Source organism: Burkholderia sp. Ac-20365 (assembly GCF_017104715.1).
Lineage (GTDB): Bacteria > Pseudomonadota > Gammaproteobacteria > Burkholderiales > Burkholderiaceae > Paraburkholderia.
Genome location: NZ_JAAGPI010000001.1, coordinates 518,065 through 575,735, shown reverse-complemented (window position 1 = coordinate 575,735; position 57,671 = coordinate 518,065). Strand labels below are relative to the sequence as shown.

The window sequence follows — 57,671 nt, the reverse complement described above, 5'->3', positions numbered from 1 at the left end:
CGAACAGCGCGACGAAGCCGAGCGTATCGACATAGCCGGCAATCGTCGCAAGCCACGTGTCCTCGCCAGGCACGTGATCCAGTTGCGCGGCGACGCGCACATCCGCGCCCGCGCTCATTGGTCCTTGCTGCCTGAAGTCACCCGCGGCGCGGGTTGGCTGCTGGCCGCGGCCGGCGCGCTTTGCGTCTGTGCGTCGGGCGTGCGGATCTGCGCCTGCACGAAGGGAATTGCATGCTCGCCGATCACGATGCCCAGCAGCCCGGCCAGTGCGATCAACGGCGGCGCGGGCGACTGCACGCGCACGAGGTAATACAGCAGGCCCACGACGAGGCCCGCGCCCAAGGAAATCAGATACGACATGGCTTGCTCCTTCCGTGCTTCATTCGTCCTTCCACGGCGAGCCGAGAATCAGCCCGCAAAAGTTCGTGCGGCAGAAGTCGGGATCGATGCGTTCCAGCACATCGGCACTCAGCGTGCCGAACGTCGATTGCGGACGATGCGCGACGCCGCGCCCGATCGCTTCGATCATTCGCTCCTTGAAATACGCGCCGCGCGGGTACGCTGCGACGATCTGTTCGCGTTGCGTCTGCGAACAGGCGCCGATGTTGTCGGCGAGCAGATCCGTACGCACGGCCGACGACAGCACGCGCGCCAGCGGCGATAGATGCATGGACACACCCGGCGTCGTATGCAATGCAATCGCACACCACAGTTCGTCGAGCACGCTTTGCGGCGCGCCAAAGCGTTGCATGAACGTGCGTGCCGCATGTGCGCCGTCTATCTCGTAGCGCAGCTTCGAATGCGCATACGCTGCGCTCAGGCCCATGTTTGCGTACATCGCCGCGACGTACAGCGTGTCGGTCTCGCATGCGAGACCATCACGCTGCGCGGCGAGCGCCGCGAACACGAACACACGCGATGCATGCCCCGTCACCACATCGGGCAGCGACGCATGTGCCGCCTCGGCAGCCGCGATCGCAACCGGTGTGTGCGGAATGCGCACATCAGCGACATCGACGGGCCGGGTTGCGCGTTCAATCGACATGCTCATGCCTGACGTTGCCCCGATGCACGCGGCCAGAGCACGATCCGGTAACGCCCCGCGCCGCCAATCGCGATGGTGCCGAACATGATCAGCAGCATCCACGCGAATTGCCCCTGATCCAGCGTCCATTCGCGATGCACGAGCCCAAGGGCGATCGCGCTGACCAGCATGATCGGCAGCGCGGCCAGCCGCGTCGCGATGCCGGCGATCATCAGCAGCGGACACACCACTTCGGCGAAGATCGCAAACGCGAGCGTCAGCGTCTTGCCGAAATGCAGCGGGTCTTCGATTGCGTCGAGCTGGCTCGCGTAGTGAAGCGCCTTAGGCAGTCCATGCACGAGCAGCACGAGCACGCTCGCGGTCACGCGCAGGAACAGCAACGCGGCGTCGGGTGCGGAGATACGGTTCATCGTGCGTATGCGCTTCAGAACGCGAAGCAGCTGCAACCGAGCGCGCCCCAGAACGTGTTCGCGTCGCTGGCAGGCACGTTGCTGCGCCATGCCCAGCCATGCGCGTGCTTGTGCACGCCGCACAGATTCACGCACGCGTCGTTGCACGATTGCTGCAACGGCGCGGCGGCGGGACGATAGCGCGCGTAGCCGCCATATTCCGCGACGGGCGACCACGAAGGGCTGACAGGCAGCGCGGGCGGGCCGAAGGTTTCGAACTCGTCGTCGGCATAGACGACGCGGCCGTTGACCACCGTCATCACCGAGGTCAGATGCTTGATCGCGTCTTCATCCACGGTGAAGAAGTCGTCGGACAGCACCGCGAAATCGGCAAGCTGACCGGGGACGAGCGCACCCTTGCGCGTGTCGTCGTTCGAGAACCATGCACTGCCGACCGTGTAGCGCCGCAATGCTTCCATCCGGTCGAGGCGATCCTGTGCCGCATACATGGGCGTGCCGCCGACGGTGCGGCCCGACACGAGCCAGTACAACGACACGAACGGATTGAAGCTCGCCACACGCGTCGCATCCGTACCCGCGCCGACGGGCAGCCCCGCTGCCAGCATCTGCCGCACGGGCGGCGTGCGCGCAGCGGCTTCTGCGCCATAACGCGCGATGAAGTATTCGCCCTGAAACGCCATCCGGTGCTGAATGGCGATGCCGCCGCCAAGCGCCGCAATGCGTTCGATATTGCGTTGAGAAATCGTCTCGCAGTGGTCGAAGAACCAGCGCAGGCCGTCGAACGGCGTGTCCTGATTCACGCGTTCGAACACATCCAGGAAGCGGTCGATCGATTCGTCGTAAGTCGCGTGCAGACGGAACGGCCAGCGGTTTTGCACCAGCAGGCGCACGACCGCTTCGAGTTCGCTCTCCATTGCCTCCGGCAGATCGGGGCGCGGCTCCAGGAAATCTTCGAAGTCGGCGGCAGAGAACACCAGCATCTCTCCCGCGCCGTTCACCTTGAGGAATTCGTCGCCGTCGCCGGGCTTCGTCGCTTTGACCCACTTCGCGAAGTCTTCGATTTCCTTCTTCGCGTTCTGCGTGAACAGGTTGTACGCGATCCGCACCGTCAGTTCGTTGCGCTTCGCGAGTTCCATGATGACCGCGTAGTCGTCGGGATACGCCTGATAGCCGCCGCCCGCATCGATCGCACTCGTTACGCCGAGGCGATTCAGTTCGCGCATGAACTGGCGCGACGAATTCATCTGGTCTTCGATCGGCAGTTTCGGGCCTTTCGCGAGCGTCGCGTACAGCAAGCCCGCATTCGGCCGCGCGATCAGCATGCCGGTCGGATTGCCGCGACGATCGCGCTGGATTTCGCCGCCCGGCGGATTCGGCGTATCGCGGTCATAGCCGACCGCGCGCAACGCTGCCGCATTCAGCAATGCGCTGTCATAGAGATGCAGAATAAAAACCGGCGTATCGGGGGCAATCGCGTTGATCTCTTCGAGCGTCGGGCCGCGCTTCTCCGCAAACTGGAATTCGTTCCATCCACCGACCACGCGCACCCATTGCGGCGCCGGCGTGCGCGCAACCTGGGCGCGCAGCATCTCGAGCGCATCGCGCAACGACGGCACGCCGTCCCAACGCAACTCGAGATTGAAATTGAGGCCGCCACGAATCACGTGAAGGTGCGAGTCGTTGAGGCCGGGAATGACGGTGCGGCCTTTCAGGTCGATGCGGCGCGTGGACTCGTTGGCCCACTGCATCACCGCCTGATCGCTGCCGCTTGCGACGATCTCGCCTTTCGCGACGGCCAGCGCCGTCACGAACGAGCGCTTGTCGTCCTGCGTCGCTATCTTGCCGTTGTAGATCACCAGGTCCGCAATGCGCGCGGGTTCGATGGACTGGTTGTGTGCGGTCATCGTCGCTCTCCGTCTGACAGGGTCGTGCGCACTCCACGCGCGATGCCAGCAGCACCGCGCGTGAAGCTCTACTTGAAACGTGTGTTACTGCGGCGCTGCGATCAGCCCGCTTCGCTCGCGTGCTCGCCGAGAATCTGCTTGGCGTAGCGCACGCCGATGCCGTATGCGCTATGCGCCTTGAAGATCTCCATGCAGCCTTCGTACGTTTCGCCGCGCGCCCAGTCGCGTTGCAGTTCGCACATGAACTGCAGCGAGTTCATCGGCACTGCGCCCGCTTGCACGATGCGTTGCACGGCGCGCTCGTGTGCTTCTTCCGTGATGTCGCCGCATGCATCCGTCGGCACGTAGATCTCGAAGCCTTCGTTGAGCATCTGGATGGTCGGGAACGTCACGCACACTTCCGTCCACAGGCCAGCGATCACGATCTTCTTGCGGCCCGTTGCCTTGATCGCATCACGGAAGCCCTTGTCTTCCCACGAGTTCATCGACGTGCGGTCGATCGGCTTCGTCTCCGGAAACACCGCTTGCACTTCGGGAAGCAGATGGCCGCTGAACGAATCGGCGGCGATGGTCGTCAGAACGGTCGGCACCTTGAAGAGCTTCGCGGCCTTCGCGAGGATCTGGACGTTGTGCAGGACAGTCGTGCGTTCGTGCGAGTGCGTGCCGAAGAACATCTGCGGCTGATGGTCGATAAGCGCGAGCGCGCAGGTGTCGGGCGTCAACAGTTCATGTGCCATGAGTAGCTCCATTTCGCAGGGATGCGAGAGACCCGCACGGTTGCCAGAAAGCAACCGCGCTAATGTCCGGTTAGTGGATGAATCCAGTCGTCGCTGCATCGGCTGTGCGGATGCAAACGGCTAGCTCACGCGACTCAGGCGCGAGTTTCACAATGCCGTGCTGGCATTACGACTTGCGAGAAGATTAGTGACGGACGATCTTAAAGTCCTGATAAACGCCTTAAACGTTATTAAGCGCGAGACTGAACGGAGACAACACGCAGTGCTGCGTGTGTAGCAGACGCATTGCGCGCCTCGCCGCGTTCAAGTCCATTTCGCTGCGCCCAGTCGCGCGACGTCGCGAAGCAGCGTTGCGCTTCGTCGTCGCGGCCCAGCTTGTGCAGTACATCGCCTTTGATACGGCATAGCTCGGCGTAGTACCAGCGCTCGCCGTTGTCGTCGGCGTGGCGAAGCGCATCGTCGATGGTCGCGAGCGCTTTCTTGTCGCGCGATACCTGCATCAGCGCAACAGCCAGTTGTCCCTGCAATGGCGACAGCTGCGCGAGATAACCTGTTGCGCGCAGTGTCGCGATCGCCTTCGTCAACCTGTCGATCGGGTCCGCGCCAGGATTCACGAGTGTCGCGAGCCATGCTTCATAGCAAGCGCAACACGCGCTCCAGATCGTGAAGCCGAAACGGGACGACAGTTCCTGCAACACGTCGATGCCATGACGCGCCGCAGCCTGATCGCCATTGAGCAACGCAATCGGCACGAGTCCTTCGACGAGCACATAACAGGTGACGATCTCATGGTCGTACTGCACGGCCGAATCGAAGCAGCGCGCGGCGAGATCGTAGGCGCCGTTGCGATCGCCCTGCACCCACAGCACGCGTGCGAGCGTCGCGCGCGCAACGATGCCGTGATTCACGCGAAAGCCCGTCATGTGCCAGCGGCTCAACGGCTTTTCTTCGTACTCTTCGATCATGCGTTCGAGCAGTTCGCGCGCGCGCAACTGGTCGCCCGCATAGTGCAGCGCGATGCCTTCCACTCGCCCTGCCAGCACCATCGGCAATGCGTTGCCACTGCTGCGCGCAAGATCGCCGAAGCGTCGCGCCAGCATCAGCGCATCGCGCGCGCGTCCGCTGTATTGATGCCAGTTCCACACGCCCCAGCGGGCCCGCGATGCATAGTCGGGGTGCGAGGAGCGCACCGCGTCGTTGAGCACCCATGTCCATGCTTCGCGCGTTTCCGTGAGCGGCCCGTCCGTATAGACAAGCGCAGAGGCCAGCGCCGACACGAGCCGCAAGCGCGTTTCGACGTCGACACTTTCGTCGCCCTGCGTTTCAGTGCTCACGAAGCGCAACGCAGCGCGCGCACGCCCGCAACACTCTTCAACGAGCGACAGGTCATACAGATACGGCACGGTGACGGCCGCGAGCGCGATACCCGTCGCATGATCGCCGCGCTCACCGAGCGTCCAGTCGAGCGCGGTGCGCACATTGCCGAGTTCGCGCGTGAATTCGCTGAGCCATTCGACGAGAGGACGTTCCGCCCAGCGCTTCTGCGCCGTTTCGAGCATCTGCAGAAACAGCGCGGCGTGCGCGCCCGCGGCGGGCACGCGTTCGCCGTTGTCGTCGAGTTGCTGCAGCGCATAGGCGCGCGTCGATTCCAGCAAGCGATACCGATACGACGAACCTTCGAAGTCCGTGGTCAGCAGCGAACGCGATACGAGACCGCTCACGGCATCGAGCGCTTCCATGCGCGCCAGCCCCGCATGCTCTGCCATCGCGCAGGCGGCGTCCAGCGTGAAGCCGTTGACGAACATGCCAAGCCAGCGCAACAGCTTCTGTTCGTCGCGATTGAGCAGACGGTAGCTCCAGTCGAGCGTCGCCTTGAGCGTCTGATGGCGCGGCAAGGCCGTGCGCCGGCCGCCGGTGAGAATGCGGAAGCGGTCGTCGAGATGCTCGGCCAGCAAGCCGATGCCGAGCACGGCTGCGCGCGACGCTGCCAGTTCGAGCGCAAGCGGAATGCCGTCCAGGCGCCGGCACACTTCGCCCGTCAGGCGGATGCTGGTTTCGTCGAGTGCAAACTGCGCGCCGTCGGCTTGCGCGCGCGCCAGGAAAAAGCGCACGGCAGGCGTGTTCAGCACGTCGGTGCCGGGATCGTCGGAGGCGGGAACAGGCAGCGGCGGCACCTGATAGACGATTTCGTCGCGCACCCGCAAGGCCTCGCGGCTCGTCGCCAGCACGCGCATGCGGCTGCCCGCGCCCGTCAGCGACTCCGCCATCGCGGCGACGATCTCGAGTACCTGCTCGCAGTTGTCGAGCACCACGAGCGCCTCGCGCTCGCGCCATTCGGCTGCGATCTGCGCAAGCGCCGTACGGCTCGCGGACAGCCGGCTGCCCATCGCGAAGGCGAGCGCGTCAAGCGCCGACTGCGCGTCGCACGCGGCCGCGAGCGGCACGAACACGACGCCATCGGCAAACTCTGGCTGGAGCGCATGCGCGACTTCGAGCGCGAGCCGCGTCTTGCCGATACCGCCCGTGCCCACCAGCGTCACGGCCTGATGCGCGCGCAACGCTTCCATCACGACATCGAGCGCGTCCTGTCTGCCGATCAGTTCCGGCACGCGCGCGGGCAGCCGCTGACGCGCGGGCCGCGCGGCGTCGGTGCTGGCGGCTGTGATCTCAGTGAAGACAGGCGGCTCGCCTGCGGCTTCGTTCGGTTGAATGACAGGCACGCCGATGTCGGCGTGCATGATCAGCCGGTAACCCCGGCCGGGGACCGTGCAGATACGCTCGCGCTCGTCGCCGAACGCGCGGCGCAACGCCGAGATATGAACCTGCAGATTGTTTTTTTCGACGACCGTGGTCGGCCAGACGACGCGCATGATCTCGTCTTTCGATACGAGTTCGCCGTCGGCGGCGATCAGCAAGGCGAGAATGTCGAATGCGCGGCTGCCGATCGGAACCTTGCGCCCATCGCAACGCACTTCGCGATGATCGAGTGAAATCTCGAGTTGACCGATCTTGATCGCCATCATCTAAAGAAGTGATGTTGAGGGCTGTGGAGTTCGCAACGGCCTTTGCGCAACGTTGAAAAGCTCACACTATACGATGCCGTATCGACATGCGTTGTGACGTTTTCAGCAAAGACCGTGTGTATCGACAAGCCGGACAGACTGCGAACCAGTGTACAACGAACAAAAGCCGCCCGGCATTCCTGACGGGCGGCCATGTCGATGCTGCGCGGCAAGTGCACCGCGAAGCCCCGGCTGGTTACTGCTTGAGGAACGCCAGCAGATCGGCGTTCACCTGCTCGACGTGCGTGCTGCACATGCCGTGCGGCGCGCCCGCGTAGACCTTCAGCGTCGCGTTCTTCACGAGCTTCGACGCGAGTTTCGCGGAGTCGCCGATAGGCACGATCTGGTCGTCGTCGCCATGCAGGAACAGCGTCGGCACGTCGATTTTCTTCAGGTCGTCCGTATAGTCGACTTCGGAGAACTGCTTGATGCACTCGTACTGGCCTTTGATCGAACCTTCCATGCCCTGACGCCAGAAGTCCTGGATCAGCCCTTGCGAGACCTTGGCGTTCGGACGGTTGAAGCCGTAGAACGGCGTCGCGAGGTCCAGATAGAACTGCGAGCGGTTCGATGCGACGCCGGCACGAATACCGTCGAAAGCGGACATCGGCAGGCCGCCCGGATTCGCTGCAGTCTTCAGCATCAGCGGCGGCACCGCGCCGATCAGCACGGCCTTCGCGACACGCTTCGAACCATGACGGCCAATGTAGTGCGCGACCTCGCCGCCGCCCGTCGAATGGCCGACCAGCATCGCGTTCTTGACGTCGAGCGCGTCGAGCACGGCGGCGAGATCGTCGGCATAGGTGTCCATGTCGTTGCCGTTCGACGGCTGGCCCGAACGGCCATGGCCGCGACGGTCGTGCGCGATCACGCGATAGCCCTGGTTCACGAGGAACAGCATCTGCGGATCCCACGCGTCGGACGAGAGCGGCCAGCCGTGCGAGAAGACCACGGGCGTGCCCGTGCCCCAGTCCTTGAAGAAGATGTCCGTGCCGTCCTTCGCCTTCACGAAGTTGCCACCCTGATGGTGTACGCGCGTGGCGTGAGCCCCCGTCGTTGCGCTCGCTGCGTTAGCGGACAGGCTCGACATCGCGGCCACGGCCCCCGCCATCGTCGCGCCTGCCGACAGCAGCCTGCGCCGCGATTCCGATGGTGCTGCCGTGTTGCTCTGCGTGTTCATCCCGTTGTTCTCCGTCGTTGCATCGCGTCGCGCAGATGTGCGCGGCGATGGTGTGTGGTCGATGACATGACGCAGCGGGGATGCCCGCTGAATCAGGAGTGACGGAGCTTAGCGAGGTGCGCGACCAAAGTCCTTATGGTCGGCTTAAACGTCCTTAAGGGCAGCTTGCGCGCTTGACAGACAGAGCTTTCGGCGGATGCGAGACCGTGCGCGCGGCGCCCTTAAGAAAACTTCAGACGGGTTCGATACGGCGTGAAGACGGGTCAGAGGTCGCTGGCCATCACGGGTTGTCCGCTGTCCGTGCCGAACGACGCACGCGTGGCTTGCGCCGTATGCAGAAGCGCGGCAAGCCGGCGGATATCGGGCGCCTTCGATTGCAGGTCGACACGCGTCGACACATCGGTCAGCAGCGACGCCGCACGCGCCGTCTCGCCCCGTTCCAGCAGATGATCCGCGAAGTTGAGCACGGCACGCAGCTCGAGCATCGGCGCATGTTGCTCTTTGGCCGTCTGCATCGCGTCGAGCAGATGGCGGCGCCCTTCCGTTTCGAACTCGTCGGCCATCGCCGCGCGCCCCTTCAACAGGATCTCGCGCGACTGCTCCAGCGCCGCGACGCCCATCACGCGCTGGAGTTCGGCGATAAAGAAGTGCTCGCCATGCGCGTTGCAGAATTCGAGCGCCTCATTGAGCTTCGAGCGCGCTTCGGCGATGCGCCCCGTTCTCGCCAGCGCTTCCGCGCAGATCGCGATCACAGGCGTCAGCACCCGGCGAAAGCCGCACGACAACAAGCGTTGCAACGCAGGCTCGAGCTTCGCGAGACCGGCGTGCGGATGTCCCTGAAGAATGTCGAGATGCCCTGCATGGCATTCGCCATACGCCTGCCAGATCTCATAGTGGTTCAACGCAACCTGCGATTGCAGCACGGCCAGATAGCGCGACGCCGTTTCGAGTTCGCCGCATTGAAGCGCGAGCGGCACGGCGGCCACGGCGAGCACGTGACTGAGCGACGGCTCCAGCATGTCCGGCCGCAGCGAATTGAGGACCTGCTCGACCATCTGCATCGCCCGTTCGGGGTGGCCCTGCATCCACACGATGCGCGCCAGCGTGCCGTTGCCGAACGTGAACGGATCGACGGCCACGCCGAGACTGCCGGGCGCGATCGGGCCGAGTTCGGTCAGCGCGGCGACCGCCCGCTCCAGCCGCACGCGCGCCTGTTCGTGCTCGCCGAAGCAATGCAGCGACACGGCGATCATCTCTGCCGCGAGAATCTGCTGCCAAGGCGTGCCGCAGCGTTGCGCAAACGCCTCGAAGCGCGTTGCGAAGCGGAACGACGCATGAATGTCGGAGGACGCGAGCATCGAATTCCATGCGCCCCACAGCGCGCGCGCCTCGAAGGTTTCGTCGCGGGTCTGGCGCGCCAGCACCAGCACGCGCTTCCACAGCGGCCCGGCCTCGTTCACCGCGCCGCCCGTGTGCAGCAGCGTCGATGCATACGCGGAACACAGGCGCATTTCGCACAGGGCATCGACGGAACCGGGCGGCAATGCATCGAGCGCGGCCAGCGCGCGCCCTGCGCGCTCGTAGCATTCATGCAGCAGCGGGCCTTGCAGCAGCGTACCCACCAGCGATCCCGCCAGCGCCACGCCCAGCGCGGGATTGCCACCCGGCGAGAACGCCCATTCAAATGCGGCGCGCGCGTCGTCGAGCGCGAGGCGCGGCTCGGCCGCGGCGAGTCCCTGCGCGGCATCGCCGACCGATACCTTGCCGTGCTCGATCCGCTCCTGCAGATAGTGCATGTGGCGCGTGGCGATGCGCTGCACTTCGCCTTCGTCGCGCAGCTTCTCCATCGCATACGCGCGCGTCGATTCCGTCAAACGGTATTGCGCGATCGCGCCGCAGAACTCGACGCTCAACAACGACTTCGCGGCCAGCTCGCTCAGGCTCGAGATGACGGACGCGATCGGCATGTCCGGCTCGGTCGCGACGGTGCAGACGGCGTCGAACGTGAACGCGCCCGCGAAGAAGCCCAGCCGCCTGAACAGCATCCGCGAATTCGCGTCGAGCAGCGTGTAGCTCCAGTCGAAGGTCGCGCGCAAGGTCTGGTGACGCGGCAGCGCCGAGCGCAGCCCGCCCGTCAGCAGATTCAGGCGGTCGTCCAGACGCGAGGCCACGCCTTCGACACCGAGCGTCGCGACGCGCGCCGCCGCCAGTTCGATTGCGAGCGGCAGGCCTTCCAGCCGCCGGCAGATTTCGCCGACTAGCTGGATGGTGCGATCGTCCGCGCCGCAGTCGGGCGCCACCGACCTCGCGCGGCTCAGAAACAGTTCGACGGCCGAATGCGCAAGCGTTGCGTCGGCAGACGAACCGCTCGCAGGCACGGCCAGCGGCTCGACGCGGAACACGGACTCAGCCCAGATATGCAGCGGTTCACGGCTCGTGACGAGCACGCGCAACGCCTGATTGCGCGCGGCCAGCGCTTCGACCAGGCTCGCGACCACGTCGATCACATGCTCGGCGTTGTCGAGCACCAGCACGCATGGCGCGTTGGCCATCACGTCGGCGAGACTTTCCTGCGTGAGGTATTCGTCGGATGCGTCGATGCGCAACGCGAGCGCCAGTGTCTTGAGCACGGCGTCGCGCGTGGAGGCTTTCGCGAGTTCGACGAAGCACACCGGCTCGCCGAAGCGGTCGCGCATGGCCCGCGCAACATGCACGGCCAGACACGTCTTGCCGATCCCGCCCGCGCCGATCAGCGTGACCACGGACGCCTGACCGAGCCGCTCGACAAGCTGCGCCACTTCGGCCTCTCGACCGACCAGCGTCGCCGCGCACGCAGGCAAGCCGCTGCCGTTCGCGAGCGGTGCGCCATGCGGCTGCGGCGCGCGCGCATGACGGTTCTCCGACACCAGCATATAGCCGCGCCCAGGCACGGTCTTGATGAGTTCGCGGTCTGCGCCGAACATCTTGCGAAGCGCCGCGATGTGCACCTGCAGCCGGTTCTCTTCGACGATAACGCCCGGCCACACGGCATCCATGATGGCGTCCTTCGACACGATGCCGCCATTCGCGCGATACAGCACATCGAGAATGTCGAACGCGCGTGCGCCGATGCGCACCGAACGGCCGTTCTGACGAATCTCCCGCTGTTCGAAGTTGACGAGCAAAGTGCCGATCTGAATCATGAACGCCTCCAGGAAACGCTATCGCGAGTTCGATTGACCGATGGCGTGCACCGGGTTGAAGGTCGAAGATCGGGCGCGCCAACCTTTCGCTGCGAGCGTGTTCATTGGCTTGCGCGCATTGCGGCGCGAGTTTGCTCAAAGAATGGGCAATATCGGCAACGCAAATGGGCTGGCTAAAACAGAATATCGCGTACGAATTGTAAACATCTGGTAACGGCGTGTCTTGAATAATAGTGACCTGATTGGCATTTGGGCGGTCTTTTTTACCGTTCTGAGGACGGCATCACATCTCGCCTATTGATCTGGCGTCAAGGCCCGCACAGCGGCAAATTCCGCCAGAATACGGTCCCGTCTTCAAAGAGCGGGAATCATCCGGCGATATATGCATAAAGCCGCCAATGGTTTTTTGAATATTTATCGCGGGATGCTTCCGTGTAAACTGGACAGATTATGTTTCGCCAGCAATGCATGAATTGAGGACGCTGCCCATGTCGACCGGTCCACATCCCACGGCGGCCGCGCCGCCCACGCCGAAAGACGCGCTAGGCTGCGTGTCGGGCAAATTGCGTAAAGACATCGAATTGGATATTGGCGATATCCGCTTCTATCGCAAGTGCATGGACGAAGCGCATCTGGATCGCGTCGCCATGCCGGCTTCCGATCGCGGCTTTCTGGTCGGCATTTCTCTGAACAGCGGGCATCGGCGGAATATTTTTAACGGCGGCCGCACCATCGCCAAACGCTTTGAATCGGATTCGATTTATATCCGCGATTTCTCAGAAGATTATTGCGCTGATCTATATGGCAATTTCGACTTTGTGCTAGTCGAGTTATCGCAAGCATTCATCGCTCGGCTTGGCGACGAGCATGGCGGCCCCGGCGTCGACGGGCTGACCTGCGCGCTGGAGCAGAAAGACCCCGTTCTGGGTCATCTCGCACGGGCGATGGACGGCAACCTCGCCCATTACGGCGAACTCGGCTCGCTGTTCGCCGAGCAGATGGGCGTCATCATGGGCACGCACCTCGCGCAGCGCTACGGCAATCTGCGCGAGCGCGGGCCGCGCGCAAAAGGCGCGCTGTCGCATGCGCATGAGGCACGCGCAAAAGAACTGCTGATCGAACGGTCGCGCCAGGGCGCGTCTATCGCGGAAGTGGCCAGTGAATGCAACCTGTCGCGCGGCTATTTCATCCGGGCGTTTTCTCGCACCACCGGCCAGACGCCGCATCAATGGCTGCTCGAGCAACGCATCACCGAGGCGCGGCAACTGATCGAAGCAACCGATCTGACGCTGACGGAAATCGCCAGCTTTTGCGGTTTCGCCGATCAAAGCCATCTGAACCGTGTGTTTCTGAAAAGCGTCGGAACGTCGCCTGGCGCATGGCGGCGCGCGGCGGGACTGCCGGCATTCGCCATCTAGGCGCTTTTACGTGCCCGTGCGTTTGCGGGGCAGCAACGTAACCGTGCAGGTCATGCCCGCCGCGAGATGCATGCCGGCCGGGATCCTGTCCAGGTGCACGCGCACCGGCACGCGCTGCGCGAGCCGAACCCATGTGAAGATCGGGTTCACGTTCGCCAGCAGATCGCCGCTGGTCGGATTGTCGCGGTCGGCGATACCGCTCGCCAGACTGTCCACATGCCCCTGAATATCGACGCCGCCCGACAGCAGCCGCACCACCGCATGATCGCCGACCTGCACTTGCGGAATCTTGGTTTCCTCGAAATAGCCGTAGACCCAGAACGAGTGTGCGTCGATCAGCGCCATCCGCGCCGTGCCTGCCGTCGCATAGTCGCCCGGCCACAGGTTCAGGTTCGTGATGTAGCCGTCGGTGGGCGCCTTCACCACGCTTCGCGTCAGGTTGAGCTGCGCGGTCTGCTGCTCGACAAGGGCTGTTTTGTACTCCGCCTCGGCCGCCGCGTAAGCCGCCACGTTGGCGCGATACGCGGCATCGGACTGGTTCGCCGCCGACGCTGCATCTTCACGGGTTTCGTCCGAGATCACGTCGCCCGCGAGGTTCGCGCGACGCGCCGCCTGCTCGCGCTTCATCCGGTCGAGCGATGCGCCTTCGGACATCTGCGCTTTTGCCTTCGCCATGTCGGCCTGCGCCCGCGCGACGTCGGCCGCTGCCTGTGCGACTGCGTAATTGAAGCGATACGGGTCCAGCACGAACAGCACGTCGCCCCGATGCACGAACTGGTTGTCCTTCACGCGCACTTCGCTGACGAGTCCCGACACATCGGTTGCCACGTCGATCACGTCGGCGCGCACGCGGCCATCGCGCGTCCACGGCGAATACATATAGTTGACCCACAGCAGGCGCACCAGCACCACGGCGATCAGCAGGATCGTCACGGTAAATAGCGCACGTAGAAAGGATTGCGGTTTGATCGTCATGTTCTTATGCAGGCGGATTCAGTTCGACAAGGGCCGTGCGCGTCCCGCTTCACAGTCGCACCAGCAGTGAAACGCCGCTGAACATCGCGGCGAAGAGCGCCACGCGGAACAGCCCCGGATGCCACGCGTACCGGTAAATGCCAAGGCGCGCGAGCAGCAGATCGAGGACCACGAAGACCACCACGCAGCCGATCAGCACGGGCAGCAGATAAGGCACGAGGAACGAACAGAATTCAATTTCGGCTGGCATGGTCAGGCTCCATTGCAGCGCGGTCGGCTGCCGTCGCGGCGAAACCGCCGCCCAGTTCTTTCATCAGCAGCGCCCACGCGTCGAGCCGTTTGGCCTCGACGTCGGCGAGCCGTTCTTCCTGCTCCAGTTGCGCGTTCTGCGCGGCGAGCACGTTGAGAAATTCGGTGATGCCGTTGCGGTAGCCCGAATCGGCAAGGCGGTAGGCGTCGCGTGCAGCATCGAGCGTGCTTTCGATCGACCCCTGTTGCCCATCGAGCGCGTGCAGCGAAGTGACTTGCGCGGCGACGCCGCGCATCGCGTCGACGATGGCTGCGTTGTATGCGTCGACGGCGGCATCGCGGTCCGATACGGCCACGCCATATTCGCCGCGCAGCCGCCCGCCATCGAAGATCGGAAGCGAAATGGCCGCGCCGAGGCTATGGCCCGCGCCGTTGCTGCTCAACAGATTGAGGAACCCGCCGAAGGTCGCCGCCGATCCAAGCGACGCTGTAGCAAGCAAATCGATGTTCGGGTAGAAAGCCGCGTGTGCGGCGGCCATGCCTTTCTCGTCTGCCAGCACGCGCCAGCGCTGCGCGACGATATCGGGCCGATGGCCGATCAGATCGACGGGCAATGACGTGGGCAACGCAATGGGCACATTCAGCGCGAGCGCCGGGCGCTTCAGCGTGTCGCCGTAACCGGCGCCCTTGCCCGCGAGCGCCGCGATATCGATGCGGCTCAATGCAAGCTGCTGCTGCGCTTCCTGCACTTTCGTCACGCTCGTCGCCAGTTGCGTGGTGGCCTGCGCCACTTCCAGGCGGCTGCCGATGCCCGCTTGTAACCGGCGCTGAGCAATGTCGAGTGAATGCTGTTCTTCCTGCTGCACGCTTTGGTACGCGTCGAGCAATGCGTATTGCAGCGCGAGTTGCACATAGGCGCGCACCACAGCCGTTTGCAGTTCGACTACGGCAAAGCGGTCGTCGGCTACGGATGCCTGCACGGCATCGAGCGCGCCTTCGCGTATCGCGCGGTTCTTGCCCCACAGGTCGAGGTCGTACGAAAGCCCCGCCGATACGCTGTTGTTCCAGACCGTCGTGCCGCCCGGCGGCGCAGGCGTCGTGTAGCGCGCAAAACGTTGTCGCTCGAAATTGCCCGCGGCGTCGACCTGCGGCAGTTCCGCCGCGCCCGCAACCTGTGCCTGATAGCGTGCGTTATCGATGCGCGCCTGTGCTTCTTTCAGGCCTGGATTGCCCGCCGTCGCATCCTTCACGAGCGTGTCGAGTTGCGGGTCGGCCCATTGCTTCCACCAGTCGTCGGTGGGCCACGCGGCGTCCTGGCGGGTCGTGCGGATCGCGTTGCCGGCATCGAGCGATGCGGGGTTCAACTCGGTCTCATGCGGGCGAATGCCGCCGCTGTTGATGCACGAGCAAAGCAGCACGCACAGTGAAGCCGCAGACAGCGCCCGGCATACGACGCTCGACATGGAAATGTGCCGCGTCATGCCAAGGCTCCCTTGGCGGCCGCTGTCGTTTGCCATAACGGCAGCGTGCCGTCTTTCAATATCAGCTCGGTGAAGTGCATGAGGCGGCGCATCCGCTTCGCAATCAACGCATCGGCCGATGCATCGTCGAATTCGACCAGCGCAAGTGCGCGTTGCGCGTGCTCTGTCGCCTGCAACGCCCGGTCGCGTGCCTGCGCACTCGCAGCGGCGAACACGTCGGCCATCGCATCGAGCCATTCATCCTCGCGCGCGTGCCAGCCTTCGGGCAAATGCGCGGCCAAACGCGCTGTGTCCTTCCGAATCACGATCATCGCGCGGCCCACTTCGAGCGCCGCGAATGCCGATGCGACGAGCCGCGTCTGATCGACACGCTCTCCTGCTGGCGCCGACGCGATCCGCATGATGAAGCCGCGCATGCCAGACTCGAACCGTGGGGACAGCGCTTCGAGGTCGTCGTCGAGCGCGGACCTGGCAAGCAGCGCGCGGATCTGCTTCAGGTATTGCCGCGAAATCCAGTCGCCCGCAAGCGGCACGATCGTCGAAAACGCGACGGCGGCAGCGGCGATACCGAGCGACAGGCCAAAAGCCGTGTCGAGAAATTGCGCGGGATGATATGTGACGGGATTCGCGATGTTGACCGTGTAGCAGAAGAACACGCCGAAGCCGAGACCGAGTGTGGCCGTCTTCGGAAACGTATTCAGATAGCTGCTGACGACGATCGGAAACGCGATACACGCTGCCAGCAACGCGAAGCTGTCGAACAGCGGAAAGACGAAAAACGCGAAGCCGAAGCCGACTATCGCGCCCGCCACGCAGCCGCAGAACATCTGCCAGCTTGCGACGACGGGATCGGGCGCCAGCGTGAACAGCGCGCTGACGATCGCAACGGAAACCAGCGCGCTCGATCCGCCGACCCAGCCCGACGCGAGCCACATCGCGCCCACCGACAGCACGGCCGTCGCCGCGCGCAGGCCGTTGATGATGGCCGCCGCGCGGTTCGACGTAGCACGCGTGCTGTCGATATGCGTGAGCAGACGCAGCACCGATTGCTGGCGCGCGCGCGGATCAGCGCGCCGCGCTTCGACGAAGCTGCGGCATAGTTCGCGCAGATTGCCGATGAAGCCATGCATCGCCGCACCCGTCATTTCGACGAAGATGCGCTGCGACGCGGGTTCGTCTTCGAGCAGTTTCAATGCGGCATCGATGCGCGCTTTCAGCGAACGCTCGAAGTCCGCGAGCGGCGCCGACAACGCATCGAGTTGCATCTCCGGCGATGCACCCGGCGCGATGCCGTCCGGCACGATGGCAAGCAACGCGCCGATCATCTCATTCGCGGCTTGCATCGCGCGCGAGCCCACTTCGACGGACGCCTGCCCGATCACCTGATGCAACGCATGCGCCGACGCAAGCGTATCGACGAAACTCGTATCGAGCTTGATAAACGCGTGATTCTGCAGGCGGATCGACGGGTCTTCGAACACGGCGCCGACCCGCAGGCCCTGCACATTCGCGCGCTCGCGCAGAAGATCGAGCATCGTGCCGAAGCCGTCTTTTGGCGGCGCGGTGCCCAGCAACGTGTGAATGGCCGCGAACAGATGCCCCACATTGCCGCTGCTCGCCGCGAAAAGATCGGGCGTCACACGGCGCGGCAGGATCAGCGCGCTGACGAGACTCGCGCACGACACGCCGATCACCACTTCACTGACGGTATAGACCAGATTGTCGAACACGCCGTACGGATTCGACAGCGTGGGCAACGACGTGATCGCCGTTGCATAACCCGTCAGCAGAAAACCATACGACTGAAAATTGCGGAAGTACGACGAACCGAACACGCACAGACCAATCCACGCGGCCAGCACGATCAGAAAGAGCCACGACGCCTGCGAAAACAGCGACACCAGCACCAGGCCCGCGAGACTGCCGCACAGCATGCCGAGCCCGCGATAGAATCCCCGCGCGATCACCATGCCGCTTTGCTGGAACATCATCACGACGATGCACGACACCATCGCCGTGCCGGGTCCACGCAGTTCGAGACGCATGCACAGGCCCATCGCGAGTGTCGCGGCGAGCGCAACCTTTGCGACATGCCTGAAGCGCGGATAATCGTCGCTCCAGTATTGCCTGAGTTCGTCACGCCATCGCAGCGGCGCCGCGATGCCTGCATCGGGATTCATAGGGATGTCCGTATTCTGTAGATCGGTACGGCATCGCGGCCTTTGTTGCGAAGCAGATGCAAAGCACTTCGCAATGCGGCCCGCACGATGCGTACGGTGGAGGCTTCGAGTGTGCGCGAAGCGGGGTCATGTCGATTGCTGAATTGCACGCTCATGCCTGATTGCGCCAGCCAATGCCAACCATCGCAATCACGTATTGCGTCAGGATTTATGGGCCTGCATGCTAGTGCCCATACTCATTCAACGCTTCGCACAAGCGCCCGCTCTCCGCCACCACGCTACTCATGAATCTTTCTTTTGAAGTCTTGCAGGCACTCGATGCTATCGACCGCACGGGCACCTTCGCCGCCGCAGCGGAAGAACTGCACAAGGTGCCGTCGTCGCTGACGTATCTGGTTCAGAAGCTGGAAGTCGACCTGGGCGTGAAGCTGTTCGAGCGTACCGGTCGCCGCGCGAAGCTCACGCATGCGGGCCGCGTCATCGTCGAGGAAGGCAGGCGTCTGCTCGAAGCAGCGCGCGAACTCGAACAGAAAGCGAAGCGCATCGAGCACGGCTGGGAGTCGGAACTGCGCGTCGCCATCGACGAGATCATTCCGTTCGAACTGATCTGGCCTCACGTGACGGAGTTCTACAAGCTCAATCTCGGCACGCGACTGGTGCTGTCGAAGGAAACGCTCGGCGGCTCGTGGGATGCGTTGATTACGCGGCGTGCCGACCTCGTGGTCGGCGCAGCGGGCGAGCCGCCGCCCATTGCAAACCTTGTCGCCAAGCCGATTGGCTCATTGAAACATGCATTCGTGATCGCACCCGGCCATCCGCTTGCCACGGCCGTCGAGCCCTTGCCGATGGATGTCGTTGCCCGTCATCGCGCGGTCGCGATCAGCGACACGTCGCGCAAGCTCGCACCGCGCACGATCGCGCTTGCCGTCAATCAGGAAGTGCTGACCGTGCCCACGCTCGAAGCCAAGCTCAATGCGCAGATGCGCGGCCTGGGCGTGGGCACGGTGCCCGAATGTATCGCCGCCGGTCCGTTGAATCGCGGGCAACTGGTGCGCAAGGAAGTATCGGGCATGCGCGAGCTCACGCACTTCTATCTCGCCTGGCGCGACGACGAAGCGGGCAAGGCGCTGCGCTGGTGGGTCGATCAGCTCGATCGTCCCGACCTGATCGATGAGGTTGCGCAGCGGCGCGCGGCCATGGGGTGATGTCTTTTCAGCGTTCAGCGCTACGCGTATCCGTGCAACGGCGTAGCGCCTGATGGCCTGCTTTCCTGTTTATTCACCGATTCCTTTTCCTGTACCGGCAGTTGTCCCGTTGCGTTGATGGCGTTGATGCCACGCCCTTCGCACAGCTTCGACAAACCCCGTAACGCGCGAGCATCGAACATGTCATCGCCGGAAGTGATCGCGCCCACTAGCACCTCTTTCCAGATCGCATAGGTTTCCGCGTTGGGACCGTGAATTCGCACGAGCGTCGAGCCGAGCGCAGCGAGCAGCCGCAACCGCGCGCGCAGATGCAGCGGTGTAACCGCGCCGGACGACATGACGGCAAGCGCGCGCCGCGCCCATGCACAGCATTCGTCGAACAGCGACAGTTCGTAGAACAGGAAAATCGCGTTGACGGATAGCGTTTCGCGCAACGCTTCATCGCCTTCATCCGACAACACCCAGGCGAGCGCCGCGCGCACTTCGTCGAGCAGCTCGGGCATGCGGTTGCGCCAGCATTCGCTTGCGGACCGGCTTTGCGCACGTGCATTGCCGTCGATCAATGCGGACAGATAACGCGCGTGGTTCAATGCAACGATGCGGCGTTCGCCGTTGTCGTCGAGCTTTTGCAGCGCGTACATGCGCGTGGTTTCGAGCAGGCGGAACGACGCGTTGCCCGGCCCGGTGCTTGCGACCACCAGCGACTTTTCGACGAGTGCAGCGATTGCCGCTACGACATCCAGTTCACGCGTGCCGTGATCGCTTGCAACGGCAATCGCGGCTTCGAGCGGAAAGCGGTCCGCGAAAATGCCGACGCGGCGCAAGGTCTTGCGTTCGGCTTCGTCGAGCAGCGCATAGCTCCAGTCGAGCGTCGCCTTCAGCGTCTGATGACGCGGCAATGCGGTGCGCGTGCCACCCGTCAACATGCCGAAGCGGTCATCGAGATGCGCGGCCAGCGTGTCGATGCCGAGCAGCGCGGCGCGCGCCGCAGCGAGTTCGATGGCAAGCGGAATGCCGTCGAGCCGTCGGCACACCATGCCCGTCACGTGGATGCTCGCTTCGTCGGCGGCAAAGCGGGCGTCGATGGCACGCGCGCGCAGCAGGAAGAGGCTCACTGCGCTTAAGCGACGTACGCGTTGCACATCGTCGTCGGGTTCGGGCACGTCCAGAGGCGGCACGCGATACAACGCTTCAGCCGGAATACGCAAGGGCTCGCGGCTCGTCGACAGCACGCGCAGCCGCGGGCAGGCGTCCAGCAAATGATTCGCCAGCTGCGCCGCCATATCGATCACATGCTCGCAGCTATCGAGCACGATCAGCACGCGCCGCGTACCGATCGCTTCGACGATGCGCTCGCGCGTCGACGGACAGCCCTCGGGCGGCACGCCCGTCACGCATGCAACGGTAGCCAGCACGCCGCTCATGTCGGACGCGGAGCTCAGCGACGCGAGGAACACTCCGTCCGGCGCACACGCCAGCATGCCCCGCGCGACTTCGATCGCAACGCGCGTCTTGCCGATGCCACCCGAGCCGACGAGCGTCACGTGACGCGCGCTGCCAAGCGCATGACTGACCTCCGCGATCGCATCGTCACGGCCAACGAGCGCGGAACTGTAGGCGGGCAGATTGTTGGGCACCGCGCTTTGCGTGAACGCATGCTGCCCGGCAAGCGCAGGCACGGCGTGGTCGTGCACTACCGTTGCCGATGCATGCACGAGCAGATAGCCGCGCCCTGCGATCGTCTTGATCAGGTCGCGGCTGTCGCCGAGCAGCTTGCGCAGCCCCGACATATGCACCTGCAGATTGTTGTCGCCAACCACCGTTCCCGGCCACACACGCTCCAGAATCGCTTCCTTCGACACCAGCCCGCCCTGCGCTTCGATCAGCAATTCGAGTATGTCGAATGCACGATTACCGATGCGTACCAGCTTGCCGTCGGTGCGTGCTTCACGGCGTACAAGATCGATATCGAGCGGTCCAATTCTGATCATGAGTGGATCATGAGACGGTTCGCACACAGATGCGCGCGCAACACTTCACAGTGCGCGCAACTGAATCGCAAGCGATAGAAACCCCGGATCGGGCAAGGCACGATGAGAAGCATGCTGCATATCGGTTGATGTGCCTGGAAGTCTAGAACGGAGCGGCCTGCGCATGGGTGGAAAAATCCGAACGATCCGTTCGAAAATTTTGAAGCCGTTGCCTGCTCATCGACCAGGCGAAGCATCGTAATTGACGGGCACCCATTGATACGTCGCGCCGTCTTTGCGGATATGCCCGAGGCCCGGAAACGCAATATGCGCCGCCGCAACGAGATCGCGCCGCCCGGCCGCAAGGTCCAGCAGTTCGCGTCGCGCGCGTTGCGCGGCACGTGCATCGCTGTCGTACTCGACGGATGCAGCGGGGTTCTGCAACTGGATTGCGGCCACGTGCACGATATCGCCCCACACCAGCAGGCGCTGCGACGCGCTCTCGACCACATAGATGCTGTGTCCCGGCGTATGTCCGGGTTCGACGAGCGCGCGGATGCCCGGCTCCAGTGCGACATCGTTGCCGCTAAATGGCTTGAATCTGTTTGCCGCGAGGTACGGCGCGACGGATGCGCGGGCGGCATCGAAGAAGCTGCGGAGGAACGCGGGCGCTTTCGCCTTGTTCGCCGGGTCGAGCCAATAGTCGGCCTCGGCCTGACTGGTGCGCACGATGGCGTTCGGAAACGTCATCGCACCATTCGATACGACGCCGCCTACATGGTCTTTGTGAAGATGCGTGAGCAGCACTTCATCGACGTCTTCCGGCTTGTAGCCGGACGCGCGCAGGTTCACGATCAGCTTGCCGCAGCAATCGCCGTACAGAACGCCTGCGCCTGTATCGATGAGCACGAGCTTCGCGCCCGTGTTGATGAGGAACGCGTTGATCGAGCCTTGCACGGGCGGTTGCAGGAACTCGCGGTCGAGCTCGTGCGCGATCTCCGCTTGCGAAACACCTTGAACGACGGTGTCGATGGGAAACGGATGCGTGCCGTCGGATAGCGCCGTGACTTCGACCTCGCCTACCGTGATCCGGTAGAAGCCGGGCGCCTGCGTACCGGCTTTTGGCGCAGCGGCATGAGCAACCCCGACAACCCCCGCAACGCACATGCACGACAGGAAAAGACATGCGTGCAGCCATGCTGCACGCAACGTGTTGAAACGGTCCATGGATGTTCTCTCACTCGCTTTGACAAGCGCCAAAGCATAGCGAGCGGACCGGATCGCAGTATTTAATTGTTCTGTGTGTTCTGTGCCGCCGCGTTGCAATGCGCGAGATAGGCGTGAATCTGACTGACCACGGCAGCCCCATCGCCCACCGCCGACGCCACCCGCTTGGTTGATTCCGAGCGCACATCGCCCACCGCGAACATGCCGGGCAAGCTGGTTTCGAGCGGATAGTGAATGCCTGTGCCCGTATGCGTCGGCACACGCCGCGCGAAGCCCGTCACGACGAAGCCGTGGCTATCGAGTTCGACGCCGCTCGCCATCAGCCAGTCCGTTTTCGGATCCGCGCCGATGAAGAGGAACAGATGGCGTGTCTCGATGGTCTCGTCGTCCTCGCCTTCGCGCCGCACATGGACATGCGTGAGTCCCGCTTCATCGCCTTCGAGCGCCTGCAACGTGCAGCGCGTGCAGACGGAAACGTTCGGCAATGAGCCGATGCGATCGATCAGGTACTTCGACATGCTCGCAGTCAGATCGGCGCCGCGAATCAGCACACGGATGCTGCGCGCGAAGTTCGCCAGAAACACGGTAGCCTGCCCCGCGGAGTTGCCGCCGCCGATCAGCACGATGTCCTGACCTTTGACCAGCTTGGCCTCGATGGGCGACGCCCAGTAGTACGTGCCGCGCCCTTCGAAGCGCTCAAAACCGGTGACGTGCGGCTTGCGATACGCCGCGCCGCTCGCCACCACGACGGTACGCGCGCAGACGCGCTGCCCGTCCAGCAGCGTCAGACCATGCACGCCGTCGTCCGTATCGACGCACGTGACCTTGCCGGGAATCGCCAGATGCGCGCCGAACTTGAGCGCCTGCTGGAACGCGCGGGCGGCGAGCGCCTGGCCTGAAATGCCCGTCGGAAAGCCGAGGTAATTCTCGATCCGCGAACTCGCGCCCGCCTGCCCTCCTGGCGCGCGTTGATCGAACACGGCGACGGACAACCCTTCCGTCGCCGCATAGACAGCTGCTGCGAGCCCTGCCGGCCCGGCCCCCACGATCGCGACGTCGTAGATATGCGAGGGTTCGAAGGTCGGCACGAGGCCGAGGCACGACGCGAGTTGCGCTTCGTCGGGCGCGCGCAGCACGGAGCCGTTCGGGCAGAACACCAGCGGGAAGTCGTCCGGCCCTGTCGTGATGCCGGCGAGCAGCGTAGCCGCGTCGGCATCGTGACGCGCGTCGATCACCATCGCGGGATACGCATTGCGGCGCAGAAAGCCCTGCAGCCGGACAAGGCGCGCATCGTCGCCATTGCCGACGATAATCGGCCCGAGCCCCTGCTCGATCAGCCCGAGCCGCCGCAGGATCAGCGCGCGCATGATGTGCTCGCCGAGCTGCGCATCCGCGACGATCAACGCGCGCAGCTTTTCCGGCGACACCATCAGCGTGTCGCAATCCGTCAACGCCATGCCGTCGATCAGCGCGGGCTTGCCCGACAACTGCGCCATCTCGGCCATGAAATGACCGTCGTCGTGCTCGGTCACGAGCGTCGAGCGGCCAAGGCTGTCACGCGAACTGATCCGCACGTGCCCGTGCAGCAGCACGAAAAGCCCCAATGCAATGCGGCCCGTTTCGAAGATCAGCTCGCCGGCCTTGAACGACATCGGCTGCGCGAAGCGGCGCAGGCTTGCGATCTGCGCAGCGGAAAGCCGCGGAAACATCTGATGCTGCCGGTATTCGAGCGACGAATACGGCATGGCCAGGTCCGGCGCGTTCGCATCGGGTTCGCTGGACATGAGAGGCGGAATGTTGATCGCCGGGGTGCTCATTGCTTTTTGCCCTGCCTTGACTGAATGTTCTGATTGCCCTGATGCGGCGACCGCTAGTTTGGCCACTCCGAACCCAGCACCAGCCCGCAGAAATTCAGGCGCCGATAGTCGGGATCCCATCTGTCGAGCACATCTGCGTTGACGGTGCCGAATGTCGTTTCGGGGCGATGCTCCATGCCGCGCGCGTACGCTTCGATCAGCTTCGTCTTGAAGCCGCGCTCCCTCGGAAACGCCTGCACGATGGCATCGCGCTGCTGCGTGGTGAATTCGTAGTAGCGCGCGCCGCGCACGTCCATCTGCACACCGGCGCTGACGAGCGCGACGAGCGGCGACATGTGCGCCGGAATGCCGGGCGTCGTATGCAGCGCGACGGCCGTCCATACGTCGGCAGCGGCCCGTTCGTCGACGTTGTGACCGAGCAGGAATTCGCGCGCCGCGTTTGCGCTGTCGATCTCGAAGCGGTTCGGCGAATGGCTGTAGCGCGCATTCAGGCCGACATTGTGAAAAAGCGCGCCGACATAGAGTAGTTCGAGATCGAGTGGAAGCGCTTCCTTTGCGCCGATCAGTGCGGCAAACAGAAACACGCGCAGCGCGTGGTGCAACAACATTTCGGGCTCGATGCCACAAACCTGCTCGTATGCCGCGAAGGCCAGCGCGCTCTCGGGAATCTCGACGCCGGCAATATTCTTGTTCATATCGACTCCTCCGGGCCGGATGACGCCCGGCCATGTGCTCCAGTGCAGCCGGCTTCTCCGACGCATCTCGCAGCGTAGCAATGCGGAGTGAAGAATACTTTGTCCGGCGATTAAAAAACCTGAATACACGCGATGAAATTCGCGCACTTCGAATGCGGGTCTGATCGGCTGCTGAGCCTTGTCACGCCCGTGTGAGCACGGATGGCGCGCCACGAAACACCAGGCGTTTTGACTAAACACATGGCTGCTAGCGATGCCGACGGATGCGTCGCATGTGGCATCCACCTTTAATTTTTCTGAAGCGCACGCAGTGCGTCGTGCAGGGTGGTTGCGTGCAGCGCAATGCAGGCCTGCAGCATCGATGGATTCATCTCGCCGCGCGCAACGACGCTTCGGCGAGCACCTTCCCGGCTAGCGTTCGATAGCGGATTGCACGCCAACCTATACCTGCGTATGAGGCTCTGACTACTTGGATTAAACGGCCGTCCCAACGTACGATGGTTCAATCCGTCGCCTCGATCTATCTTTGTCTCATGCGGCAAAAGATGTATTCCGCACCAGCCAAAACGGATCAGACAGCACGAGGTGAACGGTTCCATGGACAAGATCTTGAGCATGCGCATCTTCTCGCGCGTCGTCGAGTCGGGCAGCTTCAGCGCGGTGGCCGAGCATATGAACTGCAGCACGGGCAGCGTGTCGCGCGCGGTATCGACGCTCGAAGGCCAGTTGCAGGCGCGCCTTCTGCAACGCACGACGCGCAAGGTTTCGCTGACGGAACCGGGCGAGCGCTACTACCAGAAGTGCAAGAAGATCCTCGCCGATCTCGAAGAAGCCGAAGCCGAAGCGGGCGACGCACACACCTGCGCACGCGGCACGTTGCGGATTCACTGCGTGACCGAGCTGGGCCTCGCGCAACTGACGCATTCCGTCCTCGAGTATCGCAAGCGCTTTCCCGCCGTCGCGGTGCAGCTGAAGTTCCTGCCGCGCATGGCGAATCTGCTCGAAGACGAAGTGGACGTATCGATCGTCTCCGCGCCGACGTTGCCCGACTCGCGCAACGTCTGCAAGCTGATTGGCCACTGCGAGCGCGTGCTGGTCGCTTCGCCCGCTTTTCTTCAGACGCATGCGATAGAAAGCGCGAGCGATCTCGACGAACATGCGCTGACGCCAATGCCGTTCCGCGTCGAACCGAACGATCACCACGTAAAGCTGAGCCTCGTGAAGCCGGCAGCACAATCGACGGCACCGGAAGGTTCGGGACAGTTCGCGATCAACGATACCGAGGCGATCCGCATTGCAGCGCTGGCGGGCGCGGGCGTCGCGGCGTTGCCGGTTCATTGCGTGATCGACGATATTCGCGCTGGAAGGTTGCTTCAGCTTTTCCCTGAATCGCGGCTTCAAAATACGAGCGTTTTCGCCGTTTATTCAAGCCGGCATCACATCGACGCGAAGATCAAGACCTTCATCGACTTCATGACGTCGCACCTTAGAGCTGTGCTCGACGCGAGTTTGTTGAGCGAGCAGGCGCAACCCGGCTTGAACCGTCTTGCGCGCGTAATGGAGAATGCATGATGCGCACTCTTGCCCTTCCCCGTTTTCGGCCTTTTTATACGATTGCTGCGTGCAGCGTCGTTCTTGCCGCGACCTGTGCGTATCAGGCGCCTGGCATGATGCAGGCGATTCTTGTGGTTGGCGCGAATGCGCAATTGCCGCTTGAGCGGCTGGCTGCTGATGCTGGCAAGCCGGAAGCTGTTTCTTCTACCGCGGTATCCGTGCAGGTGCGGCCTGCTGTTGATGTGGCTCGGCCTGCGCGGGAGCGGCATCCGCGGCGGGATGTGCATGGGTATGAGCGGGGTGTTACTGATTATAAGTACTGGACTTGATGAGGGTTGGTGGGTTGGCTTGCGATGCTGGTTTGGTTTGCTTTTGTTGTCGCTGGCATCCGCGTGATGTTTTCGTTGTTCATGCGTTGCCCCTGTGCGGGGCGGCATTTGGTTCGGTTTGTCTCGCGACGCTGGTTTGCTTGGGCTTTCGCTGGCATCCGCGACGTGATGTACCCCTTCACGCGTCGCCCCTGTGCGGGGCGGCACTTACTTTCTTTGCCGCCGCAAAGAAAGTAAGCAAAGAAAGCGGGCTAACACCGCCCGTTCTTGACCTCCGCCTGAGGGCCCCCAACGGGTCCCCTCCTTCATGCGGCGCCGCTCTTCTCGACGCCCGCTGCCAACGCTTCGAATTGGCTCATCACCCGCTTCACACTCCCGCGTCGCCACACGCGCGATCGCATCGCGCACGTTCTATAGCGGCAAACTGTGTGTAGGCTTTCGCGCCGTATGCGCTCCACTTCGGACTGAAAAGCACGATCGGTGTCGTAAGAGCGCTGACTTGTGAAGCACTACGACCTACACACAGTTTGCCACCTGGGCGGCCGTAACCAGTCGCTGCCGGTTGCTGCGCTACGGGTGATTGAAGTGGGTGAGGCGCTCGATTAGAGCGTTGGCAGCGGGCGGTGACTGAGAAGTTGCCATGTGAAGGATAAGAACCGTTGGGGGCCCTCAGGCGGAGGTCAAGAACGGGTGGTGTTAGCCCGCTTTCTTTGCTTACTTTCTTTGCGGCGGCAAAGAAAGTAAGTGCCGCCCCGCACAGGGGCAACGCCTGAGGCACCAGTAACAAATCGCGGATGCCAGCGAACGCACGAGCAAACCAACCCAGCGTCGCAAGACAAACCGAATGCATATGCCGCCCCGCACAGAGGCAACGCCTGAAACATAAAAGCAAGAAAAAACCAAACTGACATCAAAAAAAGTTAGTCCACACCGAACACATTCCAACCTGCAGGACCCTGCAAAAAACCGAACAAGCCCGCCCGCCAAGGCACGCACCCAAATGGCACGTTCGATGCAAATGATTGCGTCATAGCCAACGCATCAGGATGCACATCATGCTCGCATACCTATTCAGAATGATCATCAACCTGCTGGACCAGGCCGAGCACAGCCGCCGCGACGTGTATCTCGCTTCGGCCGTCGATATCTTCGAACTCGAACGCCGCATGCGCTCGATCGAAGCAGGCGATTAGCTAATCACAGCAATCCGATCAGATTGCCTAACGCCGCGGACGCGTCCCCTTCACGCCATCCCAGCGCGAGACGCGCCCGCATCTTCGTGCCCTGCACGTCCACATAACGCACGCCCTTCACCTGCACTTGCGCAATCGCAGCGGGCACGATCGACACGCCAAGACCTGCCGCCACCAGATTGATCACCGACGACACCTGCGGCGCAGGCTGCGCGAGCCGCGGACTGAAGCCCGCCTCGGCACACGCGCGCACGATCTCATCATGCAGCGTGACGCCGGCGGGCCCCGGCACGAGCACGAAAGGTTCATCCGCCAATGCTGTCAACGGCAAGCGCCGCTTTGATGCAAGCGGATGCGCGGACGGCAGCACGATTTTCATCGCCTCGTCCGCAAAGCGATGCATCTGAATGTTGTCCGGCGACGTCGGGCCTGGCCGAAAGAACACAGCATCGAGCCCGTCGTCGAGCAGGCGTTGCAGCAATGCCGGCGTGTTGGCCTCTTCGAGCGTGAGATCGACAGTCGGATGGCGACGCTTGAAGCGATGGATCAACGCAGGCACGACAGGATTGAATGCCGCCGAGCCGGTAAAGCCGATCCGCAGCCGCCCAGTCTCACCGCGCGCGGCTCTCTGCGCCGCACGTGCAGCGCGCTCGGCTCCACTCAATACGCGCTGTGCCTCGATCAGAAACGCCTCGCCCGCCCCCGTCAGTTCCGCGCCGTGCGCCGTTCGACGAAATAATTCGACGCCCAGTTCGCGCTCGAGACTCTTGATCTGCTGGCTAAGCGGCGGCTGCCCAATACCCAGCTTTTCGGCCGCACGTGTGAAGTTGCGTTCGTTCGCAACTTCGATGAAATATCGCAAATGACGTAGTTCCATGCCAGTGCTAAAAGATATCGAGTTAGCCAGTTTCATATATTGGACAGTATAGCTGTGCCGCAGGACAATTCTCGCGTCACAGTCGAACGCCCTTCTTGTCCATGAGTTCCGATCCAGCCGTTGCGACGCCCGATCGCATCGAAGCATCCAGCCCACTGCCGAAACTCGCCGCCGCATCGGGCGTGCGGCCAGGCTCAGCAGCGTTTCTCCGCATCAACATCGCGCTCTTTCTGGCAGGCTTTTCCACCTTCTCGCTGCTCTATTGCGTGCAGCCGCTGCTGCCTGTTTTCGCCGCTGAATTCCATGTCGGCGCCGCGCAGAGTTCCCTCGCGCTCTCGTTGTCCACGGGCTTTCTCGCGTTTTCGATTCTCTGCGCGGGGGCACTCTCAGAGCGGTTCGGCAGACGCGGGCTGATTTTCGTGTCGATGACGCTCGCCGCGCTCTTCAACGTCTGCGCCGCGCTCGAAGCGGACTGGCACAGCATTCTCGTCGCCCGGGCTCTGGAAGGGCTTGCGCTCGGCGGCGTGCCCGCCGTCGCGATGGCGTATCTCGCGGAGGAAATCGATCCGCGCGGTCTCGGCTTTGCGATGGGGCTGTACGTTGGCGGCACGGCATTCGGCGGTATGATCGGCCGCGTCGGCATGAGCTATATGAGCGATCATCTGTCGTGGCGCACGGCAATGCTGACCATCGGCATCGTCGATGTACTGGCCGCGATTGCGTTCGTCTTGCTGCTGCCCAGCTCGCGCAATTTCGTCAAACGTGCTGATCTCAGTCCCGCTCATCACATTGCGCTATGGCGCAAGCATCTGACCGCCTCGACGTTGCCCGCCGTGTTCGCGACGGGATGCCTCGTCATGGGTGTGTTCGTCACCGTCTACAACTATGCAGGCTTCCGGTTGATGGCGCCGCCGTTCGATCTCAGCGCGACGCAAACGGGCCTCATATTCTGTTCGTATCTGTTCGGTATCGTCGCCGCGTCCAGCGCGGGCGCATTCGCCGATCGTTGCGGGCGCGGACCCGTGCTGATCTCGGGTGTCGTGGTCGCCGCGCTGGGACTCGCGTTGACCTTGTTGCACACGCTCGTCCCCGTCGTACTCGGCATCATCGTGCTGACCATTGGCTTTTTCATCACGCACTCGGTGGCGAGCGGCTGGGTCGGACAACTCGCCGATGGCGCGAAAGGCCATGCCACCTCGCTCTATCTGCTTGCGTATTATCTCGGTTCGAGCGTGCTTGGCTCGTGGGGCGGCTGGTTCTGGCAAAACGGCGCATGGCCGTCCGTCGCCGGGTTTGGCTTTGCAATGCTCGCCGTCTGCGGCACGCTCACGCTGTACGTCGCCCGTGTGCAAGTTCAAAAGGTACGCGCACGCTGACTCATAGAGGGAGTTTCTTCATGATCGATCATCTCGACCATCTGGTGCTGACCTGCACCGACGCCGAAGCGACAACGCGCTTCTATACGCAGGTCATGCAGATGCAACTGGAAACGTTCGGCGCGGGGCGTGTTGCGTTTCGCTTCGGCAATCAGAAGATCAATCTGCACGTGCGCGGCAGCGAATTCGAGCCGAAAGCGCACCTGCCCGTGTCTGGCGCGCTGGATCTGTGCTTCATCGCCTCGGTGCCGCTCGATCAGGTCATCGCGCATCTGGCCGCATGCGAGTGGCCGATTATCGAAGGGCCTGTTGAACGGACAGGTGCGACGCAGAAGATCCGCTCGGTGTATGTGCGGGATCCCGATCTGAATCTGATCGAGATCTCTGAGCTTTTGAATTAAGCGGCCCGAGGCGGCATACGCGTCACACGCGTGTGACATGTGCCTTGCGCACGCGAACCATAACCTCACGCGTCTTAATTCTCTTTTAATTCGCCCTGCCTAAATTGGTAACGAGACAACAGTGTGATTGCGTCGTTCCATGACAAGGCATCTGCAATACGCGAATTGATCTTCAAGAAGGAGAATTATCATGAACAGGTTCACCAAGGCCAGTCTCGTTGCGATTGCGCTCGTATTCGCGCAATCCGCCACAACGGCAGCATTTGCGGCAACGACGGATCTGCCGCAGATTCATCAGCAAGGCGCAGTCACTTATCTGTCGGGCGGCGTAGGCAGCGATCAGGCGGCTGCGCTCAAAGACGTGATGCACAAATACCCGCTCGTACTCGAATTTGCGGGTGCGACGCATCAAGGAAACGAGTATCTCGCCGACGTGCCCGTCCATATCACCGACATGAAGGGCGCAACCGTTCTCAAGGCAACCGCCAATGGACCGTTCATGCTGGCCACGCTGCCGGGTGGTCGCTACAAGGTCACTGCGAGTTACGAAGGCAAGACGCAGCAGCGCGTGGTGAACGTCAGTTCGTCAGGACACGTCCGCACGATGTTCGTGTGGCCTGCGCATGCCGACCGGAGCGAATCATGAGCGCCGATGCGGATGCCCCCGTCGACGAAGCTCGCCGCCGCTGGATGATCGCGACTTCGGTAGCAGGTGGGATTGCAGGCGTAGCCGTTGCGACGCCTTTCGTCGAATCGTTCAGGCCGTCGGCATCCGCGCTCGCGGCGGGCGCACCGGTGACAGTCGACATCAGCCGCCTGCAACCCGGCGACATGATGACGGCTGCGTGGCGCGGCAAGCCGATCTTCATCGTCAATCGCACCGATGCGATGCTCGCCGATGTGCGCAGCGCCGACTCTCTCGTCGCGGACCCGCATTCGACACGGCCTTTCTCGATGCCGCTGCCGTCCTATTGCAACAACGAGTTTCGTTCACGCGCGGAGCATCGCAATCTTCTCGTCGTGGTCGGCGTGTGCACGCATCTCGGCTGTACACCGAGTCCGCGCTTTCAGCCGGGTCCGCAGACAAGTCTTCCCGACGACTGGCCTGGCGGATTTCTCTGCCCGTGCCATGGCTCAACCTACGATCTCGCAGGCCGCGTATTCAAGGACAAACCCGCGCCGCAGAATCTCGACGTGCCGCGTTATCGATTTGAATCTGCACAAAGCGTGGTGATCGGCGCAGACGAGCAAGGAGACGCATAAGCACGCATCAGCACACATAAATACGCAGTTTGATATTCGGCAATGGCCCCTTTAAGATTCATTTAAGTGTCGGCCGCTATGGTGTGCGCTCCGTCGCCTATCACTGCACGGCAGCCCGCCGCATTTATTACATGCCGTTCGAAAAACCCCTGCCGTTTGCCGTCATTTTTACCGTGCTGTGCCTGCAGCTCGAGTAAAGGCGACGCGCGTTTCATTCCTTCATCTGGACGCCACGCGTCTATCAGTTCGAGCGCGAACACACACCTGGCTTCGCGCAATCGCCACCGCAGTTCTGCAATTTCGATCATGCCCTTTCCCGCATTCGTTGCGCCGTCGGCGCGTAGTGGCAAAGTCATTCTGGCGTGCGTGCTCAGCTCCGTTTGTGCCGCGTCGATTTTTTCGCCACATCGCGCGAAGCATGCTGTCGATCAGGACGACGCAGCCGGCGCGCAATCGGCATCGTTGAATCGCGAAGCCGCGGACACGACACGTCAGGCGCCGCCCGCGCCCGAGCCGCAGCCTGTCGTCAAATCGGCGACCATCAAGAGCAGCTTTGCGGAAGCCGCGCAGCGTCTAGGTCTCGATGGCCGCACCACGGCCTTGCTCGCCCACGCGTTTTCCGGCGAGATCGACTTTCGCCGCGATCTGAAGCCCGGCAATACGATCAGCCTCGTCGTCGATCCGCCCGAAGGCAACGACGCTGCGCAGGAACCGGCGTCCACGCCACTTGCCGTGCGCATCGCCACGGGCACCTCGTCGCACGATCTGTTTCTGTACCGCAATCTCGAAGGCAAGCCGTTCTACTACACGAAAGACGGCGCGAGCACGACGCCTGCGTTCGCGCGCTATCCGCTCGCGTATGAGCGCGTGTCGTCGGATTTCTCGCTGCGCCGTCTCGACCCCGTCACGCACCAATGGCAAAGCCACGACGGCGTCGATCTCGCCGCGCCTGCCGGCACGCCCGTTCATGCGACGGCGCGTGGCACCGTCTCATTCATCGGGCGGCAAACGGGGTATGGCAAGGTGATCGTGTTGCGCAATCCGCCGCCGTATCAGACGGTGTTCGCGCATCTGTCGCGCTTCGCAAAGGGATTGCATCGCGGTGCTCAGGTGCAACGCGGCCAGGTCATCGGCTATGTGGGATCGACGGGATGGGCGACGGGTCCGCACCTGCACTACGAGGTGCATGTCGACGCCGTGCCGAAAGATCCGTTGACGGTCGCGCTGCCGGGCAACGATCCACTCGATGCAACCGAGCGCGTGCAGTTCGCGAAGGAAGCCGACCGTCTCGAGGCATTGCTGTGACCTCACGCATTCATTCCGTTCCCAATCGCGCGACGTGCTGAAACTTCATCTCTTCCTCACGCTGTTATTGATCGCGAGCCTCGTGCCCGCGATCGCGCACGCAAAGCGCGCTGCGTCCAAACCGTCGGTGCAGGCGCGTGCCGCCATCGTCGTCGATATGACGACGGGCCGCACGCTCTACGCGAAACACGCCGACGAACGCCGGCCCATCGCATCGTTGACGAAGCTGCTGACGGCGATGGTCGTGCTCGACGCCAAGCACTCGATGATCAAGCCGCTGCGCGTGACGGATGCCGACGTCGACCGTCTGAAATGGTCGCGCTCGCGCCTGCCCGTCGATTCGCTGCTGTTGCGCGGTACGCTGTTGCATATCGCGTTGATGTCGTCGGAAAACCGCGCGGCATTTGCCTTGAGCCGCGACTATCCGGGCGGGCGTCCCGGTTTCGTGCGCGCGATGAACCGCACGGCAAAGCGCCTGCATATGACGCACAGCCATTTTGTCGATCCGACGGGACTGTCGCCGCACAACGTATCGAGTGCACGCGATCTCACGCGGCTCGTGCGCGCCGCGTATCGCTACCCGGTTATCCGGCGCTACTCGACTGCGCATCAGAAGCTGGTGCTCGGCGGCGACGGCCCGCTGATGTACCGCAACACCGATCCACTGGTGTATCGCGCCGCGTGGCAAGTCGGGCTGCAGAAAACCGGCTTCACCAACGAAGCCGGCCATTGCCTGATCGTCGTCACGATGGTGCGCGGCCATCCCGTGCTGATCGTGCTGCTCGGCTCGCCCACTCCGCACTCGCACTTCCAGGATGCTGCCGATCTGCGCCACTGGCTCATGACAGCGCGCCACTGACAAACGCGCTGCCCCTTTGAAGGGTCCGAACAGACGCGCCGCTGTACACTTCCGGGCAACGTCGCCCGCTGGCGATTCACTGAGCGATGCACCATGGACCGGATCGACGCAATGAAGGTGTTCGTCGCGACGCTGGACGAAGGCAGCCTGGCGGGCGCGAGCCGCCGGCTCGGCCGCTCGCCCGCCGCGGTGAGCCGCGCCATTGCCTTTCTCGAAGCACACGTCGGCTCGCCGCTCCTGCACCGCACCACGCGCACCATCAAGCTCAGCGAAGCCGGCGAGCGTTACGCGGCCGCGTGCCGGCGCATCCTGACCGATCTGGAAGAAGCTGACCTGCTGGTGGCGGGCGAGCGCTCCGCGCCGCGCGGCCTGTTGAACATCACGGCGCCCGTCGCCGCCGGCCAGGACATGCTGCGCTCGATCCTCGACGACTTCATCGACGCCTACCCGGCCGTGTCAGTGCGGCTGCATATGCTCGACCGCCCGGTAAGTCTCATCGACGAAGGGATCGATGTCGCGCTGCGCATCGCGCATTTGCCCGATTCGACTTTGATCGCGATTCCCGTTGGTGAAGTGCGGCGCGTCGTCGCCGCGTCGCCGCGCTATCTGGCCAGGCATCCGCAGATTCGCGAGCCCGCCGATCTCGAGCAACATCAGATCATTTCGATGACGCACTTCGGCCTTGATTCATGGAGCTTTCCACCCGCCGAAGGCTCGACCGTCGCGCAGGTCGTCCATTTCTCGCCGCGCCTGATCGTCAACAGCATCGACGCCGCCGTGGCGTCCGCCGTCGAAGGACGCGGCGTTACGCGCATGTTTTCGTACCACGTCGCCCAGCAGGTGAAGGACGGCCAGCTGCGCATCGTCCTGCGCGACAGCGAGCACGCGCCCTTGCCCGTGCATCTGCTGACACCGCACGGCCGCCTCTCGGTGCCGAAAGTGCGCGCTTTCGTCGACTTCGCCACGCCGCGCCTGCGCCGGCATTTCAAGCAGCTTCAGCGCATCACCAATAGTGATTGAACCGCGCGGCGGAAGAATGTCTGCCGCACTACGTGGATTCTCTCTGCTGCCGACTGAATCTATATTCGCTCCATCGACATCGGGCCCGCGCGGCCCACTGGTTAAAGGAGCGAATCAATGGGTGCCGAACAGAAAGTAGTGATCGTCACGGGTGCGTCGCAAGGCATTGGCGCGGGTCTGGTGAAAGGCTATCGCGACCGCAATTTCCGCGTCGTCGCGACCTCGCGCACGATCAGACCGAGCGACGATCCCGACATCGCCACCGTGCAGGGCGATATCGCCGATGTGAAAACCGCCCAGCAGGTGATCGACGTCGCACTGGCGCGCTTTGGACGGATCGATACGCTCGTCAACAACGCGGGCATTTTCATCGCCAAGCCGTTCGATACCTACACGCCCGAAGACTACGACGCCGTGATGGCGACCAACGTGAACGGCTTCTTTCACATCACGCAGCGCGCGCTGACGGAGATGAGCAAAAAGCGCAGCGGCCACGTTGTGAACATCACGGCAAGTCTCGTTGACCGTCCGCGCGCCGGGCTACCGGCCGCCATGGCTGCTCTCACGAAAGGCGGCCTGAACGCGGTGACGCGCTCGCTGGCAATCGAGTACGCGCCGCTGGGCATTCGCGTGAATGCCGTCGCACCGGGCGTCGTCAAGACGCCGTTGCATCCACGCGAGCGGCACGAAGCGCTTGCACGCTTTCATCCGCTCGGGCGTCTGGGCGAAGTATCGGATATCGCGGAAGCCGTGCTCTATCTGGAATCGGCGGCATTCGTGACGGGTGAAATTCTGCACGTCGACGGCGGCAGCAACGTCGGCTCCTGAAAACGCACATGTTTATCGCACGGTATTGCCCATATTATTTATTTCGGATGCCGTAGCATTTTAAGCGCATCACTGCTCTTCTTGAGGAATCGCAGCAAGCAGTAGCGGCAGAAGCACGGAGGTCATCATGCAGGACGCAGCGGTCAGGATATCGCCGCCCGCTTTCAACATCACACGCGGCACCGTGGCGGGTGCCAGTGCAAGTCTCGTCGGGATTGGCCTGGCGCGTTTCGCGTATACGCCGCTGCTTCCCGCCATCATCGACGCGCACTGGTTCGCGGCCTCGACTGCTGCGTATCTGGGCGCGGCGAACCTGGGTGGCTATCTGGCGGGCGCGCTGCTTGGCGGCTATCTCGCGAAGCGGGCCAACGTAGCGCAGGTACTGCGCGCGATGATGCTGCTGGCAACGATTGCGTTCATCGCGTGTGCGTTTCCGCTGTCATTCCTGTGGTTCTTCGGCTGGCGCTTCGCGTCGGGCCTCGCAGGCGGCGCATTGATGGTGCTGGCCGCGCCAACCGTGCTCGCGCACGTGCCGCCGTCGCGCCGTGGCCTCGTAAGCGGCGCGATTTTCGCGGGCATCGGCCTTGGCATCGCCGCGTCCGGCACGCTCGTGCCGCTGCTGCTGCGTGAAGGCGTGACGCAGACATGGCTCGGACTCGGCGCCATTTCGCTGCTGTTGACGGCCGGCGCATGGAACGGCTGGCCGAAGCAGGACCCGCATCATCATGCGGCGCATCCGCATCATGCGAAGCACCAGAAGCCGGGCGGCATGACGTTGCGCGCACTCTATGCAGAGTACGCCCTCAATGCAATCGGCCTCGTGCCACACATGCTGTTTCTCGTCGATTTCGTGTCGCGCGGTCTCGGCAAGGGACTCGACACCGGCGCGCAATATTGGGTGCTGTTCGGTCTCGGCGCGATTGCCGGCCCGCTCCTGAGCGGATATCTCGCCGACCGCGCGGGTTTCGGTCCCGCGCTGCGTGTCGCGTTCGTGATCCAGATCGTCGCCGTCGCATTGCCGCTGATCGGCACGGATCCGGTGTTGCTGATTGCCTCGAGTGTGCTGATGGGCGCTGCCGTGCCCGGCATCGTGGCGCTCGCGCTTGGCCGCGTGAACGAACTGCTCGCGCATCACCCCGCCGCACAGAAAGGCGCGTGGAGCACAGCCACGACTGCGTTCGCGGTCTTTCAGGCCGGCGCTGCGTACGGACTGTCGTTCCTGTTCTCGCAGAACGGCGGCAACTATCAGATGTTGTTCGCGATCGGCGCAACGGCAATCGCGCTTGCGCTGTCCATCGACCTGTTCACCGCGCTGCGCGGCGAACCGGGCAACCGTTAATGCTTCACTGCAAAACTTGATTGAAGGAATGAAGGCATGAACCAGCCCACGCCCACTGTCTCGTTACGCAGCGCCCCCGAAGTCGGCGCGCGCGGCTACACAGAGCGCAATCAGCAATACTGGATGCGCAATCTGTTTGTCTGCGTATTCGGCTCTTTCACCACACTGGTCAGCCTGAGCATGCTGCTGCCGTTTTTGCCGCTCTACGTGAAGCAGCTCGGCGTCGAATCGCAGGCGGACGTGATCCAGTGGTCGGGCGTCGCGTTCGGCGCGACCTTTCTCGGCACGGCCGTCACCGCACCCTTGTGGGGCCGTCTCGCCGACCGCTACGGGCGCAAGCCGATGTTGATCCGCGCCGCCGTCGGCATGGCCGTGGTGATGTCGCTGATCGGCATCGCGCATAACGTCTATGAACTGGTGGGGCTGCGGCTGATCGCGGGCCTCGTTGGCGGCTATGCGTCGGCCTCGACGGTGATGGTCGGCACGCAGGCGCCGCGCGAACGCGCCGGCTGGGCGCTCGGCTTGCTGTCGACGGGCGCGCTCGCGGGCAATCTGGTCGGGCCGCTGATCGGCGGGCTGCTGCCCGGCCTGATCGGCATACGCGGCACGTTCTTCGCGGGTGGCGCGGTGATCGCGGTCGCCGCGCTGTTGACCATCGTCGTCGTCAAGGAAGACTTCCAGCCTGACACCGATTCGAAGCGCAAAGCCGCCAGCGGAACCGCCGCCACGCAGACGGCGCGCACGCACTACGCGGTGATCGGCGCACTGCTCGCCACGGCGATGATGGTGCTGCTCGCCAACATGTCGATCGAGCCGGTGATCACCGTCTATGTCGGCAGCCTCGGCGTCGCGCCGGACCATCTCGCGCGCATTGCGGGCGTCGTGATGGCCTGCTCCGCGTTCGGCAGCATGCTGACAGCGGCGCGTCTGGGCGCGCTCGCGGACCGCATCGGCGGATGGAATGTGATTATCGGTTGCCTCGTCGTGACGGGCCTCGTGATGATTCCGCAGGCGTTCGTGCATCAATGGTGGCAGCTGGCCGCCATGCGCGCAGTGATGGGCATGTCGCTCGCGGGGCTGCTGCCCGCCATCGCCAAGCTTGCGCGCCACGCCGTCGATGAGAGCAAGACGGGCCAGATGCTCGGGTATCTGCAGTCCGCGCAATTCAGCGGACAGGTGGTGGGCCCCGTGATCGGCGGACAGATCGCCGTCTGGTTCGGCATGCATTCGGTGTTTTTCGTCACCGGTTCGCTGCTGGTCGTGTGCGCGGCTTTCGCGCAATGGGCGCGCGGACGGTAACCTCTGCGGCGTCGAGCCGCACCCCGCTGCACGCGTCTGCGATGTTGTGCGTATGATCCTGTACGTATACTTTGCCGGTAGACTTTCGAAGCATCGGCAATTTCACGCGACATCGCAGTCATACGGGAGCGACAGTCATGTTCATTGCAATGAACCGGTTCAAGGTGGCGCTGGGTTCGGAAGGCGCGTTCGAGGAAGTGTGGACGACGCGGGATACGCATCTGAACGACGTGCCCGGTTTTGTCGAGTTTCATCTGCTGAAGGGCCCGCAACGCGAGGACCACGTGCTGTACTCGAGCCATACGATCTGGGCGAATCGCGCGGCTTTCGAAGCGTGGACGCAGTCGGAAGCGTTCCGCGCCGCACATAGAAATGCGGGAGGAGAAGCGCGTGCGCTTTATCTCGGACACCCTGAGTTCGAGGGATTCGAGGTGCTTCAGACCGTGAAGTAATACAGGCAGCGCGTCATGCACGCTGCCGACACCACCGCGCTCGCGCATGCTGGCGCGCCTGAATACCAGGTGCACGGCGACCGCTACGCGTTCGGCAATGCCGCCATCGCAATGAGTTGGAGCATTGCCGACCATGCGATATGCGGCGTTTGCGTGACCGACCGCGTGCACATGCGCAGCCTGAGCGTCAGCGAGCCGTTCGTGATCCGCTTCGCTGACGGACGCACGCTCGATGCAAGCGGGTTACGGCTCGATTCGCCATGGCGCGAAGAAGTACTGCCCGCCGTGGCGAATGCGCTGCGGCAAGCGGAACGTGTCGCCGGCCGCCGCGTGACAGCGACACTCAGCGACAGCGAGCGCCGTCTGCGGGTGGAATGGAGTGTCGAACAGCGCGAGGATTCGCTTTACCTGCGCCAGCATCTGTCGATTACCGCGCTGCTGCAGGACGAACCTGTTGCATCCGTTTCGCTGCTGTCGATACACGCGCCCAATGCGCGCAAAGCGGGCGATCTCGCGGCGGTGCCGGTTGTCGACGGCAATATCTATCTCGGCTTCGAGCTTCCGATGTCGGAAAGCGAAGTGCGCGATGGCATTGCATCCTTTAGCACGAGTCGTGCATTGCCGCTGGAAAAAGGCAAAACGCTTGCGTATTCAGCCGTTGCCGGTGTGTTCCGCGAAGGCCAGTTGCGCCGCGACTTCGCTGCCTATATCGAGCTTGAGCGGGCACGACCCTACAGTCCGCTTCTGCATTACAACTCGTGGTACGACATCGGCTTCCTGACGAAGTACACGCAGGATCAGGCCGTCGAACGCATTCACGCAATCGGCCGCGAACTGCATGACAAACGCGGCGTGCAGCTCGACTCGTTCCTGTTCGACGACGGCTGGGACGACTATAGCGGCCACTGGTCGTTCAGCGACGCCTTCCCCGATGGTTTCCTTCCATTGAAGCATGCAGCCGCGCGCTATGGCGCGGCGCCCGGCGTCTGGTTGTCGCCATGGGGTGGCTACGGTCCACCCCGCACGGAGCGCGTGACACGTGGCCGCGCGGCAGGATACGAAACGGCCGGCGACGGCTTCGCGCTCTCGGGGCCGAGGTACTATCGGCGCTTTCATGAAGTCGCGCTGGACCTGCTCACGCGACACGGCGTCAATCACTTCAAACTCGACGGCACGGGAAACGCAAACACGGTCGTGCCCGGCAGCCGCTTCAACAGCGATTGGGATGCAGCCGTCTCACTCATCGAAGCGATGCGAGAGGCAAAACGCGACGTGTTCGTGAATCTGTCGACGGGCACGCAAGCGTCGCCGTTCTGGCTCCGCTATGTCGATTCGATCTGGCGCGACGGTGCGGATTACGGTTTTGCGGGCGTAGGCAGCGATCGTGAGCAATGGATCACTTATCGCGATGCGCAGACGTACCGCAATGCCGTATGTCGAAGTCCGCTTTTTCCGCTCAATTCACTGATGCTTCACGGCATCATTTACGCTCAGGAAAATAAGCGGCTCAATAGCGATCCCGAGCACGCGTTTTCTCATGAAGTGCAGTCATACTTCGGCAGCGGAACGCAATTGCAGGAACTGTATGTCACGCCTTCTGTGCTGCAGGAGCGCGATTGGGACGTACTCGCACAAGCTGCCCGCTGGGCGCGCGAGCATTCCGATGTACTGCGCGATTGCCACTGGATCGGCGGTGCGCCGGACAAGCTAGAAATCTATGGATGGGCTGCGTGGGCACCGACGAAGGCGATCGTCACGCTGCGTAATCCGGGAGATCGCACGGAAGAATTCGTGCTCGATTTGAGAGCACATCTCGAACTGCCCGTGTCAATTGCGGGCCAATTCTTCGCGAGTCTTCCGTTCGTAGAAAACAATGCAAGCGTGCCGGCCGTGTGGGACTCTGATCGTCCCCAAACGATTCGTCTCGCTCCTTTTCAGGTATTGACGATCGAGTTCTCTCCATAGAGCCGCGCCTGATCTCGTTCTATGAAAGAGTCGTTGCCAGAATGACAGTCTTTACTTCGGTTTGGTGCAGATCGAAGATCAGGACCGTATTGTCGCCAGGTCTCAGCCACGGCGCCGGGCAATAGAGCCGTCTCTGCGGACCGATGTTCCAGTAGCGCCCAAGATTACGTCCGTTCACCCAGACGAAGCCTTTGGTCCATTCGGACATGTCGAGATAGACGTCTGCGGCTGCATCGATTGAAAGCGTTGCGGTAAAGAAAATCCCAGCCCTTTCAGGATTGGAACAGACCGGACGCAAGTTGCCGACGAACGATGCATCCATTGGCAACAGCACGACTTCCCAATCAGTCAAGACCTGCTCTGCACCCGACAGATCACGCAAGATCACCGGGTCGCCAATGCCTTTGCGATCGATCATGGAATGCCCATAATTCACTCGCCCCATGCCTTCGACGAGCACCTCCAGCAATGCAGCATCATCTTGTTTGGCCGAAGCACCAGGCAATGCAAGCGGCTCGCGATGCACGACATTGCACGGCAACGCGCGGTTTTCCGGCAGACGCACGCGCGACACGCCGCCAACGTACTGTCCATCGACAAAAACGGGCGCGTAGTCGTGAACATCACCTATATCCAGCGCGCCGCCTTCGTAACGCTCAAGCACCTTCCGATAAAGCACAAAGCCGAACGCCTGCCCGTACATTTCGAATGGCTGCGGATGCCGTGTTCGAGAAGCTGGGAGTGCAGCAGGAAGATTGTCCCAGAGAGACGCGTACCGTTGCGGCACTAACGGACCAATGCTCTTCACGTCCAGCACCGGAACAGGCGCAGGCACTTCAGGTAAAGGCGTAGACAAGTATCTGGCGATAATGCCGCGATACTGCATATACCGCGATGTCGCCACGCCCTGCTCGCTGATTGGCGCGGCATAATCGTAGCTGGTGATATCGGGCTGGTATTCGCCAGAGTCGACATCGACATTCGCACCCGCATAAAACCCGAAACTCGTTCCGCCGTGAATTACGTAGAGATTGAATGACAGGTTCTTTCGCATCAACTCATCGAGCGTGGCGGAAAGATCGACGGTAGTCCCTTGATACGTGCTGTCACCCCAATGCGTGAGCCAGCCGGGATAGACCTCGCCCGCCAAAGCAGGTACGGACGGAAACACCTTGCGCACGGCTTCGATCTGCGCCGCGTTACCGTTGCTTAACGCAATCGCGCCGCCTTCGACATACGACCTGTTCTGCTGCAATTGAACGAGACCATCTTCTGTGTAGAACGGTCCATGAATTCCGCCGCGGATCCAGAGTTGCCTGAGCTCTTCCAGATAGCTCGGGTTGCTATCGAACGAGCCGAATTCATTTTCGATCTGGATCATCAGAATCGGGCCGCCATTGCCTGCCATCAATGGACGAATGCGCGGCACGAGTTCGTCGATATAGCGCTCGACGGCGTGCATGTAGCGCGGACTATTTGCGCTATCAGTGCGCAACTCAATATCGGTATCCGCCAACAACCACGATGGAATGCCGCCGAGATCCCATTCCGCGCACACATAGGGACCGGGCCTGAATAGCACCCACATGCACTCTGTCTGACAAAGCCGGATAAAAGCTTCGATAACGCGATTGTCAGTATGAAAGTCGAATGCTCCTTCGCTCGGCTCGTGATAATTCCACATCACGTAGATCGCGATGGTGTTCATCCCCATTGCCTTCGCCATCTGAATCCGATGCTGCCAGTACTCCACGGGAATGCGCGCAGGATGCAATTCGCCGCTGCGGATCTGAAATGGCTCGCCGTCCAGCAAAAAACCGTCTCCGTTCGCAGCAAAAGTGAAGATGTGCGGGACATTCGGATCCGCTGGGATCGTGTCGTGGCTGGACTCTCGCTTCTTCATGGGCTCTCCACTTTTCAGACGGCACTCTGTTTAGCCAGCGCCTGCGCAATGTGTTCGCGCAACCAGCGGTGCGCTGGGTCCCGATGACATCGCTCATGCCATAGCATGCCCATTTCATAGCCGGGCACATCGACTGGCGGCCTGACAATCTTCAACGCGCTCGTGCTGAGAACCAGCCGTTCGGGAACCATTGCGACGAGATCCGTATTCGCAAGCACGGAGATCATGACCAGAAAGTGTGGCACAGAGAGTACTACACGCCGCGTAAGTCCCAACTGTGCGAGTACTTCATCCGTGACGCCGCGAAAACCGCCACCATCCGGAGAGACAATGACATGCTCCAGTGCGCAGAATTGCGCCAGCGTCGGCCGGCGCTTCAACCGCGGATGACCAGCGCGGCCAGCCAGTACATAACGCTCCCTGAAAAGCACCCGGCGGTGCAAACCGAGAGGAGACTCGTCGCTGGTATGGAACGCTAGATCGATGTCCCCTTGCTCCGCCTGCTTCACGATGCGCGTCGGCATCATTTCAACAACGGAAAGCCGCGTGCCCGGCGCCGCCGTGCGCAACGCATTCAATGCGGGCAGCAGTACCGTCGACTCGCTGTAATCACTCGCCGCCAGCCGCCAGGTGTGCGTCGCTTTGGATGGATCGAATGCCCTGGCAGGTGATATGACGCTCTCAAGCACATCGAGCGCTTCACGCAGCGGCTCTCGCAGCTCATCGGCTCGCGCGGTAGGCCGCATGCCACGTGGCCCAGGTAGCAGCAGCGGATCGCCAAAGATCTCGCGCAGCTTCGCGAGATGCACGCTCACTGAAGGCTGCGAGAAATTTAAACGCTCCGCTGCGCGCGTCACGTTATGTTCCGACAACAGTGCATCGAGCGTGACCAGCAGATTGAGGTCTAGCTGTCTGAGATTAATCATCGTAATACCGGACATGTCAGAAATTCATTTCCAATATACCCGACGGCCGCCTACGCTGCTCATCATCAATCACGGAGATCGAATGATGAATGTACTCTTTGTGTATGCGCATCCCGAACCGCGCTCGCTGAATGGCGCGTTAAAGGATTTTTCGGTTGCGCGTCTGGAAGCTGCGGGTCATCACGTACAGGTGTCCGACCTGTATGCAATGAACTGGAAAGCATCGCTTGATTCGAATGACAGCGCGAGTGCGCCTACTCGCGACCGCTTCGATCCAAGCCTCGATTCAAAGCATGCGTTTGAGAACGGCTTGCAGCGGGAGGACATTGCGCTGGAGCAACAGAAACTGCTATGGGCAGACGCTGTGATTCTGCAATTCCCGCTCTGGTGGTTCTCGATGCCGGCCATCCTGAAGGGCTGGGTCGAGCGCGTCTATGCGTATGGTTTCGCCTACGGCGTGGGCGAGCACTCCGACGTGCGCTGGGGCGACCGCTATGGCGAAGGAACGCTTGCCGGTAAGCGCGCCATGCTGATTGTCACAACGGGAGGCTGGGAATCGCACTACGCAGCGCGCGGCATCAACGGTCCGATCGACGATCTGCTATTCCCGATTCATCATGGGATTCTCTACTATCCCGGCTTTGACGTGCTGCCGCCGTTCGTGACGTATCAAACGGGAAAGATGGATGACGCTCGTTACGCATCCACATGCGAGAAGCTCGGTCAACGTCTGGACACGCTGTGGACGACACAGCCCATACCATTTCGTCCGCAAAATGCAGGCGCATACGATATCCCCGCACTCACGTTGCGCGACGAGATCGCACCCGGCAAAGCGGGATTCGCTGCGCATCTTGCATGACGAATACGCTCGCCGATTAGCCGACCCGGTAATTCAGTCGATCGTTTTATGCGCAGCGCGTAATATTTCCTTAATGGCACGGGGTATTACATTGCCTTTCGCATCGAGAAAATATTTCTTATCGCCATTATGCTATAACCGGAATGTGACCCAAATTAGCGATCACTCCGATCTCGATGCGATATGGCGTTTTACTATGTCGAACCCGAAGTCGCTGGCGGCCTTGGACAGGATTCCGTTGTGGATTCAACTGTCCATCCGCCAACCGTCATCAAGCTGCATTATAGAATCATCAACTGGCTAGGCGATGCGCTACTGGAGAGCTTTCCCGCGTTGATCATCACGCGCGAAGCTGCCGATGCACTGAATGAAGCCGGTATGAGTGGATTCGAATGCAGCGAAGTTGAAGTCACGATGAGCGACTCGTTCAAAGAAATCTACCCGGAGCGGGTATTGCCGGAATTCCTGTGGTTATCCGTGACCGGCAAGGCCGGGCGCAATGATCTGGGCCTTGCCGATGACTCGCGGCTCGTCGCCTCCGAGCGCGCGCTAAGTCTGTTGAAAACATTCGGCCTGGATAACGCGATTGTCGAAGCGTACTGACACTCGTGCTTATCTCCCTCCAAAAGCCAAAGGCCCGTCTTTCGACGGGCCCCTGGTTGCCTTTTTTGAAGAATGAATCTCTGACTTTCGTCAGAAGCGATACCCAACAGACACAAATGAAACGATAGGATCCACGTGCAGTTTCGACGTGCTTGTCACTGTGCCGACGCTCGAATGCGTCGTCAGCGTCGCGCGTGTCGACAGCCACATGTACGACAGCGACACCCCCGCCGACCAATGCTTGTCGAAGTTATACGTAAAACCGGCATTGATGACAGGTGCAAACGAATTGCTCAGCTTGGCCGATGTCGGACCTTCGAGCGCGCTTCCGTAAGTCGAAGAATAGAGAAACGCACCGCTCGACATCGACGAACTGAGCTTCACACCGCTATACCAGACATAGGCAGCGCCCGCGCCGAGATACGGGCGGAAATGGCTTTGCGCATCGTTGAAATAGTATTTCAGCAATAGCGTCGGGCTCCATTCGTACGCCTTGCCCAGTTCGCCGAGTCCCGCAAGCGTGCCCGTGCCGTTGAGCGTGAACTTCGGCGGGATGCCGAATACGCCTTCCACAGCGATGTGATCGGTGACGAAGTACGTCGCCGTCAAGCCGACCGTATCGGACCCGTCGACGCTCGCGCCCGACCCGCTCGCTGTCGACGTCGCACCCAGCGCATTAATGCTGAAGGGTTGGCTCGACGACTGCGGCGCAAGGTGAAACCAGCCGACGTTCGCAACAAAACTGCCCGCGCTCTGCGCGTGCGCGGCCGTACCCATCAGAAGCGCGGCCGCTACGGCGATGGCCCGGTATAGCCTCATCATCTCCTCCTTTGTTGTGTTGGTCTGGAGGCGATTTTATGTGCACGACCGTTCGAATCGATACGTCGACTCTGGTGTGTTGATTCTGGAATTTTGTAAGGATTGTCCCCGCTGTTTCCGCGCTAGCCCGCCAGTTCGCGATGCAGCGCCAGATATTCCTGCGACAGCTTGTGCCGCGGATCGAGATGGATCACGGGCGTCGCATGCTGGTGCGACTCGCGAATCTTGACCGACGACGACAGCCTCGAACCCAGCACGGGCAACCCTTCGCTCACCAGTTCGTCGACCAGTTGCTGCGGCAAGCTCGCGCGAGGCTGGAACTGGTTGATCACGATGCCTTCGACATGCAGTGCATCGTTGTGATCCTGCTGGATTTCCTTCACGTTATCGAGCAGCGTATAAAGCGCGCGACGCGAGAAGTCGTCGCAGTCGAACGGAATCAGGCAGCGCTCGACGGCGATCAGCGCCGAGCGCGTGTAGAAATTCAGCGCGGGCGGCGTGTCGATATAAATCGCGTCGTACATGTCCAGTTCGTTCAGCGCATCGCGCAGCTTGTAAATCTTGTAGCGCGATTCGAGCTTGCCGTGCAGCGTATCGAGATCCGCGTGCGCGGGCATGATGTCGAGGTTCTCGAACGGCGTCGGATGAATGAACGACGTCACATCGATCGGCTTGAAGCTGAACGTCAGTGCCGTTTCGAAGAAGCTCGCCACCGTGGGATTGACTTCGTTTGCCCGCGCGCCGAGCAGATACTGGCTCGAATTGCCTTGCGCATCCAGATCGATGACGAGCGTACGGAGCCCTTCGCTGGCGCTGATGGCCGCGAGATTGCATACGATGGTCGATTTGCCGACACCACCCTTCTGATTGAATACGACGCGCCGCATGTGTCCCCTCTTGCATTCGATTGCCGGAAAAAGAGCAGCATACCTCAGCCAGATTGCCGGGCGATGCGCGCCATAATGTGCGCGCAATGCGCGCATTCGTATGACGCGCGTTCATCGCCTAGAATCGTTTCAGGCGCATCGCGCCCGGCCGCATGCACAAGGCCGCGCCGGGCTCCCGCCACGCGGGATGTGCGCCATCCAACGCGCGAACTTGTCTCAGGAGGTTACGATGAAAGCAGACGAAAAGGGCGACGTGCGAGCCTTCGTGCAAACGGCCGAACAGGCGGGCGACTTTGTGTGGGTGATTGCACTGGTCGATTTCGGTGCACGCGAAGTCAAGCGCACGATCGTCTCCGACGAACAATACTCGACGCGCGCCGCCGCCAAAGACGCGGGCGACGCGCGCCTGAAAGCACTCACGGAGGACCGCCACGCGCACGCTTGACCGCTCCTCACCCGCTGCGTCGGGTGTGTCGCTGCTTGTGTTCTGCGCGGGTATCGCGCTGGCCATCTATCTGGCCGTGCTGATCGCGCTTTACCTGATGCAGGACACCATGCTGCTGCCCGCGCCGCTCGACGTCGCCGCGTTGCCCACCGGGCATCACGGCGCGTACGACGTCGAGCAATGGCGCGCCAATGGCCAGTACGCGGGCTATGTCGTCACGCCTGCCGCAGGCTCGCCACGCGGGACGGTTCTGCTTTTTCACGGCAACGCGGAAACGGCGGAAAACAAGCTGCCTGTTGCCGATGTGTTCGAGCGCGATGGTTATCGCGTGGTGATTGTCGAATATCCGGGCCAGGGACAACGTCAAGGCCCGCGCACGATGCTCGCGGCGTTGGCGGCCTCGCGAGAAGCCTTAAGCGCGGCTCGCTCGCAGTGGAGCGGCCCGTTGTATCTGGTCGGCGAATCGCTCGGTGCGGGCATGGCGGCGCAGGCCGTTAAGGGCAACGAGGCCGCGCTCGCGGGTGTCGTGCTGATTACGCCGTGGGATACGCTTGCGAGCGTCGCAGGTGAAAAGTACTGGCTATTTCCCGTTCGCTGGATGCTGCACGATCCTTTCGATTCCATCGCCGCGCTCGAACGCTATGACGGACCACTCGTCGTGATCGGTGCGCAGCAGGACACGCTGATTCCGATCAGGCACGCGCAACGACTGGTGAATGCGCATCCCGGCGCACGTCTGATGGTGCTGCCCGACGCGAATCACGAAGACTGGTTCGGCGCGATGCACGACTCGCACTGGCAACAGGTGCTGCGCTGGCTGCACGCAGCCTGACTCTGGCCTGCAGCGTCACGCACCCCACGCGGCGCGCACGCGCTCGCGGATATCCGCAAGACGCGTAACGGATTCGTTAGCGAACACGAAGCGCAGATACCGTTGCGCCTGCGGACCCCAGCCGTTCATTGGCGTCGCAGCGACTTCGCCTTTTTCCAGCAGAAGACGTGACGCGTCGGCCGGCGCAATGCCCAGTTGCATCGTGTCGATCAGCAGCGACCATCCGCCATCGGGACGCACCAAGGGCAATTCATGCAAAGCGCCCAGCAGAAAATCGCGCCGCGCCTGCCATTCGGCGACCGCCTGTGCGACGCCATCGTCGGTGCAGGTCAACGCGGCCGTCGCGCCCGGCATGCCGATTCCAACCTGACAGACGACATTCGACAGGCTCGTCAGCCGCACGTCGTGCATGATGCGCTCGGGGCCGACGATCCAGCCCACACGCCAGCCGATCATCCGGTATTCCTTCGATACCGAGCCAACCGTGAAGGTGCGCTCGCGCATGTCCGGCAGCGACGCGGGATGAATTGGCTTGCGCCCGTCGAACAGGATGCGCTCCATCGCGGCATCGTAGACGAGCCATGCATCCGCGCGGCGGCAATGATCGGCGATAGCGTGCCATTCGGCTTCGTTCGCGACGAAACCGCTCGGCATCGACGGCGACATGATGAGGAACGCGCGCGTGCGCGGCCCGACTGCATTCGCGAGCGATTCGATGTCGAGCCGCCAGCCATCGGCGGTAGCGTTGAGTTGCGCGAACTTCGGCACGCCACCCGCCAGCAGCACGCGATTGATGAGGCCCGCGTAAGTGGGATCGGTCAGTACGACCTCGTCGCCCGGTTCGAGGATCGACAGCAGCACGTTGAGAATGCCTGCCAGCCCGCCTGCGGAAATAATGCATTCGCTGCTGGCGTCGTAGCGATTGCCCGTGGACTGCTGCATCCGCGCGACGACGGCCTGGCGCAATGCCGTTTGTCCGGTGAATGGCAAGTAGCTGTTCGCGTCGTCATCGTCGACGGCCTGGTGAGTGAGGCGAATTGCTTCGGCGGGCGGACGCAGATCGGTATCGAGATTTTCCAGCCGAAGAATATTGCGGTTCTTCGTGGCGTCGGCCGCGTCACCCATCCGGTCGACGCCTATGCCTGGGATATTGCGCAAACGGGAGACTGTCATGAGGGACTCTTCGCATCGGGCGATATGCGGGGAATCTTACTATTGGGTGGCGTGGTTGGGCTTCTCACACGCCGCTCGCCCTTCTCCCCATCAACTCATTCCGGATCAACGCATGCAAGTCCTCCGCGCTCGGCTGCGTGCCCCATCGGCTCGCGCCCGCAACGGATGCGATCGCGAACCACGAATGCGGCGGAAACCATTCCTGCACCATCACACCGTTCTGTCGCAGGCACAGTTGGCCAGTCAGTTCGCTGTATTCGGCCGACATCGACTTGCCGTTCGCCTGCACCGTCACGCACGTGCCCTTCGACGACGGCTGCTCTTCCACGCTGACGATCACATCTTCGCCGGATGAATCTTCGTATGCGGCGCCCATGATCAGCGACGCCCAGCCAATGCAACCCGACGGAAAACGACGCGCGTCGTCGAAGTATTGATTGTTTTCATCAAGCCCTCCCAGCTTTGTGTATCGGGAGACACTCTATGCAAATCGCACCGCGAATATGTGTGCGTATGTAAGCAAACGTGAATCCCGTCACTGCTTTACGGCACGGCAGGGAAAAAGTGTAACGACTGCCTTCAATTCGCTTGTCGAGTGTGCGCGCTTACAACACTCGTGGCTCGCCGCTGTGCGGATACGTCGTGATTGCGCTGTCACAGCGAGGTAACACGTTTGGGAATATCGTGTTGCCCGGAATGACGCTTCCTTCCCGTTCCTTCCCAGCGCCGACGCCCCCGCGCCGCTGCGTACCCGTGCGTCGTCCGCCTTCCACCGCGAGAAAAAACGACATGTCGAACAAGAACGCCCCCGATACAACCACCACCGAGCCAGACAACACGCAGTCCACCACATTCTCGCGCCGCGGCTTTCTGAAGCTCGCGGGCGCGTCGAGCTTCGCCACGGCGGCAGGCACCTTCGCAGGCGCCGCGAAAGCCGATCCGTCGACGCCCGATGGCACGCCCGAGCAGGTCCATCTGACGTGGGGCGAAGATCCCACGAATGAAGTCGTCGTGTCGTGGGCATCGACGGCCGCAGCTGCCAATCCGCGCGTGCGCTTCGGCGCAACGGGCGACAGGAAGGACACCGTGCACGCCGTTCAACGCACGTACACGGACGGCCTGAACGGCGAAGTCGTCTTCACCTATCACGCACGCCTGCACGGCCTGAAGCCGAACACGACATACCAATACGAAGTCACCGCCGATAACGACAGCAGCACCGGCTCGCCCTTCTCCGCATCGTTCAGGACCGCGCCGCGCGGCCGCACGCCGTTCCGCTTCACGAGCTATGGCGATCTGGCAACGCCGAACACCGGCTGGGTGCTGTCGTCGCCGCAAAGCCGCTTCGCGGTACAGGCCGTCGAACGCTTTCAGCCGCTCTTTCACCTGCTGAACGGCGACCTCTGCTACGCGAACCTGAACCCGACGCAGCAACCCGCCGTGTGGCGCGACTTCGGCAACAACAATCAGACGTCGGCGGCAAACCGTCCGTGGATGCCTTGTCCAGGCAATCACGAAATCGAATTCAACAACGGCGCGCAAGGCTTCGATTCGTATCTGACGCGCTACACGCTGCCGCACAACGGCACGCGTTTTCCGGGCCGCTGGTACAGCTTCCGCGTGGCCTCCGTGCTGTTCATCTCGCTCGATGCCGACGATGTCGTGTATCAGGACGCAGCCGCGTTCGTCGCAGGCCCGGCGCCGCTCGTGCCTGCTGCGAGCACGGGCCATCCCGCAATCGCGCCGGGCACGTCGTTCTACGTGCGCGGTTACAGCAACGGCGAGCAGACGCAATGGCTCGAAAAGACGCTGCGCCATGCCGCCGACAATGACGACATCGACTGGATCATCGTGCAGATGCATCAGGATGCGCTGAGTTCGTCGAAGACGGGCAACGGTTCCGACAAGGGCATTCGTGAAGCGTGGCTGCCGCTGTTCGACCGCTATGGCGTGGACCTCGTGCTATGCGGGCACGATCACGACTATGAGCGCAGCTACCCCGTGCGCGGCTGCAATCATCACGCGGGCATCGATGCCACCACGGGCGAGAAAGTCGACACGCTGCAACCGAAGCCGGTTGTGCACGCGCACGCGAGCAGCGGCAATACGTTCGACACGAGCCACGGCACGATCCATCTGATTCTCGGGGGCGGCGGCACGAGTGCGCCGCTCGACGTGTATGGCGTCGATACGGGCAACGGTAACCCGCAGGCGAAGATCTTCACGAAACCCAACCGGCCGATTCCCGGCGCTACGGCGGGCACGTTCACGCGCGCGAACGCCGACGCGCTCGAAGACGCGATCTGGTCCGCGCAGCGCGATACGGGTACGGGCTATGGCATCGCCGTGTTCGACTACGATCCGGGTTCGCACGGCGGCAAGACGACGATCACGATGAACTACTATCACGCGCCCGGCGCGGATCAGACGCCGACCGCGAACTACGAGCTGTTCGAAACCATCACGCTGTCGAAGCATCGACGCGGTTGATCGTGATGCGTGGCGTTGCGCAGACATTGCGCAGCGCCACGCGTTCAACACGCGTCACTTGCGGAACGTGTTTCAGGCCTTGCCGCCCGCACCCAGCGAAGCCGACAGCTTCGCAAACGTGTTCTCGTCCGTGCGATCGAAGTAAAGCGGCGTCACCGACACGCGCCCCGACGCGACCACCGCCGTTTCGCTATCGGGCGCATTCTCGCGCGGGCCGCGCTGGAATCGCAGCCAATGATATTCAAGGCCGCGCGGGTCGACATGCGGCAACACATCGATGCCTTCCACCAGACCCACGCCCTGCTTCGTTGGCGTAAGCGGCCCCGCAGCCGAAGCATCGACATCGGGGAAATTGACGTTCAGGCAAACAGGTACATCGTGCTCGATCGCGAGCAACTGGCGGATCACGCCCGGCGCGAGCGCACGCGCCGTATCCCAGCGTACTTTCTCGCGATCCTTGAAAACCTGGCTCAACGCGATGGAAGGCAGCCCGAGCAGCAGACCCGTCATTGCCGCGCCGACCGTGCCGGAGAACATCGTCTCGACGCCGAGATTGCCGCCGCGATTGATGCCGGACAGCACCAGCGTAGGCGGCGTATCGCGCATCAGATGACGCGCGGCCATCACGACGCAATCGCCAGGCGTGCCGATCACGCCGAAGCGTCGCTCGCCCTGTCGGCTCACGCGCAGCGGCGAATGCAGGCTGATCGAATGCGACGTGCCGCTCTGATCGTGCTCGGGCGCGACCACCCACACTTCGTCGGCGATCTCAGCGGCTACGGCTTCGAGCGCAGCGAGGCCGGGGGCGTCGATGCCGTCGTCATTGGTGAGGAGAACGCGGGGGACTTTGCGGAAGGATGCGGACATGACGTGAGATATCGGTAACGGACGGATGCCATTACGCTACCACAAGCCGAACGGGCCGAGCCCGTTCGACCTTTTACATCACATCAGAAGCGGTGAATCACGCCAAGGCCAAACGCGAACTGACTCGCAGTTGACGACGGCGTCGAGTTGAAGCCATCGCCGATGCTCGCCGTTGCGTCGATGATCTGCCCCGCGCCGTTCGTGCCGAGCGTCTTGCCGTTCGCATGCTGATACGCTTCGAGCGCATAGAGGCCCGTGCGCTTCGACAGCGAGTAGTACTGCGAGAGGTTGAACTGCTGATACGAAGCGCTATCCGTGATGCCGTTCGCACGGGTCGCACGCGTATAGCTGTAGCCCGCCGCGAAGTCCCACACGGTAGCCGGTTTCCAGTGCAGCACGGCGCCGCCGGTATTGAAGATCGCCGTATCCCTGAACTTCGAATTGATGCCTGGAATGTACTGCACGTTCGAGTAAGTCGCCGTGATGTCCCACGCGCTGTTGAACGTATAGCCACCGCCGACGGCAAAGCGCTGCTGCGCGCGCGCCGTCTGATAGCCGTTCGTCAGCGCGGACACGCCGATCTGCGAGCCGCCGTTCGTCGTGGTCGAATCCGCGCCCCACGCGCCGCCGCCGGAGGTCGAGTTGTTGATGCGCGAGAAGCCGACCGCGAGACCGATCGGGCCGAGCGCGTACTGGATCGCGGTCGCCCAAGTCGAGCCCTGGTTCACGCTGCCCGCCACGCCGCCGAGCGAATACGAGCCGCTCACCGTCAAGCCGTACAGCTTCGGCGACGTGTATTCGAGCGTATTGTTCGCGCGGTAGATCGTGTCGAGTCCGTCGATATCGCCAGGGTGCGCGCCGTAGAAGCCGGTGATCCAGGTGGTCGGGCTATACGGCGACAGCAGCTGGTAATACGAAGCGTACTGGCGGCCTGCCGTGAAAGTACCGTACGTCGGATTCGTCACGCCGACATAGGCGAGACGGCCGAACAGCGCATTCGTATACTGCGCCGCGCCCGTCGACGAGTTGAGCCCCGATTCCAGCTGGAAGATCGCCTTGGTACCGCCGCCGAGATCTTCTCCGCCTTTCAGGCCGAAGCGGCTGCCAGCCCACACGCCCGGCGTCATCTTGACGACGGAGTGGCCGTTGCTCGTCGAGCCAAGCGAAGTCGAACTGCTCTGATAGGCAAGCCCGTTATCGACAATGCCGTACAGCGTCACGCTGCTTTGCGCAAAGGCCGGCACACTGCCGACGAATGCCGCCCCGATGACAACTGCCTTTACGCTGCTGGTACTCCTCTTCATTCTTCTGACCTCCATCCTTGCTGGTTGTTGCTACTGTTTGAATTCTTTGAACTGCGTCGTTTATTTTCTGTATTCGCTCAATTTCCGCTTTACCGTCAAAGCGAGTGGCACGGTAAAGAAGAAGTGAGACATGAAGCCGCCAATCACGACATTCGGATTCGTGTAATCCGGGTGGTTATCCGACGCGATGATGATCGCGACATGCATGGCGATCCATGCGAGCACCGCGTAAAAGAGCGCGACGAAAGTGGCTTCGTAACCGCGGCGCCGAAAGTACGGCCAGACCATGGCGAACAGCACGCCCCACGCAATCGCGAAGACAAAGTGAATGCCCGTGCCGACGATATACGCCCACACGCCAATCGATTCCTGCACCGCCTTGCCGAACACCAGCCCCGTTGCATTGCGCGGAATGCCTGCAAGCGGCATCAGATGCTGGATGCCCACCCACACGACCGCCTCGTAGATCCAGATGATCACCGCGCCGAGCAATCCGCCCGCAACGCCTGCGCGGAACATCGCCGACATGCTCGACCAACCCGCTGCGCCCGGCGCGAGATCGCCGCCGAGTTCCTTGCCGCTCATGCTGAAGTTGCCACCCATCTCCTGTCTCCTCATGTCGGTTAAAACGTTGGGTGCTGCGTGAGCCGATGGCGCTGCCATCGGCTTATTTCATCTGACAGGCTCAAACATCGGCGACCGGGCTCGTAATGAGGCGCGACGCAACGCGGTTCATCACGATCGCAATGGCGGCGATCACCGCAGGTACCGCGAGCACCGAGAACACCGTCGAGAAGCTGAAACCCAGCGAGAGCAACGCACCGCCCACGAGCGAACCGAGAATCCCGCCAAGCCGGCCGAAGCCGAGCATCCAGCTGACACCCGTTGCACGGGCACGAGTCGGGTAGCAGGACGGCGCGAGCGCATTGAGGCCCGTCTGCGCGCCGCTCATGAAGAAGCCGGCACACGCAACGAGAACGGGCAACATGCCGGACTGCAGCGTGCCCATGCCGAGCGCGAAGATGAACACGCCGCCAAGCAGATACGACATGCCGATCACCGCATTGCGGTCCATCCGGTCCATCGCGAAGCCGACGGCGACTGCGCCAACCGTGCCGCCAAGCTGGAACATGCCGGTGATAGCGGCCGCGCGTTCGACAGGAAGGCCAGCATCCTTGATCAGCGTCGGCAGCCAGCCCGTCAGCAGATAGATGATCAGCAGGCCCATGAAGTACGTGACCCACAGCATCAGCGTGCTCATCGCGTAGCCGTCGGCGAACAGCATGCGCACGGGCGCTTTCGCTGCGACGACAGGCTCAGGTGCCGTGAAGCGCACGTCTTCGTCGAAACGGTGGCCGCATACGCGTCCCAGCGTGCTTGCGATCCGCTCCGTAACGGCCTTGCGCACCAGCATCAGACGTGCGGACTCGGGCAGCAGCCACAACAGCAACGGCACGCTGACGATGGGCAGGATGCCGCCGAACATGAACACGGCACGCCAGCCGAAGTGCGGAATCAGCCACGCGGCGATGAAGCCGCCCGCGCCCGAGCCGAAATTGAAGCCTGTAAACATGATCGTGAGCAGCAGCGAACGGCTGCGCGACGGCACGTATTCGGACAGCAGCGTCGTCGAGTTCGGCATCGCTGCGCCGAGCCCGAGGCCCGTGAGAAAGCGCAGGATGACGAGCGCGGTGGGCGTCTCGGCGAATGCGCACAGCAGGCTGAAGAAGCCGAAGCAGAACACCGAACCGATCAATATCTTCTTGCGCCCGACCCGATCCGCCATCGGCCCGGCAACCAGCGCGCCGACTGCGAGGCCGACCATCGCGGCACTCATCACGGGGCCGAAGGCCGCGCGGCTCACGCTCCAGTCATGCATGATGACGGGCGCGACAAATCCCATGACCGCCGTATCGAGCCCGTCCATGGTGACGATCCAGAAGCACAGCACGAGCACGAGCCACTGGTACGCCGACATCTTGCGTGCGTCGATAAACGCCTTGATGTCGACTGATTCTGCAGGTTTCATAGATGTCTCCGGAAAAAAGAATCCCCGCCCTGGGCTTCTGACGAACCCTGGGTCTTGTTGTATCGAAGGAGAAAAGCGACTACGAAAGAGTCAGCGGCTGTGTTCGCTGAAGGATGTGCAACCTGCCGATCTCACTTGCCATTTCGTTCTCTTCCGTCACTTCACGATGCGCGACGTTCACGCGCCAATCGGATTGACCGCAGTCTTTGCTGCTTGCTGGACTTGCGGCTATCTTGGGATACAAAGATATCGATGCAGGCCAGGTTCCCGGTAGTGCGGGTAAACCACATGAAATCCTTGTCAGACTCAGTAAGAAAGGCGTTCGGGCAGTACACAGGCGGCTTCGATGCGGCTCAGTTCCGCGCCAGACAAGCCTTTTGGTATCCCGGCGAGCGGCCTCGCACATCCGTTTGCGCATCGGCAGACGTACATGCCGATAAACAGAACAGATGGCAAGCGAATCAAGTCGCAATGCGCTGCAGAAGCGTTGTGACGCGCTCGCGAGCGCCGTTATACTGACCAGCCGATGAGTCGAAACACATGAACGAGACAACACAGCAAGCGATCGTCCAGACGCTGCGCGAAAAGATCCTGTCGGGCGAGCTGGCGCCCGGCCAGCGGCTTGTCGAAGCGCAGCTCTCGCAATGGCTTGGCGTGTCGCGCACGCCGCTGCGCTACGCATTGAGCGTGCTCGCCAGTGAAGCGCTGCTGGAGCGCTCGGGCGCGCGCGGCTATGTGGTGCGGCGTTTCAGCGTACGCGACGTGCTCAATGCGATCGACGTGCGTGGTGTGCTCGAAGGTCTCGCCGCGCGCACGGTCGCGGAACAAGGCGTGAGCGCGGCGCTCGCCGCGGCGCTGAACGCCTGCCTGCGCGAAGGCGACGAGATCTTCAACGCGGGCGCGCTGAAGCAGGGCGACGACGTGCGCTATGCGGCGATGAACGGCCGCTTTCATGCTCTCATCATCGATGCCGCACAGAACGCGGCCATCAGCGCTGCATTGAGCCTGAACGACAAGATCCCGTTCGTTGCGCCCTCGACGATCGCATTCGACGACTCCGCGCGCGAACGCCAGTTCGCGATGTTGATGTACGCGCACCGGCAGCATCATGCGATTGCCGGCGCGCTCATCAACGGCGAAGGCGCACGCGTCGACGCGCTGATGAAGGAGCATACGAATATATCGAAGGAAAGCCTCAATCTGTCATTGCCCGCCCTGCGCCTGATCGCGGGCGCCGCATGATGACGATTCCCGCAACACGCACTTTCCTACGGCCGGTCACGTGAGCAGCAAAGAACTTCTCAATATCGCGCAGTTGCGCGCCTTCAAACTCGTCGCCGACACGGGCAGCGCGACGCGCGCGGCCTCCGCGCTGTTTCGCGCGCAATCGGCGGTGACGCGCTCGGTGCAGGAACTCGAAGCAGCGCTCGAAGAACCGCTGTTCGATCGCAAGCCGTCCGGCATGCTGCCGACGCCCGTCGGCCGCGCTGTGCTGAATCGCTGCGAACGGCTTTTTGCCGAACTCGAAGAACTCGCGCAATGGTGCGCCGCGCGACAGGCGCGCCGCCGTCCCGCTGCCGAGGGTTCATTGCCCGCCTATCTGCTCAACACGCGGCGTTTGCAGCTGTTTGCAGCGCTCGCGCGGCATCGGCATATGCCGAGTGCGGCGAAGGCATTCGGCATCAGCCAGCCGGCTGTGAGCACCGCCATTCGCTTGCTCGAAAGCGGCTCGGG

General features: G+C 62.4%; 52 protein-coding genes and 1 pseudogene (2 of these 53 only partly in view). 24 read left to right on the top strand and 29 right to left on the bottom strand.

What is annotated here, in order from left to right; all coding sequences use genetic code 11:
* The 9 genes from G3O01_RS02395 to G3O01_RS02355 all read right to left on the bottom strand — a co-directional run.
* A protein-coding gene (locus G3O01_RS02395; protein ID WP_205802830.1) for a YoaK family protein crosses the window boundary here: on the bottom strand, positions 1-118 show its 5' end (the start). The gene continues 617 nt to the left of window position 1, outside the view; the window shows 118 of its 735 coding nt (coding positions 1-118); the start codon lies at positions 116-118; the stop codon falls past the left edge of the window.
* Positions 115-360, bottom strand: a complete 246-nt coding sequence (locus tag G3O01_RS02390) for a DUF1427 family protein (RefSeq protein WP_205802829.1) — start codon at positions 358-360, stop codon at positions 115-117. Before G3O01_RS02390 ends, G3O01_RS02395 begins: the two co-directional genes overlap by 4 nt.
* Before the next feature lie 19 nt (positions 361-379).
* On the bottom strand, positions 380-1,051 hold the full coding sequence (locus tag G3O01_RS02385) for a phosphohydrolase (protein ID WP_205802828.1): 672 nt from the start codon (positions 1,049-1,051) through the stop codon (positions 380-382).
* Positions 1,048-1,455: a DoxX family protein gene (locus G3O01_RS02380; protein ID WP_205802827.1), complete on the bottom strand. Its 408-nt coding sequence runs from the start codon at positions 1,453-1,455 to the stop codon at positions 1,048-1,050. The genes G3O01_RS02385 and G3O01_RS02380 overlap by 4 nt, the downstream gene beginning before the upstream one ends.
* A 14-nt stretch (positions 1,456-1,469) precedes the next feature.
* Complete coding sequence (locus G3O01_RS02375; RefSeq protein ID WP_205802826.1) at positions 1,470-3,359, bottom strand: amidohydrolase; 1,890 nt, start codon at positions 3,357-3,359, stop codon at positions 1,470-1,472.
* Between the two features lie 101 nt (positions 3,360-3,460).
* A complete protein-coding gene (locus tag G3O01_RS02370) occupies positions 3,461-4,096 on the bottom strand; it encodes a hydrolase (RefSeq protein ID WP_109479747.1) in 636 nt (211 codons plus the stop codon).
* 230 nt (positions 4,097-4,326) lie between these two features.
* Positions 4,327-7,119, bottom strand: a complete 2,793-nt coding sequence (locus G3O01_RS02365; protein WP_205802825.1) for a winged helix-turn-helix domain-containing protein — start codon at positions 7,117-7,119, stop codon at positions 4,327-4,329.
* A gap of 235 nt (positions 7,120-7,354) precedes the next feature.
* Entirely contained in the window at positions 7,355-8,338 is a 984-nt protein-coding gene (locus G3O01_RS02360) for an alpha/beta hydrolase (RefSeq protein WP_205802824.1), read from the bottom strand.
* 263 nt (positions 8,339-8,601) lie between these two features.
* Positions 8,602-11,520, bottom strand: coding sequence for a winged helix-turn-helix domain-containing protein (locus G3O01_RS02355; RefSeq protein ID WP_205802823.1), 2,919 nt, complete (start codon positions 11,518-11,520; stop codon positions 8,602-8,604).
* Between the two features lie 488 nt (positions 11,521-12,008).
* Between G3O01_RS02355 and G3O01_RS02350 the strand changes: the two genes are divergently transcribed.
* Positions 12,009-12,938 carry an AraC family transcriptional regulator gene (locus G3O01_RS02350; protein ID WP_205802822.1) on the top strand — a complete coding sequence of 310 codons (930 nt, stop codon included), beginning with the start codon at positions 12,009-12,011 and terminating at the stop codon, positions 12,936-12,938.
* Positions 12,939-12,944: 6 nt separating this feature from the next.
* Here the strand turns inward: G3O01_RS02350 and G3O01_RS02345 are convergent, their stop codons facing one another.
* From G3O01_RS02345 to G3O01_RS02330, 4 genes are read right to left on the bottom strand one after another with little or no spacing between them, the layout of a single operon-like run.
* Positions 12,945-13,913 (bottom strand): HlyD family secretion protein, encoded by a 969-nt coding sequence (locus G3O01_RS02345; protein ID WP_205802821.1) that lies wholly within the window; start codon positions 13,911-13,913, stop codon positions 12,945-12,947.
* Positions 13,914-13,962: 49 nt separating this feature from the next.
* On the bottom strand, positions 13,963-14,163 hold the full coding sequence (locus tag G3O01_RS02340) for a DUF1656 domain-containing protein (protein ID WP_205802820.1): 201 nt from the start codon (positions 14,161-14,163) through the stop codon (positions 13,963-13,965).
* Positions 14,147-15,643: an efflux transporter outer membrane subunit gene (locus G3O01_RS02335; protein WP_205802819.1), complete on the bottom strand. Its 1,497-nt coding sequence runs from the start codon at positions 15,641-15,643 to the stop codon at positions 14,147-14,149. Before G3O01_RS02335 ends, G3O01_RS02340 begins: the two co-directional genes overlap by 17 nt.
* Positions 15,640-17,823, bottom strand: a complete 2,184-nt coding sequence (locus tag G3O01_RS02330) for an FUSC family protein (protein ID WP_205802818.1) — start codon at positions 17,821-17,823, stop codon at positions 15,640-15,642. Before G3O01_RS02330 ends, G3O01_RS02335 begins: the two co-directional genes overlap by 4 nt.
* Before the next feature lie 284 nt (positions 17,824-18,107).
* Here G3O01_RS02330 and G3O01_RS02325 point away from each other — a divergent pair, with 284 nt between their 5' ends.
* A complete protein-coding gene (locus tag G3O01_RS02325; protein WP_205802817.1) occupies positions 18,108-19,028 on the top strand; it encodes a LysR family transcriptional regulator in 921 nt (306 codons plus the stop codon).
* A gap of 152 nt (positions 19,029-19,180) precedes the next feature.
* On the opposite strand, the pseudogene G3O01_RS02320 reads toward G3O01_RS02325, so the two are convergent.
* The 4 genes and pseudogenes from G3O01_RS02320 to G3O01_RS02305 all read right to left on the bottom strand — a co-directional run.
* Positions 19,181-21,019 (bottom strand): annotated as a pseudogene (locus G3O01_RS02320) (winged helix-turn-helix domain-containing protein); the annotation flags it as partial.
* Positions 21,020-21,235: 216 nt separating this feature from the next.
* Positions 21,236-22,165 (bottom strand): MBL fold metallo-hydrolase, encoded by a 930-nt coding sequence (locus G3O01_RS02315; protein ID WP_241023620.1) that lies wholly within the window; start codon positions 22,163-22,165, stop codon positions 21,236-21,238.
* A 122-nt stretch (positions 22,166-22,287) separates the two neighbouring features.
* Positions 22,288-24,042 (bottom strand): cyclic nucleotide-binding domain-containing thioredoxin-disulfide reductase, encoded by a 1,755-nt coding sequence (locus tag G3O01_RS02310; RefSeq protein WP_205802814.1) that lies wholly within the window; start codon positions 24,040-24,042, stop codon positions 22,288-22,290.
* Between the two features lie 53 nt (positions 24,043-24,095).
* Complete coding sequence (locus G3O01_RS02305; protein WP_205802813.1) at positions 24,096-24,737, bottom strand: HD domain-containing protein; 642 nt, start codon at positions 24,735-24,737, stop codon at positions 24,096-24,098.
* 597 nt (positions 24,738-25,334) lie between these two features.
* Between G3O01_RS02305 and G3O01_RS02300 the strand changes: the two genes are divergently transcribed.
* The 3 genes from G3O01_RS02300 (at position 25,335) to G3O01_RS02290 (ending at position 27,813) form a co-directional block, all read left to right on the top strand.
* Positions 25,335-26,309: a LysR substrate-binding domain-containing protein gene (locus G3O01_RS02300; RefSeq protein WP_205802812.1), complete on the top strand. Its 975-nt coding sequence runs from the start codon at positions 25,335-25,337 to the stop codon at positions 26,307-26,309.
* Positions 26,306-26,620, top strand: coding sequence for a hypothetical protein (locus G3O01_RS02295; RefSeq protein ID WP_241023562.1), 315 nt, complete (start codon positions 26,306-26,308; stop codon positions 26,618-26,620). The genes G3O01_RS02300 and G3O01_RS02295 overlap by 4 nt, the downstream gene beginning before the upstream one ends.
* Before the next feature lie 1,055 nt (positions 26,621-27,675).
* Positions 27,676-27,813 (top strand): DUF3563 family protein, encoded by a 138-nt coding sequence (locus G3O01_RS02290; protein ID WP_205802811.1) that lies wholly within the window; start codon positions 27,676-27,678, stop codon positions 27,811-27,813.
* Between the two features lie 4 nt (positions 27,814-27,817).
* Here G3O01_RS02290 and G3O01_RS02285 read toward each other — a convergent pair whose 3' ends face one another.
* Complete coding sequence (locus G3O01_RS02285; protein ID WP_205802810.1) at positions 27,818-28,690, bottom strand: LysR family transcriptional regulator; 873 nt, start codon at positions 28,688-28,690, stop codon at positions 27,818-27,820.
* 101 nt (positions 28,691-28,791) lie between these two features.
* Between G3O01_RS02285 and G3O01_RS02280 the strand changes: the two genes are divergently transcribed.
* The 4 genes from G3O01_RS02280 to petA all read left to right on the top strand — a co-directional run bounded on the left by G3O01_RS02280 (position 28,792) and on the right by petA (position 31,730).
* A complete protein-coding gene (locus G3O01_RS02280) occupies positions 28,792-30,066 on the top strand; it encodes an MFS transporter (RefSeq protein WP_205802809.1) in 1,275 nt (424 codons plus the stop codon).
* A 20-nt stretch (positions 30,067-30,086) separates the two neighbouring features.
* On the top strand, positions 30,087-30,467 hold the full coding sequence (locus G3O01_RS02275) for a VOC family protein (RefSeq protein WP_205802808.1): 381 nt from the start codon (positions 30,087-30,089) through the stop codon (positions 30,465-30,467).
* A gap of 190 nt (positions 30,468-30,657) precedes the next feature.
* On the top strand, positions 30,658-31,113 hold the full coding sequence (locus G3O01_RS02270) for a carboxypeptidase regulatory-like domain-containing protein (RefSeq protein WP_205802807.1): 456 nt from the start codon (positions 30,658-30,660) through the stop codon (positions 31,111-31,113).
* On the top strand, positions 31,110-31,730 hold the full coding sequence (petA, locus tag G3O01_RS02265) for a ubiquinol-cytochrome c reductase iron-sulfur subunit (RefSeq protein ID WP_205802806.1): 621 nt from the start codon (positions 31,110-31,112) through the stop codon (positions 31,728-31,730). Before G3O01_RS02270 ends, petA begins: the two co-directional genes overlap by 4 nt.
* Before the next feature lie 62 nt (positions 31,731-31,792).
* Here the strand turns inward: petA and G3O01_RS02260 are convergent, their stop codons facing one another.
* Positions 31,793-32,038, bottom strand: a complete 246-nt coding sequence (locus tag G3O01_RS02260; protein WP_205802805.1) for a hypothetical protein — start codon at positions 32,036-32,038, stop codon at positions 31,793-31,795.
* On the opposite strand from G3O01_RS02260, the gene G3O01_RS02255 reads away from it, so the two are divergent.
* The 8 genes from G3O01_RS02255 (at position 32,037) to G3O01_RS02220 (ending at position 40,797) form a co-directional block, all read left to right on the top strand.
* Complete coding sequence (locus tag G3O01_RS02255; protein ID WP_205802804.1) at positions 32,037-33,035, top strand: M23 family metallopeptidase; 999 nt, start codon at positions 32,037-32,039, stop codon at positions 33,033-33,035. The genes G3O01_RS02260 and G3O01_RS02255 overlap by 2 nt on opposite strands.
* Positions 33,036-33,069: 34 nt before the next feature.
* Complete coding sequence (locus tag G3O01_RS02250) at positions 33,070-33,894, top strand: serine hydrolase (RefSeq protein ID WP_205802803.1); 825 nt, start codon at positions 33,070-33,072, stop codon at positions 33,892-33,894.
* Positions 33,895-33,987: 93 nt separating this feature from the next.
* On the top strand, positions 33,988-34,914 hold the full coding sequence (locus G3O01_RS02245; RefSeq protein WP_205802802.1) for a LysR family transcriptional regulator: 927 nt from the start codon (positions 33,988-33,990) through the stop codon (positions 34,912-34,914).
* A 117-nt stretch (positions 34,915-35,031) separates the two neighbouring features.
* Complete coding sequence (locus G3O01_RS02240) at positions 35,032-35,742, top strand: SDR family oxidoreductase (RefSeq protein WP_205802801.1); 711 nt, start codon at positions 35,032-35,034, stop codon at positions 35,740-35,742.
* A 127-nt stretch (positions 35,743-35,869) separates the two neighbouring features.
* Positions 35,870-37,081 (top strand): YbfB/YjiJ family MFS transporter, encoded by a 1,212-nt coding sequence (locus tag G3O01_RS02235; RefSeq protein WP_205802800.1) that lies wholly within the window; start codon positions 35,870-35,872, stop codon positions 37,079-37,081.
* 36 nt (positions 37,082-37,117) lie between these two features.
* Entirely contained in the window at positions 37,118-38,380 is a 1,263-nt protein-coding gene (locus tag G3O01_RS02230) for an MFS transporter (protein WP_205802799.1), read from the top strand.
* 137 nt (positions 38,381-38,517) lie between these two features.
* Complete coding sequence (locus G3O01_RS02225) at positions 38,518-38,832, top strand: antibiotic biosynthesis monooxygenase (protein ID WP_205802798.1); 315 nt, start codon at positions 38,518-38,520, stop codon at positions 38,830-38,832.
* A 15-nt stretch (positions 38,833-38,847) separates the two neighbouring features.
* Positions 38,848-40,797: an enterotoxin gene (locus G3O01_RS02220; protein WP_205802797.1), complete on the top strand. Its 1,950-nt coding sequence runs from the start codon at positions 38,848-38,850 to the stop codon at positions 40,795-40,797.
* Between the two features lie 19 nt (positions 40,798-40,816).
* Here the strand turns inward: G3O01_RS02220 and G3O01_RS02215 are convergent, their stop codons facing one another.
* Positions 40,817-42,700, bottom strand: coding sequence for a beta-galactosidase (locus tag G3O01_RS02215; RefSeq protein WP_205802796.1), 1,884 nt, complete (start codon positions 42,698-42,700; stop codon positions 40,817-40,819).
* 14 nt (positions 42,701-42,714) lie between these two features.
* On the bottom strand, positions 42,715-43,626 hold the full coding sequence (locus G3O01_RS02210) for a LysR family transcriptional regulator (protein ID WP_205802795.1): 912 nt from the start codon (positions 43,624-43,626) through the stop codon (positions 42,715-42,717).
* A gap of 85 nt (positions 43,627-43,711) precedes the next feature.
* Here G3O01_RS02210 and G3O01_RS02205 point away from each other — a divergent pair, with 85 nt between their 5' ends.
* Positions 43,712-44,488, top strand: coding sequence for an NAD(P)H-dependent oxidoreductase (locus G3O01_RS02205; protein WP_205803081.1), 777 nt, complete (start codon positions 43,712-43,714; stop codon positions 44,486-44,488).
* A 183-nt stretch (positions 44,489-44,671) separates the two neighbouring features.
* Complete coding sequence (locus G3O01_RS02200; RefSeq protein WP_205802794.1) at positions 44,672-45,091, top strand: hypothetical protein; 420 nt, start codon at positions 44,672-44,674, stop codon at positions 45,089-45,091.
* Between the two features lie 90 nt (positions 45,092-45,181).
* Here the strand turns inward: G3O01_RS02200 and G3O01_RS02195 are convergent, their stop codons facing one another.
* The gene (locus G3O01_RS02195; protein ID WP_205803079.1) at positions 45,182-45,910 is read right to left on the bottom strand and encodes an OmpW family outer membrane protein; all 729 of its coding nucleotides are present in this window, start codon (positions 45,908-45,910) and stop codon (positions 45,182-45,184) included.
* A gap of 122 nt (positions 45,911-46,032) precedes the next feature.
* Positions 46,033-46,797, bottom strand: coding sequence for a ParA family protein (locus tag G3O01_RS02190; RefSeq protein WP_205802793.1), 765 nt, complete (start codon positions 46,795-46,797; stop codon positions 46,033-46,035).
* A gap of 229 nt (positions 46,798-47,026) precedes the next feature.
* Between G3O01_RS02190 and G3O01_RS02185 the strand changes: the two genes are divergently transcribed.
* Entirely contained in the window at positions 47,027-47,242 is a 216-nt protein-coding gene (locus tag G3O01_RS02185) for a hypothetical protein (protein ID WP_205802792.1), read from the top strand.
* 25 nt (positions 47,243-47,267) lie between these two features.
* Entirely contained in the window at positions 47,268-48,074 is an 807-nt protein-coding gene (locus tag G3O01_RS02180) for an alpha/beta fold hydrolase (RefSeq protein ID WP_205802791.1), read from the top strand.
* 15 nt (positions 48,075-48,089) lie between these two features.
* Here G3O01_RS02180 and G3O01_RS02175 read toward each other — a convergent pair whose 3' ends face one another.
* A complete protein-coding gene (locus tag G3O01_RS02175; protein ID WP_205802790.1) occupies positions 48,090-49,247 on the bottom strand; it encodes a pyridoxal phosphate-dependent aminotransferase in 1,158 nt (385 codons plus the stop codon).
* 64 nt (positions 49,248-49,311) lie between these two features.
* A complete protein-coding gene (locus G3O01_RS02170; protein WP_205802789.1) occupies positions 49,312-49,623 on the bottom strand; it encodes a hypothetical protein in 312 nt (103 codons plus the stop codon).
* A 413-nt stretch (positions 49,624-50,036) separates the two neighbouring features.
* Between G3O01_RS02170 and G3O01_RS02165 the strand changes: the two genes are divergently transcribed.
* Complete coding sequence (locus G3O01_RS02165) at positions 50,037-51,737, top strand: metallophosphoesterase family protein (RefSeq protein WP_205802788.1); 1,701 nt, start codon at positions 50,037-50,039, stop codon at positions 51,735-51,737.
* Between the two features lie 72 nt (positions 51,738-51,809).
* Here the strand turns inward: G3O01_RS02165 and surE are convergent, their stop codons facing one another.
* The 4 genes from surE to G3O01_RS02145 all read right to left on the bottom strand — a co-directional run bounded on the left by surE (position 51,810) and on the right by G3O01_RS02145 (position 55,937).
* A complete protein-coding gene (gene surE / locus G3O01_RS02160) occupies positions 51,810-52,604 on the bottom strand; it encodes a 5'/3'-nucleotidase SurE (protein WP_205802787.1) in 795 nt (264 codons plus the stop codon).
* Positions 52,605-52,687: 83 nt separating this feature from the next.
* Positions 52,688-53,908 (bottom strand): porin, encoded by a 1,221-nt coding sequence (locus G3O01_RS02155; RefSeq protein WP_205802786.1) that lies wholly within the window; start codon positions 53,906-53,908, stop codon positions 52,688-52,690.
* Positions 53,909-53,968: 60 nt separating this feature from the next.
* Entirely contained in the window at positions 53,969-54,511 is a 543-nt protein-coding gene (locus G3O01_RS02150; RefSeq protein WP_205802785.1) for a hypothetical protein, read from the bottom strand.
* A gap of 82 nt (positions 54,512-54,593) precedes the next feature.
* Entirely contained in the window at positions 54,594-55,937 is a 1,344-nt protein-coding gene (locus tag G3O01_RS02145; RefSeq protein ID WP_205802784.1) for an MFS transporter, read from the bottom strand.
* A 540-nt stretch (positions 55,938-56,477) separates the two neighbouring features.
* Between G3O01_RS02145 and G3O01_RS02140 the strand changes: the two genes are divergently transcribed.
* Together G3O01_RS02140 and G3O01_RS02135 are read left to right on the top strand one after the other, a co-directional pair.
* Complete coding sequence (locus tag G3O01_RS02140) at positions 56,478-57,179, top strand: GntR family transcriptional regulator (RefSeq protein WP_205802783.1); 702 nt, start codon at positions 56,478-56,480, stop codon at positions 57,177-57,179.
* Positions 57,180-57,219: 40 nt separating this feature from the next.
* A protein-coding gene (locus G3O01_RS02135; protein WP_205802782.1) for a LysR family transcriptional regulator crosses the window boundary here: on the top strand, positions 57,220-57,671 show its beginning. 796 nt of this gene lie beyond the right edge of the window; 452 of the gene's 1,248 nt are visible here — the first part of the coding sequence; its start codon is at positions 57,220-57,222; the stop codon falls past the right edge of the window.

Excerpts from the sequence above, each read along its gene's own strand:
- G3O01_RS02375 (WP_205802826.1), bottom strand. The coding sequence starts at position 3,359 with ATGACCGCACACAACCAGTCCATCGAACCCGCGCGCATTGCGGACCTG.
- G3O01_RS02270 (WP_205802807.1), top strand. The coding sequence starts at position 30,658 with ATGAACAGGTTCACCAAGGCCAGTCTCGTTGCGATTGCGCTCGTATTC.
- G3O01_RS02220 (WP_205802797.1), top strand. The coding sequence starts at position 38,848 with ATGCACGCTGCCGACACCACCGCGCTCGCGCATGCTGGCGCGCCTGAA.
- G3O01_RS02140 (WP_205802783.1), top strand. The coding sequence starts at position 56,478 with ATGAACGAGACAACACAGCAAGCGATCGTCCAGACGCTGCGCGAAAAG.
- G3O01_RS02190 (WP_205802793.1), bottom strand. The coding sequence starts at position 46,797 with ATGCGGCGCGTCGTATTCAATCAGAAGGGTGGTGTCGGCAAATCGACC.
- G3O01_RS02230 (WP_205802799.1), top strand. The coding sequence starts at position 37,118 with ATGAACCAGCCCACGCCCACTGTCTCGTTACGCAGCGCCCCCGAAGTC.
- G3O01_RS02295 (WP_241023562.1), top strand. The coding sequence starts at position 26,306 with ATGATGCGCACTCTTGCCCTTCCCCGTTTTCGGCCTTTTTATACGATT.
- G3O01_RS02340 (WP_205802820.1), bottom strand. The coding sequence starts at position 14,163 with ATGCCAGCCGAAATTGAATTCTGTTCGTTCCTCGTGCCTTATCTGCTG.
- G3O01_RS02355 (WP_205802823.1), bottom strand. The coding sequence starts at position 11,520 with ATGATTCAGATCGGCACTTTGCTCGTCAACTTCGAACAGCGGGAGATT.
- G3O01_RS02310 (WP_205802814.1), bottom strand. The coding sequence starts at position 24,042 with ATGAGCACCCCGGCGATCAACATTCCGCCTCTCATGTCCAGCGAACCC.
- G3O01_RS02345 (WP_205802821.1), bottom strand. The coding sequence starts at position 13,913 with ATGACGATCAAACCGCAATCCTTTCTACGTGCGCTATTTACCGTGACG.
- G3O01_RS02215 (WP_205802796.1), bottom strand. The coding sequence starts at position 42,700 with ATGAAGAAGCGAGAGTCCAGCCACGACACGATCCCAGCGGATCCGAAT.
- G3O01_RS02150 (WP_205802785.1), bottom strand. The coding sequence starts at position 54,511 with ATGGGTGGCAACTTCAGCATGAGCGGCAAGGAACTCGGCGGCGATCTC.
- G3O01_RS02330 (WP_205802818.1), bottom strand. The coding sequence starts at position 17,823 with ATGAATCCCGATGCAGGCATCGCGGCGCCGCTGCGATGGCGTGACGAA.
- surE (WP_205802787.1), bottom strand. The coding sequence starts at position 52,604 with ATGTCCGCATCCTTCCGCAAAGTCCCCCGCGTTCTCCTCACCAATGAC.
- G3O01_RS02240 (WP_205802801.1), top strand. The coding sequence starts at position 35,032 with ATGGGTGCCGAACAGAAAGTAGTGATCGTCACGGGTGCGTCGCAAGGC.
- G3O01_RS02145 (WP_205802784.1), bottom strand. The coding sequence starts at position 55,937 with ATGAAACCTGCAGAATCAGTCGACATCAAGGCGTTTATCGACGCACGC.
- G3O01_RS02315 (WP_241023620.1), bottom strand. The coding sequence starts at position 22,165 with ATGTGCGTTGCGGGGGTTGTCGGGGTTGCTCATGCCGCTGCGCCAAAA.
- G3O01_RS02305 (WP_205802813.1), bottom strand. The coding sequence starts at position 24,737 with ATGAACAAGAATATTGCCGGCGTCGAGATTCCCGAGAGCGCGCTGGCC.
- G3O01_RS02260 (WP_205802805.1), bottom strand. The coding sequence starts at position 32,038 with ATGATCGAAATTGCAGAACTGCGGTGGCGATTGCGCGAAGCCAGGTGT.
- G3O01_RS02280 (WP_205802809.1), top strand. The coding sequence starts at position 28,792 with ATGAGTTCCGATCCAGCCGTTGCGACGCCCGATCGCATCGAAGCATCC.
- G3O01_RS02300 (WP_205802812.1), top strand. The coding sequence starts at position 25,335 with ATGGACAAGATCTTGAGCATGCGCATCTTCTCGCGCGTCGTCGAGTCG.
- G3O01_RS02175 (WP_205802790.1), bottom strand. The coding sequence starts at position 49,247 with ATGACAGTCTCCCGTTTGCGCAATATCCCAGGCATAGGCGTCGACCGG.
- G3O01_RS02155 (WP_205802786.1), bottom strand. The coding sequence starts at position 53,908 with ATGAAGAGGAGTACCAGCAGCGTAAAGGCAGTTGTCATCGGGGCGGCA.
- G3O01_RS02255 (WP_205802804.1), top strand. The coding sequence starts at position 32,037 with ATGCCCTTTCCCGCATTCGTTGCGCCGTCGGCGCGTAGTGGCAAAGTC.
- G3O01_RS02380 (WP_205802827.1), bottom strand. The coding sequence starts at position 1,455 with ATGAACCGTATCTCCGCACCCGACGCCGCGTTGCTGTTCCTGCGCGTG.
- G3O01_RS02325 (WP_205802817.1), top strand. The coding sequence starts at position 18,108 with ATGAATCTTTCTTTTGAAGTCTTGCAGGCACTCGATGCTATCGACCGC.
- G3O01_RS02350 (WP_205802822.1), top strand. The coding sequence starts at position 12,009 with ATGTCGACCGGTCCACATCCCACGGCGGCCGCGCCGCCCACGCCGAAA.
- G3O01_RS02290 (WP_205802811.1), top strand. The coding sequence starts at position 27,676 with ATGCTCGCATACCTATTCAGAATGATCATCAACCTGCTGGACCAGGCC.
- G3O01_RS02170 (WP_205802789.1), bottom strand. The coding sequence starts at position 49,623 with ATGGGCGCCGCATACGAAGATTCATCCGGCGAAGATGTGATCGTCAGC.
- G3O01_RS02360 (WP_205802824.1), bottom strand. The coding sequence starts at position 8,338 with ATGAACACGCAGAGCAACACGGCAGCACCATCGGAATCGCGGCGCAGG.
- G3O01_RS02390 (WP_205802829.1), bottom strand. The coding sequence starts at position 360 with ATGTCGTATCTGATTTCCTTGGGCGCGGGCCTCGTCGTGGGCCTGCTG.
- G3O01_RS02210 (WP_205802795.1), bottom strand. The coding sequence starts at position 43,626 with ATGATTAATCTCAGACAGCTAGACCTCAATCTGCTGGTCACGCTCGAT.
- G3O01_RS02195 (WP_205803079.1), bottom strand. The coding sequence starts at position 45,910 with ATGAGGCTATACCGGGCCATCGCCGTAGCGGCCGCGCTTCTGATGGGT.
- G3O01_RS02185 (WP_205802792.1), top strand. The coding sequence starts at position 47,027 with ATGAAAGCAGACGAAAAGGGCGACGTGCGAGCCTTCGTGCAAACGGCC.
- G3O01_RS02165 (WP_205802788.1), top strand. The coding sequence starts at position 50,037 with ATGTCGAACAAGAACGCCCCCGATACAACCACCACCGAGCCAGACAAC.
- G3O01_RS02385 (WP_205802828.1), bottom strand. The coding sequence starts at position 1,051 with ATGAGCATGTCGATTGAACGCGCAACCCGGCCCGTCGATGTCGCTGAT.
- G3O01_RS02200 (WP_205802794.1), top strand. The coding sequence starts at position 44,672 with ATGGCGTTTTACTATGTCGAACCCGAAGTCGCTGGCGGCCTTGGACAG.
- G3O01_RS02235 (WP_205802800.1), top strand. The coding sequence starts at position 35,870 with ATGCAGGACGCAGCGGTCAGGATATCGCCGCCCGCTTTCAACATCACA.
- G3O01_RS02275 (WP_205802808.1), top strand. The coding sequence starts at position 30,087 with ATGATCGATCATCTCGACCATCTGGTGCTGACCTGCACCGACGCCGAA.
- G3O01_RS02225 (WP_205802798.1), top strand. The coding sequence starts at position 38,518 with ATGTTCATTGCAATGAACCGGTTCAAGGTGGCGCTGGGTTCGGAAGGC.
- G3O01_RS02365 (WP_205802825.1), bottom strand. The coding sequence starts at position 7,119 with ATGATGGCGATCAAGATCGGTCAACTCGAGATTTCACTCGATCATCGC.
- G3O01_RS02370 (WP_109479747.1), bottom strand. The coding sequence starts at position 4,096 with ATGGCACATGAACTGTTGACGCCCGACACCTGCGCGCTCGCGCTTATC.
- petA (WP_205802806.1), top strand. The coding sequence starts at position 31,110 with ATGAGCGCCGATGCGGATGCCCCCGTCGACGAAGCTCGCCGCCGCTGG.
- G3O01_RS02205 (WP_205803081.1), top strand. The coding sequence starts at position 43,712 with ATGAATGTACTCTTTGTGTATGCGCATCCCGAACCGCGCTCGCTGAAT.
- G3O01_RS02335 (WP_205802819.1), bottom strand. The coding sequence starts at position 15,643 with ATGACGCGGCACATTTCCATGTCGAGCGTCGTATGCCGGGCGCTGTCT.
- G3O01_RS02285 (WP_205802810.1), bottom strand. The coding sequence starts at position 28,690 with ATGGAACTACGTCATTTGCGATATTTCATCGAAGTTGCGAACGAACGC.
- G3O01_RS02245 (WP_205802802.1), top strand. The coding sequence starts at position 33,988 with ATGGACCGGATCGACGCAATGAAGGTGTTCGTCGCGACGCTGGACGAA.